Here is a 57671-nt window from a genome sequence, read left to right as displayed (position 1 = left end):
GAGCAACGCACGCGCGTACTCGGGCGTCTGCAACAGCCCATGGATGTTGTGGTTGCTGTACAGCAGCAGCTCGACCGCCCGTTCCTCCAGCATCTTCAGCTCGCGGACCTTCTTCGGGTACCGGGCCTTCTCCATGTCCTCCTTGAAGGCGCGGAGATGCCCGCCGGCGTCCAGGACGTCGTCCGCGCGGTCCAGGAAGTCCGCCCGGGGAATCCGCGCTCCGCGCTCCACCTTCCGGACCAGGTCCTCCCCGTAGCCGATCGCCCGCCCGAACTCGACCACCCGCATCCCGGCCGCCTCCCGCCAGAGCCTGACCTGGCGGCCGGTCGCCTCGACCACCGGGGCGATCTCGTCCTCGGGGCTCACGTCCCAGCCCGGCTCGTCCGCACTCTCGCTGCTCACACCCACCCACCTCCAACGCCCACCGTTCCCGTACGGCACCCGGGACAGCCGGGACAGATCGGGACAACGACCGGACAGTCCCTGTACGCACCGACGTCATCGCAGCTCACCGTAGGCGGAGTCGGACACGCTGAGTGACGTGAATCAGGAAACCGCCGGGCCCGAGGCCCAACGCGTCGAACCCGTCCGCAACTTCAGCGTGCTGCTGTCCCCCACGCCACGCGGTGCCCGCCTGGGGAGACTGCTCGCGACCGAACAACTCCGCTCCTGGGGGCTGCCGTTGAGTCCGGCCGACCAGATCGTCGCCGAACTCGCGACCAACGCGGCGACGCACGGACGCGTGCCGGGACGCGACTTCCGGCTCACGCTGTACGTCGTCGGCGACACCCTCCGCATCGAGGTGACGGACACCGTAGGTGACCGGCTTCCCCGACTCGGTGCGGCGGAGGCCGACATTGACTCGGGCCGCGGCCTACTCCTCGTGGACGCGTTCGCGGACCGCTGGGGCGTGACACCAGGCCCCTCCCCGCGCAAGACCGTCTGGGCCGAACTGTCGCTCGCGTCCGGGGGATCCGTCCCGGCACCCACCGGATCGCGGAATGTCACGCCCCGGTGAGCCGCGACGCGGCCGCGCGCGACATCAAAAGGCTCTTCAAAACCCGAGGTGAGAACCACCTACCAACCCACCAGCCTCCCCGAGGCCGGCTCATCACTCGCAAGGGTGACAATCGCCAACCGGGCTGGATTTAGGGGCTATTGCCGGGCATATGCTCGCGGCGGCAACACAACCGCAGACAGACAACGGCCCCCGGCCGGGACTGGCATCCCGATCGAGGGCCTCACCAACAAGGAAGAGCACCTTCCCGATGGGTACCCAGAACTTTAGCGCGCCCCCGTGCGCCCAGCCCCGGATTCCGCGGGGCGTCACCCACATCAACGTCCGCCACGCCACCCGCTACACGGTGGTCGGTAACCATCTCGCGCAGCACCGCGAGCTGTCCCTCACCGCGATCGGGCTCGCCGTCCACATCCAGTCGCTGCCCGAAGGGGCCCGCGTCGACATCAAGTCGCTCGCCACGCGCTTCCAGGAGGGCGAGACGCGCATCGCGGCGAGTCTGCGGGAGCTGGAGTCCCACGGCTACCTGTCCCGCAGGCGGGAACGACTGCCGAGCGGCCGGGTGGTCACGCACACGGTGTCGTACAACCAGCCGCAGGGGCTCGCCGCTCCCACCGCCCGGCCGACGGCACCCGAGCCGGGCCCGCCACCGGGAGCGCCCCGAAAACCCGAGCGTGAGCGCGCGGCCGTGCCACCGGCGGCAGGACTCCCTCCCGCACCGGCACCCCCGACCGCAGCAGCAGCAGCCGCACCAGCACCGGCACCGGCACCGGCACCCATGCCAAAACGCCCCCTCCCCACCCCCGGCACCCACGACCCGTACCGCCACCTCACGGCCACCGTGCTCCTCGCGAGCCTCCACCGGGAGGACCCGCGTCTCCTCCTCTCGGAGCGCGACGTGAACCGCCTCGCTCCGGCCGTCAGCGCCTGGCTGGAACGCGGTGTCGCGCCCGAGGCCGTGCGGGCCACGCTGACCTCGGGCCTGCCCCGGGAGCCGCTGCGCCATCCGGCGGGCGTCATGTCGCACCGGCTCACGGAGTCGCTGCCGCCCCGGACACCCACCGTCCCGGTGACAGCTCGCCCGCACCCGCTCCAGAACTGCGACGGCTGCGACCGCGCCTTCCGCGCACCCGAACCGGGCCGCTGCGCCCGCTGCCGACACCGATCCGATCTCCCGGAGGCCGCCTAGCATGAACGGGACGACGACAAGGGCTTGTGAGACCGCCGTGCCGGTTCGATGATCCTGTCCATGTACAGACGAAGACGCTTAGTAGGCACGTACCTCGGCACGGTCCTCGCCGTCGCCGCACTGCCCGGCATCTCTCTGATCGTCGAGGACCCGCCCTGGGAAGTGGTCCTGAGCGGTGTCGTCTTCCTCCTCGTGAACCAGCTCATCCACACCTACCCCAGCGCCGTCCGCACCGCTCCCCCGGGCGCGGTGCTCGCACTCGCCGCGATCGGGATCGTCCAGGACTCGCTGCTCTGGCTGCTCGTCTCCTGGATCGGCTCGCAGATGGACTACGGCGTCCATGTCGACGGCTTCCTCGCGGCGCTGGCCGGCGGCGCCGTCATGCGTCTGACGGTCCTCGCCGTCATGGCGATCGGCCCGCAGCCGGTTCCCGAGGCTGCCTGAGCCCGGACATGACGAAGGGCTCGTACAGCCGAGGCCGGTCGTACGAGCCCTTTCTCCGGGGTCCGGCCCGGTCAGATCAGACCCTGCTCCAGCATCGCGCCCGCGACCCGCTCGAAGCCCGCGATGTTCGCGCCGCTGACGTAGTCGCCCGGGACGCCGTAGCGCTCGGCGGTCTCGTGGCAGATGGCGTGGATGTTGTTCATGATCTGGGTCAGTTCGTCCTCGACCCGCTCCCGCGACCACGAGGTGCGGGCGTGGTTCTGGCTCATCTCCAGCGCGCTGACCGCGACACCGCCCGCGTTGGCCGCCTTGCCGGGGCCGAAGGCGACGCCCGCCTTCTGGAAGAGGTGGACCGCCTCGGGGGTGGTGGGCATGTTGGCGCCCTCGGAGACCGCCTTGACGCCGTTGCCGATCAGGGTGGCCGCCGCGGCCGCGTCCAGCTCGTTCTGGGTGGCCGAGGGCAGCGCGACATCGCCCGGTACGTCCCAGACGCTGCCGTTCGTGACGAACCGCGCCGACGCGCCGCGCCGTGCCGCGTAGTCGGAGACCCGGCCGCGCTCGACCTCCTTGACCTGCTTGAGCAGTTCTACGTCGATGCCCTTGTCGTCGACGACGTAGCCGGTCGAGTCGGAGCAGGTCACCGCGTTGGCACCGAGGGCGGCGAGCTTCTCGATGGTGTAGGTCGCGACATTGCCGGAACCGGAGACGACCACGGTCTGGCCCTCCAGGTCCTCGCCGCGCTCCCGGAGCATGGCGGCGGCGAACAGGACGTTCCCGTACCCGGTCGCCTCGGGCCGGATCAGCGAACCGCCCCAGTGCGTGCCCTTGCCGGTGAGGACGCCGGCCTCCCAGCGGTTGGTGATGCGCCGGTACTGGCCGAACAGGTAGCCGATCTCCCGGCCGCCCACGCCGATGTCGCCCGCCGGCACGTCCGTGTGCTCACCGATGTGCCGGTACAGCTCCGTCATGAACGACTGGCAGAACCGCATGACCTCGGCGTCCGACCTGCCGCGCGGGTCGAAGTCGCTGCCGCCCTTGCCGCCGCCGATGCCGAGACCGGTCAGCGCGTTCTTGAAGATCTGCTCGAAGCCGAGGAACTTCACGATGCCCAGGTTCACCGACGGGTGGAACCGCAGACCGCCCTTGTACGGGCCGAGCGCGCTGTTGAACTCCACGCGGTAGCCCCGGTTGACGTGGACCTTGCCGTGGTCGTCCTGCCACGGGACACGGAAGATGATCTGCCGCTCGGGCTCCACCAGCCGTTCGACGAGGGCCGCGTCCGCGAACTCCGGACGCTGCGAGAGGGCCGGAGCCAGGGTTTCGAGCACCTCGTTCGCGGCCTGGAGGAACTCGGGCTGCGCCGGATTGCGCCGCTCGATGTCGGCGAGCAAGGAGGCGATACGGCTCTTCGTGTCAGGGCGGGTCACTGGGGTCCCTTCAGACGGGGTTGCCGGAACGGCCGACCGGAGTCGGTTCGACCGGTCGGTTCCGGCGGCATCGGTGCGCAGACCAGTCGAGCCCCCGCCCGCAGGCAGGAGACCGTCCCTACAGTCTTCCTCCTAAATCACGGATGTGTTACGTGATTATGCCGACACGCGTCAGGAATCGTTTCACCTGCAGAAACCTCCTTTGCGTCGCAACTCTGTTCGCATTTCGTATACGAATTCGCATACGGATGCGACCGCTTCGTGAGGTGGACCGGACAGTTCGCGAGGTGGACGGACACGTATTGCCGGACACGGCGAAGGGGCCCGTACGACCGAAGTCGTACGGGCCCCTTCTGGAGCTCAGCTCAGGCTGTAGCTACCGAGTCAGGCTCAAGATCACTTGGTGATCTTGATGACCTGGCCGGCGCCCACGGTCCGGCCACCCTCACGGATGGCGAACTTCAGGCCCTCTTCCATGGCGACGGGCTGGATGAGCGAAACGGTCATCTCAGTGTTGTCGCCCGGCATGACCATCTCCGTGCCCTCGGGGAGGGTCACAACACCGGTCACGTCAGTCGTACGGAAGTAGAACTGCGGACGGTAGTTGTTGAAGAACGGCGTGTGGCGGCCACCCTCGTCCTTGGACAGGATGTAGGCCTGGGCCTCGAACTCGGTGTGCGGCGTGACCGAACCCGGCTTGATGATGACCTGGCCGCGCTCGACGTCCTCGCGCTTGATGCCACGGAGGAGCAGACCGACGTTCTCACCGGCCTGACCCTCGTCGAGCAGCTTGCGGAACATCTCGATGCCGGTGACCGTGGTCGTGGTCTTGTCCTGCTTGATGCCGATGATGTCAACGGTCTCGTTGACCTTCAGGACACCACGCTCGATACGGCCGGTGACGACCGTACCGCGACCGGTGATCGTGAAGACGTCCTCGACGGGCATGAGGAACGGCTTCTCGGTGTCACGCGGCGGGGTCGGGATGGCCTCGTCGACGGCGGCCATGAGGTCCAGAACGGTCTGGCCCCACTCCTTGTCGCCCTCGAGCGCCTTGAGCGCCGAGACCTTGACGACCGGAAGGTCGTCGCCCGGGAACTCGTACTCGGAGAGGAGCTCACGGACCTCGAGCTCGACGAGCTCCAGGATCTCCTCGTCGTCCACCATGTCGGCCTTGTTCAGGGCGACGACGATGTACGGAACGCCGACCTGGCGGGCCAGGAGCACGTGCTCCTTGGTCTGCGGCATCGGGCCGTCGGTCGCGGCGACGACGAGGATGGCGCCGTCCATCTGCGCCGCACCCGTGATCATGTTCTTGATGTAGTCCGCGTGACCGGGGCAGTCGACGTGGGCGTAGTGACGGCCCTCCGTCTGGTACTCGACGTGCGCGATCGAGATCGTGATACCGCGCTGGCGCTCCTCGGGAGCCTTGTCGATCTGGTCGAAGGCCGAGGCCTCGTTCAGGTCCGGGTACGCGTCGTGCAGCACCTTGGTAATGGCGGCCGTGAGGGTCGTCTTACCGTGGTCGATGTGACCGATGGTGCCGATGTTGACGTGCGGCTTAGTCCGCTCGAACTTTGCCTTCGCCACTGGGGTCCTCCTGCGGAGTGGTTCTGGTACGCCTTACTCATCGGCGCCAGGTGATCTTTGCTGGGATGCCGCCCGCCGGGGTTTTCCCTCCCGGGTCATCCCCGGCGGTCGGTGTCAAGCCTAAAGCGTGTAAACGGGGTGTGTTACTCGCCCTTGGCCTTCGCGATGATCTCCTCGGCGACGTTCCTGGGAACCTCGGCGTAGGAGTCGAACTGCATCGAGTAGCTTGCGCGACCCGACGTCTTGCTGCGGAGGTCTCCGACGTAGCCGAACATCTCCGAGAGGGGCACGAGGCCCTTCACGACGCGAGCGCCGCTGCGCTCCTCCATGGCCTGGATCTGGCCACGGCGGGAGTTGAGGTCGCCGATGACATCACCCATCGACTCCTCGGGCGTGGTGACCTCGACGGCCATCATCGGCTCGAGGAGCACGGGAGAAGCCTTGCGCGCGGCCTCCTTGAAGGCCTGCGAACCGGCGATCTTGAACGCGAGCTCGGAGGAGTCGACCTCGTGGTAGCCACCGTCGAGAAGAATGACGCGGACGCCCGTCATCTCGTAGCCGGCCAGGATGCCGAACTGCATGGCCTCCTGCGCACCCGCGTCCACCGACGGGATGTACTCCCGGGGGATACGGCCACCGGTGACCTTGTTCACGAACTCGTACGCCGGACCATCGGTCTCGGTGATGGGCTCGATCGCGATCTGCACCTTGGCGAACTGACCGGTACCACCGGTCTGCTTCTTGTGGGTGTAGTCGTGACGCTCGACGGTCTTGCGGATCGTCTCACGGTAGGCGACCTGCGGCTTACCGACGTTGGCTTCGACCCTGAACTCGCGCTTCATACGGTCGACCAGCACCTCGAGGTGCAGCTCGCCCATACCGCCGAGGATGGTCTGGCCCGTCTCCTCGTCCGAGTGAACGTGGAAGGAGGGGTCCTCCTCCGCGAGACGCTGGATGGCTACACCCAGCTTCTCCTGGTCACCCTTGGACTTGGGCTCGATGGCGACCTGGATGACGGGCGCCGGGAAGTCCATGGACTCCAGGATCACCGGGTTCTTGTCATCGCAGAGCGTCTCACCGGTCGTGGTCTGCTTCAGACCCATCACGGCGACGATGTCGCCGGCGCCCACCGCGTCGATCTCCTCACGCTTGTTCGCGTGCATGCGGTAGATCTTGCCGATGCGTTCCTTCTTGCCCTTGACGGAGTTCAGCACCGCAGTGCCGGTCTCCAGGCGGCCCGAGTACACCCGGACGAAGGTGAGCTTGCCCAGGTGCGGGTCGCTCATGATCTTGAACGCGAGGGCGGAGAGCGGCTCGTCCTCCGACGGCTTGCGCTTGACGACCAGCTCCGGGTCCTTCACGTCGTGGCCCTCGATGGCCTCGACGTCAAGCGGAGTCGGCAGGTAGCGCACGACCGCGTCGAGCAGGGGCTGAACGCCCTTGTTCTTGAACGCGGTACCGCAGAACACCGGGGTGACCGTGACATCGGTGGACTTGCCGGACGCGATGGTGACGCGACGGATCGCGGCGTACAGCTGCTCCTCGGTGGGCTCCTGGCCCTCCAGGAACAGCTCCATGATCTCGTCGTCGTGCTCCGCGACGGTCTCGACCAGCTGACCGCGGTACAGCTCAGCGGCCTCGACGTGCGTGGCCGGGATGTCGACGACGTCGTACATCTCGCCCTTGGCCGCCTCGGCGGACCACACGAGCGCCTTCATGCGGACCAGGTCCACAACGCCCTTGAAGTCCATCTCGGCACCGATCGGGAGCTGCATGATGATCGGGACAGCGCCGAGGCGGTCCTTGATCATGTCCACGCAGCGGTGGAACTCGGCGCCGGTACGGTCCAGCTTGTTCACGAAGCAGATGCGCGGCACGCCGTAACGGTCGGCCTGACGCCACACCGTCTCGGACTGCGGCTCGACACCGGCGACACCGTCGAACACCGTGACGGCACCGTCGAGGACGCGGAGCGAACGCTCCACCTCGACCGTGAAGTCGACGTGCCCCGGGGTGTCGATGATGTTGATCGTGTAGTCGTTGTCCTCAAGCGGCCAGTGACAGGTGGTGGCAGCAGAGGTGATCGTGATGCCACGCTCCTGCTCCTGCTCCATCCAGTCCATGGTGGCGGCGCCGTCGTGGACTTCACCGATCTTGTAGCTGACGCCGGTGTAGAAGAGGATCCGCTCAGTGGTGGTCGTCTTGCCCGCGTCGATGTGAGCCATGATCCCGATGTTGCGGACCCTGGCCAGGTCAAGTGAAGTGGTAGCCATAAGGCTTCAGTCTTCTCTCGGTCTCGATGTGGGTAACGACTACCAGCGGTAGTGCGCGAAGGCCTTGTTGGACTCGGCCATCTTGTGGGTGTCTTCGCGCTTCTTCACAGCGGCACCAAGGCCGTTGGAGGCGTCGAGAAGCTCGTTGAGCAGACGCTCGGTCATGGTCTTCTCGCGACGGGCGCGGGAGTAACCGACGAGCCAGCGCAGCGCGAGCGTGTTGGCGCGACCGGGCTTGACCTCGATCGGAACCTGGTACGTCGCACCACCGACACGGCGGGACTTGACCTCGAGGGTCGGCTTGATGTTCTCAAGCGCGCGCTTCAGCGTGATGATCGGGTCGTTGCCCGTCTTCTCACGCAGACCCTCCATGGCGCCGTAGACGATGCGCTCGGCGGTGGAGCGCTTGCCGTTCAGCAGCACCTTGTTGATGAGGGAGGTCACCAGAGGGGAACCGTAGACCGGGTCGATGATGACCGGGCGCTTCGGGGCGGGGCCCTTACGAGGCATTTCTACTTCTCCTTCTTGGCGCCGTAGCGGCTGCGGGCCTGCTTGCGGTTCTTGACACCCTGGGTGTCAAGCGAACCGCGGATGATCTTGTAACGAACACCGGGCAGGTCCTTCACACGGCCGCCACGCACGAGCACGATGGAGTGCTCCTGCAGGTTGTGTCCCTCACCCGGAATGTAAGCCGTGACCTCGATCCCGCTGGTCAGACGCACACGCGCGACCTTACGCAGGGCCGAGTTCGGCTTCTTCGGGGTGGTCGTGAACACACGCGTGCAGACGCCGCGACGCTGGGGCGAACCCTCGAGTGCGGGCGTCTTGTTCTTCTCGACCTTGTCCTGCCGGCCCTTCCGGACCAGCTGCTGGATCGTAGGCACTACTTCTCCGGTTTCTGTGTGCCGAATGGTGAAGCTAACCTGGAACGCCACCGACCCACGCGGTCGGGTGTGTCGAATACTGCGGACCCTTGCCGCAAGGCGAAAAGGGCGCAGATTGCGGTGGCCGCTTACGGCTCCCCTTGCGGTCTGAAGGCACGCACGAGAGCCAGGGCACACCCCAGGCACAAGGTAAGAGCGTACCTACCTCACGGACTTCGGTCAAAACAAATGCCGCGGTGCCCGACACGCCGGACTTCTCCCGATCCATTCTCGGGGGTCTTCACACTTGGCGCAGCTTGTCATCGGTTCCGCGATGAAAGTCCACGATTCGGTCCGCACCGCACACACTGGGTGAGTACGTTGACCCGTTGCCGCGCACCGGCCACTGTGCGTCGGCCACGGGGGCGGATCGGGGGACGGGGGATGGACTCATGGCGGCTGCACCCTTAGGCGCGCCCTCGGGCGGGGACGAGAGCCTGGACGACCGGGTGCCTTTCCTGGCACGCCTGGAGAGCGAGGACCGCTCCGCGCTGCTGTCCCTGGGCCACGAGCTGTCCTACGCGCCCCGGACGGTGCTCCTGCACCAGAGCGAGCCCTCCTCGCACGTACTGATCGTGACGCACGGCTGGACGAAGGTGACGGCGGCCGCCGCCAACGGCTACGAGGCGCTGCTCGCGCTGCGCGGCCCCGGCGACATCGTCGGGGAGTCCGCCGCGCTCACCGGCCGGCCGCGCTCCGCGACGGTGACGGCCCTGGAGCCGGTCCGCACGGTCGCACTCGTACGGGAACACTTCCGGGACTTCCTCGCCCGCTCCCCCGCGGTCTCCTTCGCCCTGCTCGGCCTCACCTCGGACCGCACCCGCGCCGCCGACCGGCGCCGCCTGGAGTTCGCCTCCATGAGCGTCCGCGAGCGCTTCGCGGCGCTCCTGCTCGACCTGGCCCGCACGAACGGCCACCGCACGGAGGAGGGCATCGAGCTCTCCGTCCCGCTGAGCAAGCAGGAGCTGGCGGGCTCGGTGGGGGCGTCCCGGGAGATGGTCCAGCGCCTGCTGAAGGAACTCCGGGAACGGGAAGCGGTGCTGACGGGCCGCCGGACGATGGTGATCCTGCGCATGGACGTCCTGCGCCGGATCGCCCGGCGATGAACCGTCAGCCCCCCGCACCGGGACGCGCCGACCGCCCGGAGGTGACTCCCCTGACGGCCGGGACTCCCGTGACTGCGGACGACTTCTGTGCACACGGTCACACTTCGAGTGGGACATCCGCCCTCACACCCGGCCCACCGGTGACGCCACCCTGCTTGCCAGGCGAGGCCCCCACCGAAAGGCGACCATGACCGACCCCGTGAGCCGGACGATCCTTCTGCTGGACATCGAGAGGTACAGCGACCGGGACGACGTGGAGCAGGCCTACTTGCGCCGGATGCTGTACGACATCACGGACCGCACGCTGGAGAGCGCCGGCATCGACGAACGGCTGCGCCTGCGGGCGGACCGCGGCGACTCGGTGATGGAGCTGATCGACGCCAACGCCTCGGTCACCGCGCTGCTGCGCGCCCTGCTCACCGAGGTGCCCGACCAGCTCCGCGCGGTCAACCGGATGGCGTCCAGCTCCGCCCAGATCCGGCTGCGTGGTGTCGTCGCCACCGGGTACATCGCCGTGGACGAGCACGACGGCTGGGTCGGCTCCGACCTCAACCACGCCTGCCGGCTCCTCGACGCCGGGCTGCTGCGCGCCGCCCTGCGGGAGCGGCCGGACGACTTCGCCCTGTGTGTCTCCGAGAGCGTGCACGCCGGGATCGTGCGGCACGACCACCCGGGCATCCCGGCACAGGGCTTCCACGCGGTGACGGTGGACAGCAAGAACGGACCCCTGCGGGCCTGGCTGCACGGCCCGGTTCCGCACGGGACTCATGGCCCCGGTGAAAGCGGGGGAGCCCCGGCGCCGGACTGCTCGGGGGAGAGCCCGGCGCCGGGGGCGGACACCTCCACACCCCGGACGGAGCGGACGGCGGCGACGGATCCGACGACGACCGCCGCTTCCGGTGCGGCGGCGACCGCGGCGGCGATCCCCGATCCGCACGAGCCCTCCCGGACCGAACAGCCCGGGGAGCCCAGGGAGCCCGGACCGTCCGCGCAGCCCGCGCAGCAGCCCGCCCAGCCCGCCGCGCCGCCCGCGAACGTCGTCTTCACCTTCGGCGGCGGCTCCCCCAGCTTCGGCGGAAGCCTCGTCGCGGGGGACCAGCACGGGGTGTCCGGCGGGCAGGTCACCGGGGACGTCCACCTGGGCAGGAGCGGGGGTGAGCCCGCGTGACGGCCCCCGCGCCCCCGACGCCGGGCGGCCCCGACGACGCACCACCGCCGGACGCGCCATGGACCCCTGGGCCGCACCCGGACTCCGAGGCGGGCGGCGACGCGGGCGAGCCCGAGGAGGAGACCCAGGAGGCCAGGGCCGCACAGCGCGAACTGGTCGCGCACACCCCGGGATTCATCTTCGACGAGGCCGCGTCCTTCGGCGGCAGCCTGGTCGCCGGGGCCCAGCACGGGGTGTCGGCCGGCGGCTCGGCCCGTGACGTGTTCATGGGCGGCAAGACGGAGATCCACCACCACGGGACGGCCTCCGCGTCGACGGCCTACCTCTCCGGCGAGATCCCCCGGCAGCGGCTGGACGCGCTCGCCTCGGTCTTCGCCGAGGGCCCCTCCTTCGCCGCCGCCCTGGCCCGGCTGCGCGACGAGCGCGTCCTGGTCCTCTCCGGCGCCCACTCCACCGGCCGCCACGCCGCGGCGCTCATGCTCCTGCACCACCTGGGCGTGCCCGCCGTCCACGCGCTGTCCGCCGAGACCGGCCCGGCGAACCTGGGCACCCAGCTCACCGCGCCCGGCGGCCATGTCCTGCGCGATCTGCCGCTGAGCCGCAACCGCCCGCTGCGCGACACCCACCTGTACGCGGCCCGCGACCGGCTCGCGAAGACCGGCGGGTATCTGGTCGTGACCCTGGAGAACTCACCGTTCCTGCTGGGGGTCACCCCGTCGCCCTGGGAACCCCCACAGGCGACCGCGGTGCTGCGCGCCCACCTGGCCGAGCTGCGGAAAGAGCCCGGAGACCTCGCCGGTCTGCTCGCCCTCGGCCCCGTCCGCGACTTCCTCGCGCGCGGCGCCCACCGGCCCGCCGAGGTGGCCCGGTTCGCCGTCGAGGTCGCCCGCTACGACGGCGGCGAACAGGCGGCGGCCCGCCTCGCCGACTTCGGGCACACGGCCGTCGAGCAGCAGTGCCGGGAGTGGCTCGGCGACCCCGAGGCCACCCTGCGCGACAAGGCGTTCCTCATCTCGCTCGCCGTCTTCGACCAGGCGCCGTACGTGCTCGCCGCCGAAAGCGCCGACACGCTGTACGTGCACTTCCAGCGGCTCCAGCATCCCGAGCAGCCGCCGGAGATCCCGGTGTTCGGGCTCCCCGCCGAAACCCGGCTGGAGCGGGCGTGGGCCGAGGGCGAGGTACGGGTCGAGACCACGAAATGGGGCTCGGTGCCCCAGTTCACGGCCCGCTTCAAGAAGGAGAACACCCCCCGGGTACTGCTCGGCGAGGTCTGGACGGGCCATCCGTCGGCGCGGCCCGCGCTGGTCTCCTGGCTGAAGGAGCTGGCCCGCGACAGACGTCCGGTCGTCCGGACCCGGGCCGCCGCTGCCGCCGCGCTGCTGGCCCGCGCCGACCTGCCCTCGGCGATGGAGCTGCTGATCGACGGCTGGGCGGTGTCCAAGGCCTTCGGTCCCCGGCTCACCGCCGCGAACACCCTCACGCTCGCCCAGTTCCTCGACACGCCCGTCGTCCTGAGCCTGCTCACCCAGTGGTGCACGGACACCCACTGGGCCCGCCGCTGGACCGCGATCCGCGCCTTCGGCCTGCTCACCCCGCTGCGCCCCGACCTCGCGGGCCCGGCACTGAGCGCGCTCGCCGCCCGCGCCCGTGCCGGGGGCGGCAGCAGGACCGAGTCGAACAACCTGGTCGACTCGACGGCCCTGCTGCTCTCGGTGGGCGCACGGCGCGGCGAGATGCTCTCCGAGCTGGTGCGCCTGCTCCACCACGACACGGCCTCGGTCCGCGCGCTCGCGCTGGGGGCCTTCGTGCGCGCCTGCGACAACGCCGAGGAGGGCGCGCTCGTCGAGTGGTACGCCGACACCGGCATGTACGAGACGGACTCGGCCCGCGACCTGGCCACCCTCTGGCGTACCGCGCTCGGCGACCCCGGGCAGACCCGTGGCGCCCTGGCCGCCCTGCACACCTGGGTCGTGCTGGCCGAGAGCCGGGCGGACGTCGCGCAGGCCCTGGAGCTGCTGCTGCCCTCGCTCGTCGTCACGGCGAACGACCACAGGCGCCTGAGCCACCATCTGGTCAATCTGCGCGCCCCGGACGGCGGCACGCGGCCGGCGGTGGCCGACCGTCTGCTCCGCCTTCTGACCCCCTCCACCCCAGATCCATCGAGGAGTTGAACCATGGCGGAGTTCCGCCGTCAGCCGGAGTGGCAGCAGGACGCCAACCGGCACACCACGCTCATCGACCCGGTGCTCACGGTGCGGCCCATCGCCCGCTTCGACTACACCGTCCGCCGCGCGGTCACCGCGATCGACCACGCGCTGGTCTTCGTCACCGCGAAGGGCTCGTACGACGTCTACATGCCGCCGCACCGGCCGAGCCGCCCGGACGCGGCCACCCGCCGCTACACCTCCGTCTACGAGGTGGACATGGGCAGCCATCCCGTGCAGCTCGCGCTGGAGATGCCGAGCGACGACGACGCGTTCGCCTTCGGCGCCACGGCCGATCTGACCTGGCGGGTCGCGGACCCGATCGCGTACGTGGCGAGCGGCGAGCGTGACGTGCCGACGCGGCTCACCCGTGAACTGCACCACCTCGCGCGGCCGGTGAGCCGCGCCTTCTCCATCGAGGACAGCCCGGCCGCCGAACGCGCGGTCCAGCGGGCCGTGGAGGAGGGCGGTTTCGCCGCAGGCATCGGACTCGCCGTGACCTGTGTCGTACGGCTGCGGCTGGACGACGAGGCCATCGCGCACCGGCGACGGCAGCGGAGCCTGCGCTACGAGTCGGACATGCTCGACCCCGAGCACGAGTTCCGGCTCCGGCTGGCCCATCAGCAGCACGAACTGGAGATGCTGCGCCAGCGGCAGGACCACCATCTGATCGCCGAGAAGATCAACTTCTACCAGTACCACCTCCAGCACGGAGGCGTCGGCGCCTGGGCCCTGCACCTTTCCCAGCACCCCGAGGACACCAAGATGGTCATCGGGTCCATCCAGAAGGACCAGCTGTCCATCATCCGTGGCCAGCTGCAGGTCCTCGCCGGGGACACCCTGGAGGACTTCCAGAAGGCGGAGTCGGCCCGCTCGACCCTGCGGGCCGTCGACGAGCTGATCCAGCAGCAGACGCCTCCGGCGCCGCTGGACGGTCAGGGGGCGCTGCCCCCCGGGGCGACGCCCGGACAGCCGCAGACGCCGCCCCAGCCGCCCTACGCGGGCCAGTCTCCGTACCCGGGCCCGTCGCCCCGGCCGCCGTACACGGAACCGACCCCCTACGGCGGCCGGCCCCCGTACGACGGGCAGCCCCAGACCCCGTACACGGGCGGACAGCAGCCCTACGCGGGACAGCCCTCGTACACGGGCGACACGGGCGGGCAGCCCTCGTACGCCGGGCAGCCCCCCGTCGCGGGCGATCGGCCCCCGTACGCCGGGCAAGCCCCGTACACGGGCGGTCCGGGCGCCGGGTCCCCCGTGGCGCCGGGGCAGCCCGACAGCCCGGCGACCCCGTACGGACCGCCCGCCACGACGCCCTACCCCACCGCGGGACCGGCTCCGGCCGTACCTCCGGTGCCCGGCCGCCCCGGCGACCCGCGAGCCGCCGTACCGCCGGACCCCACCCCGGAGGACGGGCCGGCCTGACCGCGCCCGCCGAGGCGCCGTCGGCCGCCGCCCACCGGCTGACGTCCCCGCACAGCCACCAGCCACACCGAAGGAGCCGTCATGTCCCAGCCTCCAGGCCCGGCCCACGAACCGGCATACCCGGGGACCCCGTATCCGGGGCCCCCGTACCCAGGAGCCGCGACCCCGCCCCCGGAGTACCCGGTGGCCTCCGCTCCCCCGCCGCAGTACCCCGGCGGACCGGCACCCCAGTACCCGGGTACGGGTACGGCGGGTACGACGGCAGGGCACCCCCCGCAGTACCCGGGAGCGGCGGCACCACCCCCGTACCCCGGCGGCGAAGGCCCCGCGCCCCAGTACCCCGGCAGTACCTACCCGGGAGCCCCCGGCCCCGGCGGACCGGGAGCGCAGTACCCGGGAACGCAGTACCCGGGAACGGCGGCCGGAAGCCCGGCACCGCCCCAGTACCCGGGGGCCCCGGGGGCCGACCCGCGGTTCGGGGGGCAGCCGCAGCCGGCGCCGGCGCCGTTCGTCCCGCGGCCCGCCGTCGCGCCCGACGACCTCCACTACCGTCACCAGGGCTCACGCGTCCACGTGGCCGGCCATCAGCGGGGCGCGGACGCCACCGCCATCGGACAGCTCGCCACGCAGATCCCGGGGGCCCTGGTGAGCCTCGCCGTGGTGTCGGCCCTCGCTCTGGGGCTGTTCGGCACCGTCGTGGGCTGGCTGGTCGTCGTGGCCTGGGTGGCCTCGGGAGCACTCGTCTTCCACCGGCCCACCGAACTCCGCTTCGCCCGGCACGCGCTCAGGCTGCGGACACCGCTGGCCGAGGAACGCGCCCGGCTGGAGCCGATCTGGCGCGAGGTCACCGCCCGGGCCGGCATCGAGGCGAACACCTACGAGCTGATGGTGGAGAACAGCGACGACCTGAACGCGGTCGCCGTCGCCGGCCATGTCGTCGGCGTCACCACCTACTCCCTCAACCGGATTCCCAGCAGCAACCTCGCCGCCGTACTCGCCCATGAACTCGGCCACCACACCGGCGGCCACGCCTGGGCCGGGCTCCTCGGCTACTGGTACTCGCTGCCCGGCCGGCTCGCCTGGGCCTTCACCCGCGGGATGGCCAGAATCGCGCTCGCCGTCGCCGGGGTCTTCTCCGCGGCCGCGACGGGGCTGCTGATCCTCTTCATGGGGATGTTCGTGATCGCCGGGTTCCTCGTCGCCTGGTACATCACCATCCCCCTCGTCGTCGCGCCCTACCTCCTCGCCTGGGCGGGCCGTCTCGGCGAACTGCGTGCCGACCAGCAGGCCGCGGCCCTCGGGTTCGCGCCCGAGATGGCCGAGGTCCTGCACCACTTCCAGGCAGAGGAGGACGCCGCCAAGGCGGCCGCCGCCGGCCAGGGCAAGAAGCTCCAGGAGCCCACCGGTCTTGCCAGGCTGCTGTCCACCCACCCCGACAACTACACCCGGCTGCGCGCCCTGGAGCCGTATCTCCAGCTCCCGCGCTAGGCCCGGGTCCCGAAGCTCACCGGAAGCGCACCAGAAGCTCGGACCGGGAACGCCGAAGGGCGGTCACCCCCACCGGGGATGACCGCCCTTCGTACTACTGCCTACTGCCTACTGCCTACTGGCAGCCGGCTCACTGGTTGTACGGACCGTAGTCGTAGTCCTCCAGCGGGACGGCCTGGCCGGAGCCCGTGCCGAACGGCGAGTAGTCGATGTCGTCGTAGCCGACGGCCGAGTACATCGCGGCCTTGGCCTCCTCGGTCGGCTCGACCCGGATGTTGCGGTAGCGGGACAGACCCGTACCGGCCGGGATGAGCTTACCGATGATGACGTTCTCCTTGAGGCCGATGAGGCTGTCGGACTTGGCGTTGATCGCCGCGTCCGTCAGAACTCGGGTCGTCTCCTGGAAGGAGGCGGCCGACAGCCAGGATTCCGTCGCCAGCGAGGCCTTGGTGATACCCATCAGCTGCGGACGGCCGGAGGCCGGGTGGCCGCCTTCCTGGACCACACGACGGTTCTCGGTCTCGAACTTCGAACGCTCGACCAGCTCGCCGGGCAGCAGCTCCGCGTCGCCCGACTCGATGATCGTCACACGGCGCAGCATCTGCCGGATGATGATCTCGATGTGCTTGTCGTGGATCGACACACCCTGCGAGTTGTAGACCTTCTGGACCTCGCCGACCAGGTGGACCTGGACGGCACGCTGACCCAGGATGCGCAGCACGTCGTGCGGGTTGGTGGCACCCACGGTGAGCTTCTGGCCCACCTCGACGTGCTCGCCCTCGGACACCAGGAGACGGGCACGCTTCGAGATCGGGAACGCCGTCTCTTCGCTGCCGTCGTCCGGGGTGACGACGAGCTTCTTGGTCTTCTCGGTCTCCTCGATCCGCACGCGGCCGGAGGCCTCGGAGATCGGGGCGACACCCTTCGGCGTACGAGCCTCGAAGAGCTCGACGACACGGGGCAGACCCTGGGTGATGTCGTCACCGGCCACACCACCGGTGTGGAAGGTACGCATCGTCAGCTGGGTACCGGGCTCACCGATGGACTGGGCGGCGATGATGCCGACCGCCTCACCGATGTCGACCAGCTTGCCGGTGGCCAGCGAGCGGCCGTAGCACATGGCGCAGGTGCCGACGGCGGACTCACAGGTCAGGACCGAACGGGTCTTGACCTCCTCGATGCCGTGCTTGACGAGCTCGTCGATGAGGACGTCGCCGAGGTCGGTGTTGGCCGGGGCCAGCACCTTGCCGTCGACGGTGATGTCCTCGGCCAGCGCACGTGCGTACACGCTGGTCTCGACGTTCTCCGTCTTGCGCAGCACGCCGTCCTCGCCGCGCTCGGCGATGGCCAGACGCAGACCGCGGTCGGTGCCGCAGTCCTCCTCGCGGATGATGACGTCCTGCGAGACGTCGACCAGACGACGGGTGAGGTAACCCGAGTCGGCGGTACGCAGAGCGGTGTCGGCCAGACCCTTACGGGCACCGTGGGTGGAGATGAAGTACTCCAGCACGGACAGACCTTCACGGAAGGACGCCTTGATGGGACGCGGGATCGTCTCGTTCTTGGCGTTCGACACCAGACCACGCATACCGGCGATCTGACGCATCTGCATCATGTTGCCTCGGGCGCCCGAGTTCACCATCATCGAGACCGGGTTGGTCTTCGGGAAGTTCGCGTTCATCGCCTCGGCGACCTCGTTGGTCGCCTTGGTCCAGATCGCGATGAGCTCCTGCGTGCGCTCTTCCTTGGTGATCAGACCACGCTCGTACTGCTTCTGGACCTTCTCGTCCAGGTCCTCGTAGCCCTTGACGATCGCGCGCTTCGCATCCGGAACGACGATGTCGGAGATGGCCACGGTGACGCCGGAACGGGTCGCCCAGAAGAAGCCCGACGCCTTCAGGTTGTCGAGCGTCGCCGCCACGATGACCTTGGGGTAGCGCTCGGCGAGGTCGTTGACGATCTCGGAGAGCTGCTTCTTGCCGACCTCGTAGTCGACGAACGGGTAGTCCTCGGGCAGCAGCTCGTTGAAGAGCGCGCGGCCCAGGGTCGTCCGCAGGCGGAAGGTGTCACCCTGCTGCCACTCGGGCTCGCCCTCCTCCTGCGCCGGCGGGGTCCAGCCGCGCGGCGGGATGGTGCCCACCGGGAAGCGGATGTCCACCTGCGACTGGAGCGAGAGCTCGCCGGCGTCGAACGCCATGATCGCCTCGGCCACGGACGCGAAGGAGCGGTCCTCGCCCTTCACGTTCCGCAGGTCGCCGTCGGTGGTCAGGAAGAACAGACCGAGGACCATGTCCTGGGTCGGCATCGTGACCGGGCGGCCGTCGGCCGGCTTGAGGATGTTGTTCGAGGACAGCATCAGGATGCGGGCCTCGGCCTGCGCCTCCGCGGAGAGCGGCAGGTGCACGGCCATCTGGTCACCGTCGAAGTCCGCGTTGAACGCGGTGCAGACGAGCGGGTGGATCTGGATGGCCTTGCCCTCGACGAGCTGCGGCTCGAAGGCCTGGATGCCGAGGCGGTGCAGCGTGGGCGCACGGTTCAGCAGAACCGGGTGCTCGGCGATGACCTCTTCGAGGACGTCGTACACGACCGTGCGGCCGCGCTCGACCATCCGCTTGGCGCTCTTGATGTTCTGCGCGTGGTTCAGGTCGACCAGGCGCTTCATCACGAACGGCTTGAAGAGCTCCAGCGCCATGGCCTTGGGCAGACCACACTGGTGCAGCTTCAGCTGCGGACCGACGACGATCACGGAACGCGCGGAGTAGTCCACACGCTTGCCGAGCAGGTTCTGACGGAATCGACCCTGCTTGCCCTTGAGCATGTCGGACAGCGACTTCAGCGGACGGTTGCCGGGGCCCGTGACCGGGCGACCACGACGGCCGTTGTCGAAGAGCGCGTCGACGGCCTCCTGGAGCATGCGCTTCTCGTTGTTCACGATGATCTCGGGGGCACCGAGGTCGAGAAGGCGCTTCAGGCGGTTGTTGCGGTTGATCACACGGCGGTACAGGTCGTTCAGGTCGGAGGTCGCGAAGCGGCCACCGTCCAGCTGCACCATCGGGCGAAGGTCCGGCGGGATGACCGGGACGCAGTCGAGCACCATGCCCTTGGGGCTGTTGCTGGTCTGCAGGAACGCGGAGACGACCTTGAGGCGCTTGAGCGCGCGGGTCTTCTTCTGGCCCTTGCCGGTGCGGATGATCTCGCGGAGGCGCTCGGCCTCCTCGTCCAGGTCGAAGGACTCCAGGCGCTTCTGCAGCGCCGCGGCACCCATCGAACCGTCGAAGTACGTGCCGAAGCGGTCACGCAGCTCGCGGTAGAGGAGCTCGTCGCCCTCCAGGTCCTGGACCTTGAGGTTCTTGAAGCGGGTCCACACCTCGTCGAGACGGTCGATCTCGCGCTGCGCACGGTCGCGCAGCTGCTTCATCTCACGCTCGGCACCCTCGCGCACCTTGCGGCGCACGTCGGCCTTGGCACCCTCGGCCTCGAGCTCGGCCAGGTCGGTCTCGAGCTTCTTGGCGCGGGCTTCCAGGTCGGCGTCGCGGCGGTTCTCGACCTGCTGGCGCTCGACGGAGACGTGGGCCTCCAGCGAGGGCAGGTCGCGGGTGCGGCGCTCCTCGTCCACGAACGTGATCATGTACGCGGCGAAGTAGATGACCTTCTCGAGGTCCTTCGGGGCGAGGTCGAGCAGGTAGCCCAGCCGCGACGGAACGCCCTTGAAGTACCAGATGTGGGTGACGGGAGCGGCGAGCTCGATGTGGCCCATCCGCTCACGGCGCACCTTGGCGCGAGTGACCTCGACGCCACAGCGCTCACAGATGATGCCCTTGAAGCGGACACGCTTGTACTTGCCGCAGTAGCACTCCCAGTCCCGGGTCGGACCGAAGATCTTCTCGCAGAAGAGTCCGTCCTTCTCGGGCTTGAGGGTGCGGTAGTTGATGGTCTCGGGCTTCTTGACCTCGCCGTGGCTCCACTGACGGATGTCGTCAGCGGTGGCCAGACCGATCCGGAGCTCATCGAAGAAGTTGACGTCGAGCACTATGCGTCAATCCCTCTCAGGGTTGTAAGTCTTAGGGGTCTGATACGGGGGTCCTGGGGCCGGCGGGCCTTGATCACCTTTTCCACAGGTGGCCAAGGCCCGGCCGGACTCCCGTCAGACCTCTTCGACGCTGCTCGGCTCGCGCCGGGACAGGTCGATGCCGAGCTCCTCCGCCGCGCGGAAGACGTCCTCGTCGGTGTCACGCATTTCGATGGACATACCGTCGCTGGACAGCACCTCCACGTTGAGGCAGAGAGACTGCATCTCCTTGATGAGCACCTTGAAGGACTCGGGGATGCCGGGCTCGGGGATGTTCTCGCCCTTGACGATGGCCTCGTAGACCTTCACGCGGCCGGTCACGTCGTCGGACTTGATCGTCAGCAGCTCCTGGAGGGCGTAAGCGGCGCCGTACGCCTCCAGCGCCCACACCTCCATCTCACCGAAGCGCTGGCCACCGAACTGAGCCTTACCACCCAGCGGCTGCTGGGTGATCATCGAGTACGGACCGGTCGAGCGGGCGTGCAGCTTGTCGTCGACCAGGTGGTGCAGCTTGAGGATGTACATGTACCCGATCGAGATCGGGTCCGGGAACGGCTCACCGGAGCGGCCGTCGAACAGCCTCGCCTTGCCGGACGGGAGGACCAGACGGTCACCGTCGCGGTTGGGCAGGGTGTGCTCGAACAGACCCGCGAGCTCGTCCTCACGCGCACCGTCGAACACCGGGGTGGCGACGTTCGTACGCGGCGCGACCTTGTCGGCGCCGATGGCCTGCAGGCGCTGCGCCCAGTCGTCGGCGAGACCGGAGACGTCCCAGCCGCGGCTGGCGAGCCAGCCGAGGTGGATCTCCAGCACCTGTCCCGGGTTCATTCGGGACGGCACACCGAGCGGGTTGAGGATGATGTCGACCGGGGTGCCGTCCTCCAGGAACGGCATGTCCTCGATCGGCAGGATCTTCGAGATGACACCCTTGTTGCCGTGGCGGCCTGCGAGCTTGTCGCCGTCCGTGATCTTGCGCTTCTGCGCCACGTAGACACGAACCAGTTGGTTCACGCCCGGCGGCAGCTCGTCGCCCTCTTCACGGTCGAAGACGCGGACGCCGATGACCTTGCCGATCTCGCCGTGCGGGACCTTCAGCGAGGTGTCACGGACCTCACGGGCCTTCTCACCGAAGATCGCGCGCAGCAGGCGCTCCTCCGGCGTCAGCTCGGTCTCACCCTTGGGCGTGACCTTGCCGACGAGGATGTCGCCGGCGACGACCTCGGCACCGATACGGATGATGCCGCGCTCGTCGAGGTCGGCGAGGACCTCCTCGGAGACGTTCGGGATGTCCCGGGTGATCTCCTCCGGCCCGAGCTTGGTGTCACGGGCGTCGACCTCGTGCTCCTCGATGTGGATCGAGGAGAGGACGTCGTCCTGCACGAGGCGCTGCGACAGGATGATCGCGTCCTCGTAGTTGTGACCCTCCCACGGCATGAACGCCACGAGCAGGTTCTTGCCGAGGGCCATCTCGCCGTCCTCGGTCGCGGGACCGTCGGCCAGGACCTGGCCCTCGATCACGCGGGCGCCCTCGTCCACGACAACCTTCTGGTTGACGGAGGTGCCCTGGTTCGACCGGGAGAACTTGTGCAGGCGGTACGTGGTGTACGTGCCGTCGTCGTTGGCGGTGGTGATGTAGTCCGCGGAGACCTCCTGGACCACACCGTCCTTCTCCGACTTCAGGACGTCACCGGCGTCGACCGCGCAGCGGTACTCCATGCCGGTGCCGACCAGCGGCGCCTCGGACTTGATGAGCGGAACGGCCTGGCGCATCATGTTCGCGCCCATGAGGGCACGGTTGGCGTCGTCGTGCTCCAGGAACGGGATCATCGCGGTCGCGACCGACACCATCTGGCGCGGGGAGACGTCCATGTAGTCGACGTCGTCACCGGGGACGTAGTCGACCTCTCCGCCACGACGGCGGACCAGGACGCGGGACTCCTCGAAGCGGAACTCGTCCGTCAGCGGCGCGTTGGCCTGCGCGATGACGAACCGGTCCTCCTCGTCGGCCGTCAGGTAGTCGACCTCGTCGGTGACGAAGCCGCCCGTGACCCTGCGGTACGGCGTCTCGACGAAACCGAACGCGTTCACGCGGCCGTAGGAGGCGAGCGAGCCGATCAGGCCGATGTTCGGGCCTTCAGGGGTCTCGATCGGGCACATGCGGCCGTAGTGCGACGGGTGCACGTCACGGACCTCGAAGCCGGCCCGCTCACGGGAGAGACCACCCGGGCCAAGAGCCGACAGACGGCGCTTGTGGGTGAGACCCGACAGCGGGTTGTTCTGGTCCATGAACTGCGACAGCTGGCTGGTGCCGAAGAACTCCTTGATGGAGGCGACGACCGGCCGGATGTTGATCAGGGTCTGCGGCGTGATCGCTTCGACGTCCTGAGTCGTCATGCGCTCGCGGACGACGCGCTCCATACGAGCCAGACCCGTGCGGACCTGGTTCTGGATGAGCTCGCCGACGTTACGCAGACGACGGTTGCCGAAGTGGTCGATGTCGTCGGTCTCGACGACGATCGAGGTACCGCTGTTGCCAACGGTCTCGGTCTCACCGGCGTGCAGCTTCACCAGGTACTTGATCGACGAGAGGATGTCCTCGACGGTCAGGACCCCGGCGTCCAGCGGCGCTTCGCCGCCCAGCTTCTTGTTCACCTTGTAGCGGCCGACCTTCGCGAGGTCGTACCGCTTCGAGTTGAAGTAGAGGTTCTCAAGAAGCGTCTGCGCGGCCTCACGGGTCGGCGGTTCGCCCGGACGCAGCTTGCGGTAGATGTCCAGCAGCGCGTCGTCCTGGCCCTGGGTGTGGTCCTTCTCCAGGGTGGCGCGCATGGACTCGTACTCGCCGAACTCCTCGAGGATCTGCTCGGTGGTCCAGCCGAGAGCCTTCAGGAGAACGGTGACGGACTGCTTGCGCTTGCGGTCGATGCGGACACCGACCATGTCGCGCTTGTCGATCTCCATCTCCAGCCAGGCACCCCGGGAGGGGATGACCTTGGCCGAGAAGATGTCCTTGTCGGACGTCTTGTCGATGGAGGAGTCGAAGTAGACACCCGGCGAGCGGACCAGCTGCGACACGACGACACGCTCGGTGCCGTTGATGACGAAGGTGCCCTTGTTGGTCATGAGCGGGAAGTCGCCCATGAAGACCGTCTGGGACTTGATCTCGCCGGTCTCGTTGTTGGTGAACTCGGCGGTGACGAAGAGCGGGGCCGCGTACGTGAAGTCGCGGTCCTTGCACTCGTCGATGGAGTTCTTCGGGGGCTCGAAGCGGTGGTCCCGGAACGTCAGGGACATCGACCCACTGAAGTCCTCGATCGGGGAGATCTCCTCGAAGATCTCCTCCAGACCGGACTTGGTGGGGACGTCCTGTCCGCTGTCCAGAGCCGCCTCGACACGAGCCTTCCACGCGTCGTTGCCGAGCAGCCAGTCGAAGCTCTCGGTTTGCAGCGCAAGAAGGTTCGGAACCTCGAGGGGCTCCTTGATCTTTGCAAAGGAGATGCGCAGCGGGGCGGTGCTGGCGCCGTTGTTCGTATTCGCGGTCGAGGCAGTGCGCGAGGCGGCCAAGAGGGGGTCCTTCCGAGGGCTCGGACTCACTACGCGCGTACCGGTCCCATGTCGGACATAGCGTCGGGCCGTTCCCGATCCGGCCGGATAAAGGCCAGGTCAGGGATAGTCCAACCGTCGATGCTCAAACACGGGTATGCCCCTGGTGACGGGCAGGAGGCAGCTAACAGGCAGCGCAAAGGGTCAGTGTAGCCACTAGGCCCACTGATGTCCAGTCCCGGTTTCTTGAGACTCTCACTGTTCTCAACACCTGCGGCAAGCCACGCCCTCAATGCACATCGATACTGCCCTCTTCGTCAGCGATCCATGCCTCGGATACGGATCGTTGTGACGACGCGTCCTGAGAATTGCGCGCTGCGTGCGGTTCGTCAAGGCCCCCCATGCCCAAAGCAAGTGCCGCGATCGTCACGTGCGGCCCGTCTTGCAACCCGTCCCTCTGCCTGTCACAGGGCGGCCGGAGGCACAACGAAGATCACCATACTCGTCGCGGCCTGCAGCGCAAGGCTGCCGCTTCAGGGACCCCCTGGAACGCCGAAGAGCGACCACCCAGTTGGGTGATCGCTCTTCAGTGCGTCAGCGTTACAGCGCTACTCGAGCGGCTGTGACAGCTTCACAGGAGTCCTCTGAGGACTCGTCGAGTTACTTGACCTCGACGGAGGCGCCGGCGCCCTTGAGGGACTCGGCAGCCTTCTCGGCGGCCTCCTTGGCGACCTTCTCGAGGACGGGCTTCGGAGCGCCGTCGACGAGGTCCTTGGCCTCCTTCAGGCCCAGCGAGGTGAGCTCACGCACGACCTTGATGACCTGGATCTTCTTCTCGCCGGCACCCGTGAGGATGACGTCGAACTCGTCCTGCTCCTCGACGGCCTCGACGGCGGCGGGGCCGACCGGACCGGCAACGGCGACCGCGGCGGCGGCGGTGACGTCGAACTTCTCCTCGAAGGCCTTCACGAACTCGGAGAGCTCGATGAGGGTGAGGTTCTCGAACTGCGCGAGCAGCTCTTCCTGGGACAGCTTCGCCATGATGGCGTCCTTCCACTAATTCGGCAGGTGCCGGTATGTACTGGTGAGGCGGGCGTACGTTCGGCCCGCTACGACCGTCGCCTCAGGCGGCGGTCAACGCGCGAGCCGAATTACTCGGCACCGCCCTGCTCGGCCTGCTTGACACGAAGCGCCTCCGCGGTGCGGACGAACTTCGAGGGCAGGGCCTGGAAGAGGCGAGCAGTCTGGGTCTGCTTGCCCTTGAAGGCACCCGCCAGCTTGGCGAGCAGAACCTCGCGGGACTCGAGGTCCGCAAGCTTCTTGATCTCGTCGGCGGACAGCGCCTTGCCGTCAAGGACACCGCCCTTGATGACGAGGTTCGGGTTGTCCTTGGCGAAGTCACGAAGACCCTTCGCCGACGTCACCGGGTCACCGGTGATGAAGGCGACCGCCGTCGGACCGTTGAACAGGTCGTCGAGCGTAGAGATCCCGGCCTCGTTGGCCGCAATCTTGGTCAGCGTGTTCTTCACCACGGCGTACTGGGCGTCTTCACCGAGCGAACGGCGCAGCGTCTTGAGCTGCGCCACGGTGAGACCCCGGTACTCGGTCAGCACGGCGGCGTTCGAGCTGCGGAACTGGTCCGCGAGCTCGGCTACCGCGGCAGCCTTGTCGGGCCTTGCCATAGAGCGTCGGCCTCCTTCCGGGTGATGAGGACCGCTCAGAAGGGACTGACAAAACAAAACGCCCCGGCGCAGGCGCACGGGGCGTAGCTCTACCGGATTCCTCCACACGCTGGGCGTGCGGACTCCGGGAACACATCCACGGTCACCTACGCGGGTCGTCCGCAGTTTCAGCGGATCCTTCGGTCACCACACCCTCTTGCGAGCGCGAGGCAACGACCAGCGGTCTTTGGCTTCTCGAGGAGAGTACGTGAACTGGACTCCGTCAAGCAAATCCGGCCGAACGGCCCGGCCGTCGGACGTGCTGGCGCGTCCGACGGCGCGGATCAGCCCTGCTGGGCGTCCTTCATCATCTCGGCGAGGTCGACGGTGTCCTTGGCCGGCGGAGCGGTCACGGTCACGGGCTTGTTGTAGTCCAGGAAGGTGATGGTCATGTCGAGCGGACCCTTGTCGGCGGTCCCGCGCATACGGAACCGCTTGGTGCGGTCGTCACCGTCGATCCACATGTCCATCGTGATCTCGTCGACGCCCATCCTCGCGTACTGGTTGAGGGCTTTCTCCCGCTTCTCTCGGGTGGCCTTGTCCTGGCTCTTGAGCGACTTGCGATACGCGTCGAAGGGGACCGTCCCCTTGTAGTGGGTGGTCCTCACGCCGTCGACGGTCTGGTTCCCGACCTTCTCCAGGTCTTTCGAGCCGATGAGGAAGGCGGACTCGGTCGCCGGGTTCTTGTCCGCCTGCCAGTCGCCGGTCCGGCCCGTGTTCAGCCGCCCGTCCGCACCCTGCACGGACATGTCGAACTTCATCCAATGCTTGCCGTCCATACCCTTGGCGACCTGGGCACCACCGTCGGCGTACATCTCCTTGCCCACCAGCCGGATCTCGAACGGGCCGCTGAATGCCTGCTTCCCGGCCGTCATCTTCATGCTCATGACCAGCGGCTTCACCCTCATCACCGCCTCGGCGCCGATCCGGCCCTCGAACGGGACCTCGCCGGTCATCCGGTAGCGGAAGGAGGTGATGCCCTCGGTCTTCTTCGCCGCCTTCGCCACGGCCGCGGCGGGCGTGAGCGCGGGCGACTCCTCCCCGGCACCCTTCGTGCAGCCCACCGCACCCCCGCCGAGGACCAGGGCCGCAAGGGCCGCCCCGGTCGCCCGATGCCGTGCCAGGGTGCTCGCAGAAAGCTTCAAGGTTTCCCCAAGGAACGGATGAGCGATTCACAGATTCGGCGCGAGCGTAGCCCAGGAGAGCTGGATGATCACCTGGGTTTTCGCCCAACTCCGCTGTGTGGGAGGGACTTTGGAGAGGTTCGGCGAGATCCGGGGAGAGTGCGGCACGGGACTCAGGAGGAAGAGCTGCCGGAGCCGGTGGACGTGTCGCCGCTGCCCGGCGTCATGCCCTGCTTCGCCAGGATGTCCCTGAAGTCCTCGGTGTCACCGGCCGGGGGTGCGACGGCGGAGACCTTCACTCCGTAGTCGCTGTAGTACGCCGTGGAGGACATCGTGCCGCTCGCCGTCGCGGCCTTGGTGACGGCCTTGACGAGCAGGTCCTCGGTGTCGACCCAGATGTCGACGTCCTCGGTCGTGATGCCGGCCTGGGTGAACTTCTTCTTCAGGTCGGAGAGCTGGCCGGTGGTGAGGTGCGACCTCCGGGCCACGAGGTCGCTCACGTTCACCGTGCCCGCGTAGTGCGTGGCCCTCTTGCCGCGGACCGTCTCCTCGCCGACCTTGTCGACGTCGCCGGACGCCAGCAGGAGCTTCACCGACTGGTTCGGCGAACTGTTCTGCATCTGGTCCTTCAGGAGCGCGCCGGAGCTGCCGCCGAACTTCGCCAGGTCGTCGTACCCGTACCTGATCCAGTGCTTGCCGCCCGCCTGCGCGGCGAAGGCGTCGCCCATGTTCGCGTAGTAGGCGTCGGACAGATAGCGGGCCTCCATGGAGTCGCTGCCGATCCGGCGCATCGTCTCGGCCATCGTGCCGCCGGTGTACGTGATCGTCAGGTCACCGGTGATGCCGTCGCTCCAGGCCATGACGCCGCCCGACTTCATGGACATCAGCGTGCCCATGGTCGTCGTGGACTCGACCCTCGCGGAGTCGGCGCCGTCGGTGGACTTCTCCGCCGAGCGCAAGGCCGCGATGGGGCTGACGCGCGTGACGCTCTCGTGGCCGGCCTTGTCGCCGTTGCCCGAACTCCCTGAGGAATCCGACGAGTTGCAGGCCGTCACCCCCGCCAGCGCGGTCGTCAGCGCGATCGAGACAGTCACACGACGCACCATGGTGCTCTTCATTCGTCCCACCCCTATGCGAACTCTGTGAACCGCACGCTAGCGCGGCCCACTGACAGTCGTGTCCGGAATTCCGCCCGGGGCCTTCGCCCCGCGGCAGCCGGAAAGACCTCCGCACATGAGGACGGGCCCCGCACCTCGAAAGGTTGCGGGGCCCGCTCAGATACGCGTGCGCGACGCGGTCACCGGGGTGAGCGAAGGGCTCAGACGGCGGCCGGGTCCTCCTCGACGAGGAGGTTGCGGGTGCGGTTGGGGTCGATCGGAACGCCGGGGCCGATCGTGGAGCTGATCGCGGCCTTCTTGATGTAGCGACCCTTGGCGGCCGACGGCTTCAGACGAAGGATCTCGTCGAGCGCAGCGCCGTAGTTCTCCACCAGCTTGGTGTCGTCGAAGGACACCTTGCCGATGATGAAGTGCAGGTTCGAGTGCTTGTCGACGCGGAACTCGATCTTGCCACCCTTGATCTCGGTGACAGCCTTGGCGACGTCGGGGGTCACGGTGCCGGTCTTGGGGTTCGGCATGAGACCACGGGGACCGAGCACGCGGCCGAGGCGGCCGACCTTGCCCATGAGGTCCGGGGTGGCGACGACGGCGTCGAAGTCCAGACGGCCCTTCGCGACCTCGTCGATCAGTTCGTCGGAGCCGACGATGTCGGCGCCCGCGGCCTCCGCGGCCGCAGCACGGTCACCGGTCGCGAAGACCAGGACCCGGGCGGTCTTGCCGGTGCCGTGCGGCAGGTTCACGGTGCCACGGACCATCTGGTCGGCCTTGCGAGGGTCGACACCCAGGCGGAAGGCGACCTCGACGGTGCCGTCGAACTTGCTCGTGGAGGTCTCCTTGGCGAGACGGACGGCCTCGAGCGGGGCGTAGAGCTTGTCCCGGTCGACCTTGGCGTCCGCAGCGCGGAGAGACTTGCTGCGCTTGCTCACTACTGCTCCTGTTGTGTTCTGAGGAGTCGTGGTGCGGGCCGAGCAGGCCCTGCCACGTGCGGCCGCGGCCGCATGGTTCCTACGAAGGTGGGTGTCAGCCCTCGACCGTGATGCCCATGGAACGGGCGGTGCCGGCGATGATCTTCGCAGCGGCGTCCAGGTCGTTGGCGTTGAGGTCGGGCATCTTGGTCGTGGCGATCTCGCGGACCTGCGCCTGGGTGATCTTGGCGACCTTGGTCTTGTGCGGCTCGCCGGAGCCCTTCTCGACACCCGCGGCCTTGAGGATCATCTTGGCGGCCGGCGGAGTCTTGGTCACGAAGGTGAAGGAGCGGTCTTCGTAGACCGTGATCTCCACCGGGATGACCCAGCCACGCTGCGACTCGGTCGCGGCGTTGTAGGCCTTGCAGAACTCCATGATGTTGACGCCGTGCTGACCGAGCGCGGGGCCGACCGGCGGGGCCGGGTTCGCCGCACCGGCGTTGATCTGGAGCTTGATAAGCCCCGTGACCTTCTTCTTCTTGGGAGGCATTCCGGGTCCTCTTTCGTTTTCGCCTTCCTACGTCCGAGTCGCCCCGGACGGCTGCCTTCAACCGAGTGATGATCCGGATGCAGGCATACCGCACAACGATAACGGGTATCTGTGCGCGGCTAAAAACCGAGCAGGTCAGACCGGCTACGAGAGCCCGTCTGACCTGATCGGAAGACGTACGTCCAGAAGGTGCTAGTTCTTCTGGATCTGGTCGAAGGAGAGCTCGACCGGGGTCTCGCGGCCGAAGATCTCGACGAGGCCCTTGACCTTCTTCGAGTCGGCGTTGATCTCGTTGATCGTGGCCTGCAGCGTGGCGAACGGGCCGTCGGTGACGGTGACCGAGTCGCCGACCTCGAAGTCCAGCACCTGGACCTCGACCTTGCGCTGCGGAGCGGGCTTGCCCTCGGCCTCCGCGGCCTCGCGGGCGGCCTTCTCCTCGGCCTCCGGGGCGAGCATCTTGACGATCTCGTCCAGGGTCAGCGGGTACGGGTCGTAGGCGTTGCCCACGAAGCCGGTGACGCCGGGAGTGTTGCGGACGACGCCCCAGGACTCGTTCGTCAGGTCCATACGGACCAGGACGTAGCCCGGGAGCTTGTTCTGCTTGATCGTCTTGCGCTCGCCGTTCTTGATCTGCGCGACCTCTTCCTGCGGCACCTCGGCCTGGAAGATGAAGTCCTCGACGTTCAGCGAAACGGCACGCTGTTCGAGGTTGGTCTTCACGCGGTTCTCGTAACCGGCGTAGGTGTGGATGACGTACCACTCGCCGGGGAGCAGACGCAGTTCCTCGCGCAGGGCGGTCACGGGATCGACGGGCTCGGCCTCGACTTCAGGCTCGGCCTCGACTTCGGGCTCGGCCTCGTCGGGCGTGTCCTCGTCCTCGACGTCCGCACCGGACTCGTCCTCGACGTGCAGGGCCGCGTCCTCGGCGTTCTCGCCGGCGGCGGCATCGGCAGCCTCGAACTCGTCCACGACGTCCGCTCCCTCGACGATCTCGAGCTCGTCGTCAACGGACTCGACCGACTCGGAGGAATCGTTCAGGTTCGGGTCAGACACGGTGGCTGCTTCTTCCTGGTTACATGGGGGTGGAACGCGCGAAAGGGGCGCCGGTGACGGCGCCCTTCGCTCTCGGCTCAGCCGAAGACGTACTTGGCGGCGTGGTTGAGCCCATAGTCAATCACGGTCACCAGGCCGATCATGATGACGACGAACACAATCACCACTGTGGTGTAAGTCGTCAGCTGATTGCGAGTCGGCCAGACAACCTTACGGAGTTCCGCGATGATCTGGCGGTAGAAGGTGGCAAGGCGCTTCAGCGGGCCCTTCTTGGCACGCTTACCGCCCTTGCGGGCCTTCTTTTTGGACTCCGGCGCCTCGGCATCAGGCATGTCGATGGAGCCCACGGCGTCCGTCACTCGTCCTCACCTGATTCCCGGGTCGTGACCGTGCCGCGCCCGGTTGAGCCGCACGGCGGTGCAATGCAGTACGTACATGCGCACACATCCTGGCGAAAGGAGTGTGTAGCAGGGCCGGAGGGACTTGAACCCCCAACCGCTGGTTTTGGAGACCAGTGCTCTACCAATTGAGCTACGACCCTTTGATTTCCCCCAACGTACCGCATCCGACCGGGTGCTCGGTGTGCACCGGTAGAGCGCGGCCGGTGAAGGCCAACGAGGTGAGAGTGTACGTGGTCCGAAGCCGGGCGTCGAACAGAAAGTGTCCGCTCGGGTCGGCTCCGCTGAAGATCCACTGGTGAGGTGCGCGGATCCGGACGGATGTTCTGCCGTTGTTCAGTCCGTGAAACCCGTGTGCCGGGGACATTTCCAGTCTGAAACGATGGGTCCCATGAGCCCTGCAACCCCTCCCACCGAGCGCCGGGTCTCCGCCCGAGTCGGCGCGATCTCCGAGTCCGCCACCCTCGCCGTGGACGCCAAGGCCAAGGCACTCAAGGCCGCCGGACGCCCGGTGATCGGCTTCGGCGCCGGTGAGCCCGACTTCCCGACCCCGGACTACATCGTCCAGGCCGCCATCGAGGCCTGCTCGAACCCCAAGTACCACCGCTACACGCCGGCCGGCGGGCTGCCCGAGCTGAAGGCCGCTATCGCCGCGAAGACGCTGCGCGACTCCGGCTACGAGGTGGAGGCCGCCCAGGTCCTGGTCACCAACGGTGGCAAGCAGGCCATCTACGAGGCCTTCGCCGCGATCCTCGACCCGGGTGACGAGGTCATCGTCCCGGCGCCGTACTGGACGACCTACCCGGAGTCCATCCGTCTCGCCGGCGGTGTCCCCGTGGACGTCGTCGCCGACGAGACCACCGGCTACCGCGTCTCGGTCGAGCAGCTCGAGGCCGCCCGCACCGAGAACACCAAGGTGCTGCTCTTCGTCTCCCCGTCCAACCCGACGGGCGCGGTCTACACCCGCGAGCAGATCGAGGAGATCGGCCGCTGGGCCGCCGAGAAGGGCCTGTGGGTCCTGACCGACGAGATCTACGAGCACCTGGTCTACGGCGACGCCGAGTTCCACTCGCTGCCCGTGGTGGTACCCGAGCTGCGCGACAAGTGCATCGTCGTCAACGGCGTCGCCAAGACGTACGCGATGACCGGCTGGCGCGTGGGCTGGGTCATCGGCCCGAAGGACGTCGTCAAGGCCGCGACCAACCTCCAGTCCCACGCCACCTCGAACGTCTCGAACGTGGCCCAGGTCGCCGCGCTCGCCGCCGTCTCGGGCGACCTCACGGCCGTCGCGAAGATGCGCGAGGCCTTCGACCGCCGCCGCAAGACCATCGTGCGCATGCTGAACGAGATCGACGGCGTGCTGTGCCCCGAGCCCGAGGGCGCCTTCTACGCGTACCCCTCGGTGAAGGGACTCCTCGGCAAGGAGATCCGCGGCAAGCGCCCCGCGGACACCGTCGAGCTGGCCGCGCTCATCCTGGAGGAGGCCGAGGTCGCGGTCGTCCCGGGCGAGGCCTTCGGCACGCCGGGCTACCTGCGCCTGTCGTACGCGCTCGGTGACGAGGACCTCGTCGAGGGCGTCAGCCGGATCCAGAAGCTGCTGGCCGAGGCGACGGACTGACCTCCGGCGTCCTCCCGCGCCCCACGGGGCGCCGGTGACGTCGTCGCGCTCCACGCGCGCGTGCGGGGGCCTGCCACTCTCAGGAGCGGCCGGCCCCCGTTCGTCCGTTCGAGCGAGCCTCCGATCAGCGAAAGCGCTACCGGCACGACACACGCGTACGGCAGGATCTTGGGATGGAGCGCGTACGTGATGTAACTGAACTGCCGAAGGCCCATCTGCACCTGCACTTCACCGGTTCGATGCGGCACACCACCCTGCTGGAACTGGCCGACAAGTACGGCGTACGGCTGCCGGACGCGCTGACCAGCGGGGAACCGCCGAAACTGCGGGCGACCGACGAACGCGGCTGGTTCCGCTTCCAGCGCCTGTACGACGCCGCGCGGTCCTGCCTGAGAGAGCCCGAGGACATCCAGCGCCTGGTGCGCGAGGCCGCCGAGGAGGACCTGAAGGACGGCTCGGGCTGGCTGGAGATCCAGGTCGACCCGACGTCGTACGCACCCCGCCTGGGCGGCCTGATCCCGGCCCTGGAGGTCATCCTCGACGCGGTCGACTCGGCCGTGCGGGAGACCGGGCTCGGGATGCGCGTCCTGGTGGCCGCCAACCGCATGAAACACCCCCTGGACGCCCGCACACTGGCCCGGCTCGCCGTGCGGTACGCGGACCGGGGGATCGTCGGTTTCGGCCTCTCCAACGACGAGCGACGGGGCATGGCGCGGGACTTCGACCGGGCCTTCGCCATCGCCCGCGAGGGCGGACTGCTGTCCGCGCCGCACGGCGGCGAGCTGACGGGGCCCGCCTCGGTCCGCGACTGCCTGGACGACCTGCACGCCTCCCGGATCGGCCACGGGGTGCGGGCCGCCGAGGACCCGCGGCTGCTGAAGCGCCTCGCGGACCGCGGGGTGACCTGTGAGGTCTGCCCCGCCTCGAACGTCGCCCTGGGCGTCTACGAGAAGCACGCCGATGTCCCCCTGCGCACTTTGTTCGAAGCCGGTGTCCCGATGGCCCTCGGCGCCGACGATCCCCTGCTCTTCGGATCCCGTCTCGCCGCCCAGTACGAGATCGCCCGCCGCCACCACTCCTTCACGGACCAGGAACTGGCCGAGCTGGCCCGTCAGTCCATCCGCGCCTCGGCCGCGCCCGAGGACGTCCGGGCGAAGCTGCTGGCCGGCGTCGACGGCTGGCTGACCGCCTAGCCCGCTAGAGCTTGTCCGAGGCGCCCGCGGCCCCCGTCCTGTCCCCGGGTGCGATCCCGGCGAGCAGGGTGCGGACCAGCGCCGGGGCGAAGGTGTCCAGGGGCGGCGCGCCCTCCTCGGTGGCGTCGTAGGCGAACGCCCGCTGCGCGCAGGCCCCGAGGAGGAGGGACGCGGCCGCGTAGGTGTCGGTGTCCGGCTGGACACGCCCGGCCCGCTGTTCCGCCAGCAGATAGGCGGCGACGCCCCGGATGGGCATGTGCGGGCCCGCGCCCATGGCCCGCATGGCCTCGTCGTGACGGCGCTTGAGCTGAGTCTCCGCGTACAAGGAGGCGGCTATCGGGAAACTCTGCTCGTAGAAGAGGGCCGCCTGACGGGCGATCTCCGTGAGGTTCTCCTCCAGGGAGTGCTCCCGCGGCTCGGCCGTCAGCCGCTCCAGGAGGGGGCCGAGCTGGGGCAGCCGCTCGTGGAGGACCCGGATGAAGAGCTCTTCCTTGCTCGCGAAGTACTTGTAGAGCGCCGCCTCGGAGCAGCCGGCCGCCCTGGCGATCTCCTTGGTGGTGGCACGGGAGAGACCGAGCGTGAGCATGAGCTCGTGCGCCGCGTCGAGGATGCGGATCCTGGCCGGCTTCGACGGCGTGGTCTCCGTGGCGGATTTCTGCTGCATGGGGCCCAAGGATTCCATGACCCGCCCTTACGGGGTTGACGGGTGGGTGAGTACTTACTCACTCTAGAGGAAGCGGGGTGAGTGAACACTCACCCACCTCATTCCCTCTGATGCGGGAGCAGGTCATGGAACTCACCGTTTTCGGTGCCACCGGAGGCATCGGCCAGGAGATCGTCCGCCAGGCCCTGGGCGCGGGCCACCGGGTCACGGCGGTCGTACGGGATCCCGCGCGGCTCACCGTCACGGGCGCGAATCTGGAGGTCTTCCGCGCGGACCTCACCGACCCGGAGTCGCTACGCCCGGCCGTCGTGGGCCGGCACGCCGTCCTGTCCGGTCTCGGCGCGCGCAGCCGCAAGGACGCCGGGGTCGCGGCCCGGCTCACCCGTACGGTGCTGGGCGCCATGGAGGCGGAGCAGGTGCGCCGGCTGCTGGTGGTCAGCGCGAGTCCGGTCGGACCGGGCGCCGAGAACGACACAGCACTCGACCGCGCGATGAGGAGCCTGATCTCCAGCCTCCTGAAGGACGTCTACGCCGACCTGCGGGAGATGGAGGGCGAACTGGCGGCCAGTTCCACGGACTGGACCGCCGTCCGTCCGCCCCGGCTCCAGAACAAGCCGCTGACCGGCTCGTACCGCACGGTCGTCGGAGGCTTCCCGCCCAAGGGCCGCTTCATCGCGCGCGCCGACGTGGCCAACGCGATGCTGGCGATGATCGACGACCCGGGGACCGTGAAGCAGGGAGTGGGCGTCGCCTACTGATGGCCTACTAGTGGCCCACTGGTGGCCTACCGGTCGCCGTTCGCGCCGGCGATCGCCTTCAGAGGCTCGCGTTCACCGTCACCGGCTCGTTGACGAGCGTGATCCCGAAGGCCTCGTGGACCCCGGCGACGACCTCCCGGGCCAGCGCGAGGAGGTCCTCGGTGGTAGCCCCGCCGCGGTTGGTCAGGGCGAGGGTGTGCTTGGTGGAGATACGGGCGGGCCCGGTTCCGTAGCCCTTGGTGAAGCCCGACTTGTCGATCAGCCAGGCCGCGGAGGTCTTGGTGTGACCCTCGCCGGCCGCGTACGCAGGCGGTACGACATCGGCGCCGAGCCGTTCCTCCACGCGCGCGTGGAACGCGGCGAACGCCTCGTGGGTGAGGATCGGGTTGGTGAAGAACGATCCGGCGGACCAGGTGTCGTGGTCCTCGGGGTCGAGCACCATGCCTTTCCCGGCACGCAGCTTCAGAACGGTCTCGCGGGCGGCGTCGAGGGGCACACGGTCGCCGGGCTCCACACCGAGCGCACGGGCCGTCTCGGCGTACTTGACCGGCGCCGACAGCCCCTGCGCGTCCTCCAGCCCGAAGCGCACCCGCAGCACGACATGGCGCTCGGGGTCCGCCTTGAAGCGGCTGTGGCGGTACGAGAACTCGCACTCGGCGTTGGTCAGCGTGACCGTCTCGCGCGTCTTCCTGTCGTAGGCGATCACTTCGGTGATCGTCGACGACACTTCCTGGCCGTACGCGCCCACGTTCTGGATCGGTGTCGCACCGGCCGACCCGGGGATGCCCGCGAGGCATTCGATCCCGGCCAGCCCAACCTCGACGGAGCGTGCGACCGCGTCGGTCCACACCTCGCCCGCGGCCAGCTCCAGCCTCGTACCGTCGAGGGAGAAGCCCTTCGTGGCGATGCGCAGGGCGGTCCCGGCGAAGCCCTTGTCGCCGATGACCAGGTTCGATCCACCGCCGATGACCAGCAGTGGCGTACCGGCGTCGTCGGCCTCGCGCACGGCGGCGACGACCTCGTCGTCGGTCGTGGCGGTGATCAGCCGGGCGGCCGGACCGCCGAGCCGGAAGGTGGTCAGCGGGGCGAGCGGGGCATCGTGGAGTTCCTGCACGGGCTCAAGACTACGAGAAGGGCCGGGGACGCCCGGCCACCGGTGTGCCCCGGCCATGCGAGAGGCCCCGCCCGGGGGGCGGGGCCTCTCGCGCCTGACCGCTCGGCCGAGGCGGCTCTCCTGAGGGTTCGACCGGACAGCCGGGTACTCGTGGCGGCCGGGCCGGAGCGCCGGGATCTCGGTTCCGCGCGTCAGCGGGAGGCGGTTTCGAGAGGGGGCGTTTCCGTAGAGACCGATTCCGTAGAAGCCGATTCCGGAGAGGCCGGTTCCGAAGAGGTGGTCTCCGGAGAGGTGGTCTCCGGAGAGGTGGTCTCCGGATGGGCCGTTTCGAGAGTTGCGGTCTTCAGAGAGGCGATTCCAGGAGAAGCGGTCTCCCGGTCCAGGGCGTGCGCCGGAGCCGCCGCTGCTGCCGTCTCGGTGCGTGCCGTGCGCCGCGCGGCCGGGATGAGCAGGGCGGCGATCCCCGCGAGGGCCACCACCGAGGCGCCGACCACGAGCGCGGGCCGCAGCCCGTCGATGAAGGTCCCGGCGGTCGCGTAGCCGCCCTGCGCCGAGAAGATCGAGGACATCACTGCGATGCCGAGCGCCCCGCCCACCTCGCGCAGCGCGTTGTTGGCGCCGGAGGCGATGCCCTGCTCCTCCGGCCGCACGCTGGACATGACCAGGTTGGAGGCCGGCGCGAAGTAGAGCGACATCCCGACGCCGCTGATGATGAGCGCGGGCAGCTGGGAGGCGTACGAGGCGTCGGCGGCGACCACGGCGGCGTAGTACGCGAGCCCGGCGGCCTGGAGGAAGAGCCCGGTGGCGACGACGGGACGCCCGCCGATCCGGTCGGACAGGTAGCCGGCGATGGGCGCGACCAGCATCGGCATACCGGTCCAGGGGAGCATGCGCAGCCCCGCCTCGGTCGGCGAGTAGCCGAGCACACCCTGCATGTACTGGCTGAGCAGGAAGATCGAGCCGAACATCCCGAGGAACATCAGCAGACTGGCCGCGTTGATCCCGGCGAAGGCGCGGGAGCGGAAGAGCCGCATCGGGAGCATCGGGTTCTTGGCCCGGGTGCCGTGGACGACGAAACCGGCGAGCAGAGCGGCGCCCGCGATCAGACCGGTCAGGACGAACGCGCTGGTCCAGCCGTCGGCGGGCCCGCGGACCAGGCCGTAGACGATCCCGAAGAGGCCACCGCTGGCGAGCAGGGTGCCGGGGAAGTCGAGCCGGGCGCCGGCGCCGAACGACTCGGACAGCCGAAGCCGGGCGAGCGGGAGCACCGCGAGACCCAGCGGAACGTTCAGCCAGAAGATCCAGTGCCAGGAGATGTGTTCGGTGAGGCTGCCGCCGATGAGGGGCCCGGAGGCGACCGCGAGTCCGTTGACGGCGCCCCAGATCCCGTACGCCATCCCGCGCTTGGCGGCGGGGACCGCGGCCGTCAGCAGGGTCAGGGTCAGCGGCATCATGATCGCCGCGCCGACGCCCTGGACCGCGCGGGCGGCGATCAGCGAGTCGATGCCGGGGGCCATGGCCGCGGCGGCCGAAGCACCGGTGAAGACGCTCAGGCCGACCAGGAAGAGCCTGCGGCGGCCGAACCGGTCACCGAGCGCGGCACCGAACATCAGCAGGACGGCGAAGGTGAGCGTGTAGGCGCTCACGGTCCATTCCAGGTCGCCCAGCGCACCCCCGAGATCCTTGCGGATGGAGGGCAGGGCGGTGGTGACGACGAGATTGTCGAGGGCCGCCATGAATCCGGCGACGCTCGTGATGAGAAGGGCCCACCCGGCCCCACCGCGCCGCCCGGTCGGTGGCGCGGCCGGTGCCACGGCCGACCTCTCGGGCGATCCTGCGGCCCCTGTCGGGGCCGGTGCCGCCGATCCGTTCTTCGCTGTCCGTGCCGTCCGCTGAGACATCGCTCCCCCAGAAGGTGATGTGATCACTGTCGATGGTTAGTTATTGATGACTAACTTTTGAGGTCATGAAGACGCGCCTAACACCGCCTTCGCCGTCGCGCTACTTCTCCAGCCGGCCCGTGACGCGTGCCGACGGGTAGAGCCCTTCCCAGACCCGGTGCTCGGGCGGGAACCCCATCGACACCAGGCAGTTGACGAGCATTCCGTACGCCATGAAGGTCGTGGTCCCGTCCGCGTCGGCTCCGAGCGGCACGTGAACCGTGTCCCAGAGCCGCATCCAGCCGGCCCTGACCGCCTCACCGAGCTCGTGATCGCCGGCCTCCTCGGCCGCCCCCACCGCGACGTACGTCTGCATCTGCATCAGCAGCCGCTCAGGATGCTCCGCGATCACCTTCACGTAGGACGTCGCCATGGCGTGCAGGGCCTCTTCACCCTCCAGCCCCTCGGCGGCCTCCTCGAAGCTGCGCCGGGCGAGCTCCATGCAGTGCTCGGCGGCCGCCAGGAAGATCGCCCGCTTGCCCGGGAAGAGCCGGAAGAGATACGGCTGCGAGACACCCACGCGCTTGGCGATCGCCTCGGTGGACGTGCCGTGGTAGCCGCCGTGGGCGAACTCGATCATCGCCGCGCGAATGACGCTCTCGCGCCTCTCCTCTGCGCTCATCCTGACCATGCAGCTAAGTTAGTACTCAATCACTAACTAAGTCAAGGGGTCCTAGGTGTGGGCACGGGCGCGGGCGCGGGACGCTCGGGAGCCCGGCCCTCAGGCCCTTGGCCCTTGGCCCTTGGCCCTTGGCCCTTGACTCTCGGCTATCGGCTATCGGCTATCGGACGCGGAGCTCCTGAAGCGAGGCCCTTGGGTCGCCGCGGCGGGCACGCGTAAGGGGCGCCCGCAATGGCGGGCGCCCCTTACGCGATCCGGCGCGTCAGGCGAGTCGTACGACCGCTCGCGACATGCCCAGCACCTTCTGTCCGCCGCTGGTCGCCGTGAGGTCGACGCGGACGGTGTTGTCGTCGAGCTTGGCCGCGACCTTGCCGCTGACCTCGATCGTGGCGCCCTTCTCGTCGTTCGGGACGACGACGGGCTTGGTGAAGCGAACGCCGTACTCGAGGACCGAGCCCGGGTCGCCGACCCAGTCGGTGACCACGCGGATCGCCTCGGCCATGGTGAACATGCCATGCGCGATGACGTCGGGAAGGCCCACCTCGACCGCGAACTTCTCGTTCCAGTGGATCGGGTTGAAGTCCCCGGATGCCCCCGCGTACTGCACGAGCGTGGCACGCGTCACAGAGAACGTCTGGGCCGGCAGCTCGGTGCCGACCTCGACGTCCGCGTAAGAGATCTTCGCCGTCATGTCAGCCCACCTCCGCCGCACGGGACACGAGCTTCGTGACGGCCGTCACGACGTGCTCGCCCGTCTCGTCGTGGACCTCGCCACGGATGTCCAGGATGTCGTTGCCCGCGAGGGACTTGATCGACTCGATGGTCGAGGTCACCGTGAGCCGGTCACCCGCTCGCACCGGGCGGGTGTACGCGAACTTCTGGTCGCCGTGCACCACCCGGCTGTAGTCGAGACCCAGTTGCGGGTCCTGGATGACCTGGCCCGCGGCCTTGAACGTGATGGCGAACACAAAAGTCGGCGGGGCGATCACATCGGGGTGCCCGAGCGCGCGTGCGGCCTCGGGGTCCGTGTACGCAGGGTTACTGTCCCCCACGGCCTCCGCGAACTCGCGGATCTTCTCCCGACCGACCTCATAGGGATCGGTGGGCGGGTAGGACCGCCCTACGAAGGACTGGTCGAGCGCCATGGGCTCGGCACCTCCTGGTTGTCGTCGCCGCACTGGTTGTCACAGTTGGAGCGACCGTCTTAGCCGGACGGCCTATCTTCGCTCTTCATCACGGGGTCCACGCATGACGCCTGGCCCGCGCCGGACATCGGTTCCACAACGACGCGAGGCCGCCCCCCGAAGGGGACGGCCTCGTGTACGAGCCTGAAATTATCGCGTTTCGCGGTGCGCGGTGTGCGCGTTGCAACGCGGGCAGTGCTTCTTCATCTCCAGTCGGTCCGGGTTGTTACGCCGGTTCTTCTTGGTGATGTAGTTCCGCTCCTTGCACTCCACGCAGGCCAGCGTGATCTTCGGGCGGACGTCGGTGGCAGCCACAGGAGTGCTCCTTGACGAACGGATGGGACATTAACGCATAGAAGAGTAGCCGATCGAAGGACCGACCCCACAATCGGCTACTGTCAGTAGCGGTGACCGGACTTGAACCGGTGACACAGCGATTATGAGCCGCTTGCTCTACCGACTGAGCTACACCGCTGAGATGCGATCGGATCCCGCCTTGCGACGGGAACCTTTCGCACCAGAGCCCCAATACGGAATCGAACCGTAGACCTTCTCCTTACCATGGAGACGCTCTACCGACTGAGCTATTGGGGCGAGCGATGAAGACATTACACGGTCCTCCGCCGATCGCCCAAATCCGTTTCGCGGCACCCTCCCGGGCCTGATCACAGGCGTTCCCCCAGGCGTTCCCGGAAGCGCTCACGCGCCCCTCGGGACTCGTGGATCACAGGGGGTGACGGCTCTCCGGCCGTCGGACGGTGGGGACCTGCGCGTGTCCCGTGGGGGCGTGTGCCGGGTCCGGTGAGGACGTACACCGGGTCCGGTGAGGGCCTGCGCCGGACCCGGTGGTGGCCGGCGTTGGAGTGGCCGACGTGGGTGTGGGGGTGGCCGGGGCAGTCGTGGCCCGCTCGGGGTCACTGCGCGCGCGGGGGCGGCCGGTTCCGGACCGGTCCCGAAGGGGGCAGGTCCGGACCGGTCGACGGGCCACGCCGGTACGACTATTGCGCTCCTCCCCGACGTTGACGGGTCACCGCCCTAGGCTCGACCCACGCTGCGTGATCTTGTGTCCCCACGCTCCGCAGTCGTCCCTCCCGCAGCCGCCCCCGAGCCACAGGAGCGCGATGCCCGACAGTCAGCAGCAGCCGCCCCGCTCCCCCTCGGGACAGACCGACACGGCCGCTCTCCTGCTGTGCGGGGCGCGGCTCACCGACGGCCGGACCGTGGACGTACGGCTGGGCGGCGGTCGTATCGAGGCGGTCGGCACCGCGGGAAGCCTCGCGGCGAGTGCCTCGGGGGCTCTCGCCGCGAGGGTGGACCTCGACGGCTACCTCCTCCTGCCGGCCCCCGCCGAGCCTCACGCGCACAGCGACACGGCCCTGACGGCCGACGGCCACGGACCTCTCGCGTACGACGAGCGGGCGATCCAGCGCCGGGCGACCGAGGCGGCCCTGCTGCAACTCGGGCACGGCGCCACGGCTTTGCGGTCCCATGTGCGCGTCGGTGACGTGCAGGGGCTGGACGCGCTGGCGGCGGTGCTCGAGGTACGGCGGTCGTTGCGGGGGCTCGCCGAACTGGCGACGGTCGCGATGCCGCGCGTACTGACCGGGGCGGCCGGTGCCGACGGGCTCGCGATGATGCGGGACGCCCTGAAGATGGGCGCTTCCGTGGTGGGCGGCTGTCCGGACGCCGACCCCGATCCGACGGGGTACGTCGAGGCCGTCCTGGAACTCGCCTCCGAGCACGGCTGTCCGGTCGATCTGCACACGGACGCCGCCGATCCCGCCCGGCTCGCCCGGCTCGCCGCGATGGCGGGCGGCCTGCGGCCCGGGGTGACCCTAGGCCCGTGCGGCGGGCTCGGCCGGCTGCCCTCCGAGGTAGCCTCCCGCGCCGCGGACCAACTCGCCGCGGCCGGAGTGACGGTGGTGTGTCTGCCGCAGGGCGGCTGCGGCTCCACGGACCGGCGCGGCACGGCTCCCGTACGGCTGCTGCGGGCGGCCGGCGTACGGATCGCGGCGGGCAGTGGCGCCCTGCGCGACGTGTCCAACCCGGTGGGACGCGGGGACCCGCTGGAAGCCGCGTACTTGCTGGCCTCCCGGTACGGGCTGCGCCCCGAGGAGGCGTACGGCACGGTGAGTTGTGCCGCCAGAGCCGCGCTCGGGCTGCCCGAGGTGCGCGTGGAGGCGGGGTTCCCGGCCGAGTTGCTCGCCGTACGCGGGGACCGCCTGGCGGGCGTGCTGTCCCTCGCGTACAGCCGGATCGTGATCCACCGTGGGCGCGTGGTGGCGCGGACCAGCGCGGTGCGGGAGTACTGCGACTCGACGGCCGCCTCCGGGCTGGAACTGCCCCGGCAGGGACGGGAAGAGCCGTCCTAGCCGGGGCTCCGAGGCTTCTGGTGCTGCCTGGCCTCATGGGCGCCAGGCTTCATGGGCCTGCCTGGGCGGCTTCCTAGGCCTCAGAGGGCCGACCGGGTCCGACCCCGGGCAGACGCCCCGACCGGGGCCGCCCGGGGCCCACTGGGGCCGGCGCACTGGAACCACCCTTGGAACCCCCGCGCCCGCCCCCTCCAGGCCCGCTCCTGGAACCGCTCCTAGAACCCGCCGCCCATGAAGGCGCCGCCCAGCGGGCTGCCCTCGGAAATCTTGTCCACAGGGATCTCGGTGGCTCCGGCCGGCGCGCTGACGTCACCCGCTTCGGAGAACTTCAGGACGAGGGGCAGCTTGGCCTTCGTCGGGCTGTCGGCGAGGACGGCCAGGTCGACCTTGATCTGCCGGAGGTCGCCGTTCTTCAGGGTGAAGTCGACGGATGCCTTCTTGTTCGGCGCGTCCTTGAGGTCCTTGGCGGAGGGCAGTTCCGCACCCGCCGGAAGCTCGCCCTGGAGCGGGCGGAGCTTGTCGAAGACACCGGTGAGCAGGTCACGGACGTTGCCCGAGGCGACGACGTGCTCGACACCGTCGGCGCCGCCCTTGGTCCGGAAGGTGACCTTGTGGCCGATGACACCGCGTACGGCGTCGAGGACCTTCTTCTGGGTCTTCGCGTCGATGTCCCCTTCACCGGCGGCCCCCTTCGAGTCACCCCCGGCGGCCTTCCCCGCCCGCTCCAGCTCCTTGGTGTCGACCTTCACCCAGTCGCCTTCGAGGACCTTCTTCAACTCCTTCTGGCTCGGCGGCAGATCGTCGGCGGACGGCATGGGAACGCCCATCGCCTCACCGACGGCCTTCATGTTGCTGCGGTAGTACATGAAGTCGCCGATGATCCGGATCTCGACCAGGACGCCGCCGGTCCCCGTGATCTTCACGCTCGTCCCGATGAGGTCCTTCTGGCCCGAATCCGCCAGGGTCTTCCTGGACTTGACGGAGACGTCGACGCGGAGCTCGCTGACGAATTTCGCGAACGTCGGGGGAAGGGATTCGTCGGAACCGTCCTCGCCCGCAAGGGCGTTGATCGCGTCCGCGTCGGCGTCCAGGTCCAACTGGAAGGCGATCGACTTCTGTTCGCCGAGACGGGAGGCGGCGTGGTCCACCTTCTGCCCGGCCGTGAGGTTCTCGACCGTGCCACAGGCGGCCGCCGCGGTGAGAAGGACAGCGGTGCAGCCGACCGCGGTGACGGTCTTGCGTATGACGGTGATGATGGTCTCCTCTTGCAACGCCCCACGGGCCCGCACGGCGTTGTTTCGTTCGCGTGTTCACTCGTTCTGACGCGCTCTCGCGGCGATCACCCACGCGTTCACAGTGATCACCCATGTGACTCGTGAGTTGCCCACAGGGTTGTGCGGCGAACGCGGTCTTCCGGGCGTACGGTCGGAAACATGCGCATTGTCATCGCTGGTGGTCATGGTCAGATCGCGCTGCGGCTGGAGCGGCTGCTCTCCGCGCGCGGGGACGAGGTCGCGGGAATCATCCGCCGTGCCGAGCAAGGGGACGATCTGCGGGCGGCCGGCGCCGAGCCCGTCCTGTGCGATCTGGAGTCGGCATCCGTGGAAGAGGTCGCCGCGCATCTGCAGGGCGCCGACGCGGCCGTCTTCGCGGCGGGCGCGGGGCCGGGCAGCGGCGCGGACCGCAAGCAGACGGTGGACAAGGGCGCCGCGATCCTGTTCGCGGACGCCGCCGGGCGCGCGGGCGTACGCCGGCACGTGGTCGTCTCCTCGATGGGCGCGGACCCGGCCCATCCGGGTGACGACATCTTCGACGCCTACCTGCGCGCCAAGGGCGAGGCCGACGAGTACGTACGCGGCCGTACGGGTCTGGACTGGACGATCCTGCGCCCCGGCGGCCTGATCGACGACGCCGGCACCGGGCTCGTACGCCTGGAGGCCTCGACCGGCCGCGGCATGATCCCCCGCGACGACGTCGCCGCGGTCCTCGCCGAACTGGTCGACACTCCGGCCACCGCCGGTCTGACCCTGGAAGCCGTCAGCGGTTCGACACCGATCTCGGTCGCGGTGAAGTCGGTGGCGGGCAACTAGGACCCGTCCGGTCGGCGCACCGGCCCGCGCTCGGCCTTGGCCGCGCCCGCCCAAGGGCGGCCCGTTCCGTTCAGAACAGCGAGAGCTGGCCGGGGAAATCGGGGACGGTGTACCCGTCCAGCGTGGGCTGCGCCGCCCCGATGAACGCTTCCCGGCGCGAACCGGGACACGAGACCAGCTCCCCGGTCCCCCGCGCGCCGGGCGGATCATGCCGAGCGAACCGCCCCGCGACGACGGCGATCTCCCGACGGCACTCCGGGCAGCTCCTACGACGCGATGACATGGGATCAGTGTGCCCCGCCGCCCGCGACTGCCGTCACCCCACGCGTCCCGTAACCGGCCACCCTGTCGATGAACTGCACTCGACGGCATTCGATGAGGGTTTCCACCTGAAATACAATTCAGGAGGGATTTTCAAATACGTCCTCCACACCCCAAGAATTGCGATGAACGAAAACAGGCCGCAGCCGGCCAGCCGCGTCCTGCGGGATCAAGACGTCAAGCCGCGCCGAACGGCCCACCCACCGGACCGGCACCGCACCGGTCGCCGCACGATCCCCGAGGCCACGACCGACGCCGACGCCAGCCCGCCCGCCCGCCCGTCCGGAACCAACTACCCTTGCCCAGCAAGGCAGTTCACCCACGCAGCACTTCGCCATCACGAGCGATACGTGGGGGTGGCCCCCACGGGCCGCCCCTTGACGGCGGCGACGTCACCACTGGCCCTCCGGACCCCTGGATGCGTTCCGCGTCGACCTGGTCGCGGAACTGGTCGCGGAACCCTTCAAAGGATCCGTACGCGCCCAGAAGGCCTTCTTACGCTTCTTCGCGGCCAGGTCGCCGGCAATACAGACCGCAATCGCGATATCGACCGCGGCAACAATTTCCACCCGCCATTTTCGACCGCCACCCATACGGTTCGGCCCGGCCGAAGGCATGGGTGGCCACGCGGTTTGGCGGGGTCATCCGCGTCATGCCGGCCAAGGCCGGGGGCGGCGAGATCCCGCCCCCGCATCGAGGGAGTCAGCGCACGTCGACACAGTCAGCCGCGCCGGCGGCGACGCCGGTCGTCGAGTCGCCGTAGTACACCCAGCGGTAGTAGCCGTCGGCCGAGGCGGTGACGGTGACCTTCAAGCCCCCGGTGCTGCTGGTGGTGGCCTTCTTGACCGTCCGGAAGTCTCGGCACCCTTGGCGCGGAACTGGAGGCTGACCGTACGGTCGCTGTAAGCGTCGCACTTCTTCGTGCTCCAGTTCGCCCGGGTCACCTTGCCCGTGACGGTGATCGACTTGCCCTTGGTGACCGGCTCCGGCGAGGCGTTGGTGGCTGCCTGGCCGCGCGCTTGAGCTGAGCGGCCGTAGACCGCGTCTCCCGTTCCCCGGCACCCCGCCCGGTATCCGGATGACCAACGCCCAAGGCGCCGTCGCCGATTCGGTCGGCACCCGTGCGTGGGGCATACGTGTCGCCGCCGGCGACACCACCCCGGCAGGGACGTACGAGCCGGAGTGATCATGCTCTCCCGCGGGGGACACCTGGGAGACACACACTGATCAGAGGCGGGATTCAGGCGGTACGAGGAGAGACACGTCCACTTCCCGTCCACGCCGAATCGAGCGGGAGCGGGAACGAAGAAACCCCCTCCGACCTGCGGTCAGCAGGTCGGAGGGGGTTTACCTTCATGTGGCGGCGCCAGGGTTCGAACCTGGGTAGGCTAAGCCGGCAGATTTACAGTCTGCTCCCTTTGGCCACTCGGGCACACCGCCGGGGTTGCTGCCCTGAGCCTCGCCTTCGCGGTGCTCCCTGGCAACGACGTAAACGATACCTGATGCTCGGGGATGCTTCGCCACCCAATTGATCGACGCTTGGGGGGAGGGGGGTGGCTAGGCTTATGCGGATGCGGCCGGAGCCTACGCCGGGCTCGACGGCCGCCCCTACGCACCCCGATACAAGGAGCCACAGGACATGGCCGACTCCAGTTTCGACATCGTCTCGAAGGTCGAGCGGCAGGAGGTCGACAACGCCCTCAACCAGACCGCCAAGGAGATCTCGCAGCGCTACGACTTCAAGAACGTCGGCGCCTCCATCTCCTGGTCCGGCGAGAAGATCCTCATGGAGGCGAACGCCGAGGAGCGGGTGAAGGCCATCCTCGATGTGTTCGAGACCAAGCTGATCAAGCGAGGCATCTCGCTGAAGTCGCTGGACGCCGGTGAGCCCCAGCTCTCCGGCAAGGAGTACAAGATCTTCGCGACGATCGAGGAGGGCATCTCCCAGGAGAACGCCAAGAAGGTTGCGAAGATCATCCGCGACGAGGGCCCCAAGGGCGTGAAGGCCCAGGTGCAGGGTGACGAGCTGCGGGTCAGCTCGAAGAGCCGCGACGACCTGCAGGCCGTTCAGGCCCTCCTCAAGGGCAAGGACTTCGACTTCGCCCTGCAGTACGTGAACTACCGGTAGAACGACCTGCGGGACGCCTGCCGACACCCCGCGCGATGGCGTGCCGACGGTACGAGGAGAGGAAGGGTGGACACCCCCGGTGTCCACCCTTCCTCGTACCCGCGGCCGCGATCCCGGCGCCGCCGGGTCAGCGGCGCGAGTCGCCGAACAGGACGCGGTACAGGATCAGCAGTACGAGCGAGCCGCCGATGGCGGCGGCCCAAGTGGCACCGTCGTAGAAGTGTTTGCTGATGGGGTGGTCCAGCCAGCGGGCCGATATCCAGCCGCCGACGAACGCGCCCACGACACCGATGACGGTCGTTCCGACGAAGCCTCCCGGATCGCGCCCCGGGAGCAGGAACTTGGCGATGGCGCCGGCCAGCAGCCCCAGAATGATCCAGCTGATGATGCCCATGTTCTGAGCCTGCCCTTCCGTCTTGTACTCACGCTGTCCCGGCCCTGTGACTTCGGTCCGGGCCGGCCGTGTCCGCGCTGTCTGTGCTGTCCGCGCTGTCCGTATGCGGTACGGGGCGCGGGTGCCGATGTCGTGTCGACGCCGTGCTGATGAACAGGACGTCGGTGTGGCTCCCGCCGGTTGCGGCGATCAGTAGGGTGCGGCGCATGACACCGTCCAGTCCCGAGTTGCGCCGCACGCTGGGAGTCGGCGACGCCGTGGTCATCGGGCTCGGCTCGATGATCGGTGCGGGGATCTTCGCCGCGCTCGGTCCCGCCGCACGGGCGGCCGGATCCGGGCTCCTGCTCGGGCTCGCGGTCGCCGCCGTCGTCGCCTACTGCAACGCGATGTCCTCGGCCCGGCTGGCCGCCCTGTACCCCGCTTCCGGCGGCACGTACGTCTACGGGCGCGAGCGTCTGGGGGCCTTCTGGGGATATCTGGCGGGCTGGTCGTTCATCGTCGGCAAGACGGCCTCCTGTGCGGCGATGGCACTCACCGTGGGCGCGTACGTCTGGCCCGCGCACGCGCACGCGGTGGCGGTCGCCGCGGTGGTCACGCTGACCGCCGTGAACTACGGCGGCATGCAGAAGTCGGCCTGGCTGACGCGGGTGATCGTGGCGGTGGTCCTGGGGGTCCTCGCTTCCGTGGTGGTGGGGTGTCTCGGGTCCGACGTCTCCGATGCCGGGCGGCTGGGCATCGGACTGTCGTCCGGCGCGGGCGGGGTGCTTCAGGCGGCCGGGCTGCTCTTCTTCGCGTTCGCCGGGTACGCGCGGATCGCCACCCTCGGCGAGGAGGTACGCGATCCGGCGCGCACCATTCCGCGCGCGATCCCCTTGGCTCTGGGCATCGCGCTGGCGGTGTACGCGGCGGTCGCTGTCGCTGTCCTTTCGGTGCTCGGAACGGACGGCCTGGGGCTTGCCCCGGCGCCGCTGGCGGACGCTGTACGAGTTGCCGGACTGCCGGGACTCGTGCCGGTCGTGCGGGCGGGCGCCGCCGTGGCCGCGCTCGGCTCGCTTCTCGCCCTGATCCTGGGTGTCTCACGGACCACGCTGGCCATGGCCCGCGACCGTCGTCTGCCGGGCGCCCTGGCCGCCGTGCATCCGCGCTTCCAGGTCCCGCACCGGGCGGAACTGGCCGTGGGCACGGTGGTCGCCGTGCTGGCCGCGACCGTGGACGTGCGCGGCGCGATCGGCTTCTCCTCCTTCGGTGTGCTGGCGTACTACGCGATCGCCAACGCCTCCGCGTGGACGCTGAGTCCGGCCCCGGCGTCGCGGGTCGTGCCGGTGCTGGGCCTCCTCGGCTGCGTGACGCTGGCCTGCGCGCTGCCGGGGGTTTCGGTGGTAGTCGGCGCGGCCGTGCTTGCGGTGGGGGCGGCCGCGTACGGCGTAGGACTGTGGGCGGCTTCGCGCTGAGCGCTGTCCCGTGGTCCCCCGTGGATCAGCGCGCGGCGTGAACTGTCGTGCATCGCCGGGCGGACAGTGGCCGCCCCGCTCGGCACGTTCGGGCGGGCAGGAGTCAGGAAGCCCGGGTCGCCGTCGTGCGTATGGGGAAGTCGGACCAGAGGGGGAGGTCCCCGTCGTCGTTGGACTCCTCGTACCAGCCCGTTCCCTCCAGCCACGCGAGCAGCCAGGTCGCGAGGTCGGGTGCGTCCACGTACCAGGCGTGGTCGGCCCGGTCGGCGTTCGGCTCGAAGAGCAGGACCGTGCCGTCGGGGCTCTGACAGTCCACGCACGCGTACATTCCGCAGCCCCAGTGGGATATGGGCAGGACGCCCTCGGGCCAGGGCCAGTCGGGGTCCTTGCGGCCGCTCTCGCGGCTGGCCAGGTACTGCGGAACAGCCGCCGGTTCACCCGACGGCTGGCCGTCGAGCAGGGGCAACAGGCCGTATTCCGGACCGAATCCGCCGTCCCCTATCCGAAGGTAGAGCGAGGCGAGCAGTGCGGGCAGGGGAAAGCCGAGGACGGCCTCGGCGCGGGCGACCTCTGCCGGGCCCACGGGCGCCGGGAGCGAAGGCCAGCCCCACGGACGGGTGTTGCGGGCCTCCGTAGCGACCCGTGCCAGCAACTGCTCGATTTCGGTCATGGCTTCATGATGCAGCGCGCCACTGACAATCGGGCAGCCTGTGGAAAACCCTCACGCGAGACGGACGTCGGCCCCGTTTCCGGCGAGGAGTACGGCGTGTGGTCCCGTACGGCTAACGCCCCGCGAACGGCTCGTCCGTGCGTACGATCTCGCGTCCCAGCGGGAACAGCGAGATCGGGATGAGCTTGAAGTTGGCGATGCCGAACGGAATGCCGATGATCGTCAGGCACATGGCGATGCCCGTGACGATGTGGGCCAGGGCCAGCCACCAGCCCGCGAGGACGAGCCACAGGACGTTGCCGATGCAGGACGGAGCGCCGGCGTCGTGGCGCTCCACCGTCGTATAGCCGAACGGCCACAGCGCGTAGATGCCGATACGGAACGCGGCAATACCGAACGGGATTCCGATAATCGTGATGCACAGGATGATGCCTGCGGCGAGGTACCCGAGAAACAGCCAGAAGCCGCTCAGGATGAGCCAAATGACGTTCAGAATTGTCTTCACTGCTGACGACCTGCCATCTGCTCGAGCCGGGCGATGCGTTCCGCCATCGGCGGATGCGTAGAGAACATCTTTGACATTCCCTGTCCCGGGCGGAAGGGGTTCGCGATCATCATGTGGCTCGCCGTCTCGATGCGCGGCTCGGGAGGCAACGGAAGCTGCTTCGTGCCCGCGTCGAGCTTGCGCAGCGCGCTCGCGAGGGCGAGGGGGTCGCCGGTGAGCTGGGAACCGGACGCGTCCGCCTCGTACTCCCTGGAGCGGCTGATGGCGAGCTGGATGAGGGAAGCGGCGATCGGGCCCAGGATCATGACCAGGAGCAGCCCGAGGATGCCGGGCCCGTCGTCGTCGTCGGACCGGCCGACGGGGATCAGCCAGGCGAAATTGACCAGGAACATGATCACGGAAGCGAGGGCGCCGGCCACGGAGGAGATCAGGATGTCGCGGTTGTAGACGTGACTGAGCTCGTGACCGATGACGCCGCGCAGCTCGCGCTCGTCCAGGATGCGCAGGATCCCCTCGGTGCAGCACACGGCGGCGTTGCGCGGGTTGCGGCCCGTCGCGAAGGCGTTCGGAGCCTCCGTCGGCGAGATGTACAGGCGCGGCATGGGCTGGCGGGCCTGCGTCGAGAGATCGCGGACCATGCGGTACAGGGCCGGGGCCTCGAACTCGCTCACCGGGCGGGCGCGCATCGCGCGTAGAGCCAGCTTGTCGCTGTTCCAGTACGCGTACGCGTTCGTCCCGATCGCGATGAACAGCGCGACGATCAGGCCTGTGCGTCCGAAGAAGCTGCCGATGACGATGATGAGTGCGGACAGTCCCCCGAGGAGTACGGCTGTCCTGAGCCCATTGTGCCGGCGGTGCACGGTAGCCCTCCAAGTCGTGCGGCGGGGGAACCCTTTGCTTGCTGATGCTCTGCTTCCACTCTTCAGTGGACCCTCCCGTACTGGTCAACGCCAGACGGGAAGCACTAGTTCCCTTGTGCGCACTGCCCGGCGCGTGGGCCGTCCGGGTGATTCGGACGGCGGTCCACGCGCGCGCGTTCCGCTTTGAAGAGCCGCTCCAGGGATGGCGCTTCAGGGATGGCTCTTCAGAAGAGAACGGTCTCCGAGAAGCGGAGGATCAGCTGGGGCGCCCCGGACAGGACGACGCCCAGGACGGCCGTCAGGGCGATGGCCGCGGTGAGCGGAACCGGTGCGCGGTGCGTGCCCGGTTCACCTTCGGGAGCGCGGAAGAGCAGAGCCGTCCACTGGAGGTAGTAGAAGAGCGCGATGACCACGTTGACGGCCATGACGACGGCCAGCCAGCCGAGCCCCGCGTCGACGGCCGCCGAGAAGACGGTCACCTTGGCGAAGAGGCCGATGATGCCCGGCGGCAGACCCGCGAGGCAGAGCAGGAAGAAGCCGAGGACCAGCGCGGACAGGGGGCTCTGGGCGTACAGGCCGCGGTAGTCGCTGATGCGGTTCAGGGGGCTTCGGCGGGCCACCAGAGCGGCCACGGCGAAGGCGCCGAGGTTCACGGCGGCGTACATGAGGGCGTACGCGACCGTGGAACCGATGGCCTGCTGGGCGTCCTTGGAGTAGGCGGCGGCCGCGATCGGGACCAGGAGGTAGCCGGCCTGGCCGACGGAGGACCAGGCGAGCAGCCGCACCGCGCTGTACGCGCGCGTGGCCTGCTGCCGCAGGGCGCCGACGTTCCCGACTGTCATGGTGAGGGCCGCCAGCGCCGCCAGCGCCGGGCCCCAGACGTCCGCGTACGAGGGGAAGGCGACGACGGTGACGAGGATGATCCCGGAGAAGCCGACGGCCTTGCCGACGACCGACAGGTAGGCGGCGATCGGCAGGGGTGCCCCTACGTAGGTGTCGGGCACCCAGAAGTGGAAGGGCACGGCGGCCGTCTTGAAGGCGAAGCCGACGAGGGTGAGGACGACGCCTGTCTGGGCCAGGGTGTGGAACTGTCCGTCCACGTGCTGGATCCGGTCCGCGATCCGGGTGAGATAGAGGGTGCCGGTCGTCGCGTAGACGAAGCTGACACCCATCAGGCTGACCGCGGTCGCGGTGACGGAGGACAGGAAGAACTTCAGGGCCGCTTCCGAGGACTTCTTGTCGCCGCGTCTGATGCCGACGAGCGCGAAGGCGGGCAGCGAGGCGACTTCCAGGGCGACGATGAGGGTCGCGAGGTCGCGCGAGGCGGGCAGGAGAGCGGCGCCGGCGGCCGAGGAGAGAAGCAGGAACCAGTACTCCCCCTCGGGGAGTTCCCTGTCGGCGTCCTTCAGGGCGGTGACCGACAGCAGGGCGACGAGGAGCGCGCCGCCGAGAACCAGGAGCTGGATGACCAGGGTGAAGCGGTCCGCCACGTAGCTGCAGGTGTCGGTGGCGCCCGTCAGGCAGAACGTGGCCCGGTCGCCGTCCCGGAGGGGCAGCAGCAACAGCGCGGACGCGGCGAGGCCCGCGACGGACATCCAGCCGAGTACGGCCTTCCGCGCGTCCCCGATGAACAGATCGGTGACGAGCACGACGAGTCCGACGACCGCCGCGAGAGTGGGCGGCGCGATGGCGAGCCAGTCGACGGACTGGACCAGGGAACTCATCGGTTGCCTCCTGCGAGGAGCTGCTGTACGGCCGGGTCGGTCAGGCCGAGCAGGGCCCGGGGCCACAGACCGGCGGCGACGGTGAGGGCGACGAGCGGCGTCCAGGCGGCGAACTCGTAGGTCTGGACGTCGAGGAGTTTCGGCGTCTCCCGAGGTGTCGCGCCCATGCAGACACGGCGTACGACGACGAGCATGTACGCGGCGGTGAGCAGCGTGCCGAACGCGGCGATCGTCATGAACGTCAGATAGGCGGGACGGCTGAGGCCGGCGGCGGGCTCGAACGCGCCGAACATGGCCAGCATCTCGCCCCAGAACCCGGCGAGGCCCGGCAGCCCGAGCGAGGCGACGGCGGCGAAGGCCAGCAGGCCGCCGAGGCGCGGTGCCTTGCCGTACAACGCGGCGCCGGACCCCTCGGCGAGGGTGTCGAGGTCGGTGGTGCCCGTGCGGTCCTTCAGCGCTCCGACGAGGAAGAAGAGGAGGCCGGTGATGAGGCCGTGGGCGATGTTGGCGAACAGCGCGCCGTTCACGCCGGTCGGGGTCATCGTCGAGATGCCGAGCAGGACGAAGCCCATGTGCCCGACGGAGGAGTAGGCGATGAGCCGTTTGAGGTCGCCCTTCGCGCCCTGTTTGGCGAGGGCCAGACAGGCCAGGGAACCGTAGATGATCCCGACCACGGCGAAGGCCGCGAGGTAGGGGGCGAAGGTCCGGAATCCGTCCGGGGTGATGGGCAGCAGGATCCGGACGAACCCGTACGTGCCCATCTTCAGCATGACGCCGGCCAGCAGGACCGAGCCGACGGTCGGGGCGGCGGTGTGGGCGTCGGGCAGCCAGCTGTGCAGCGGCCACATCGGCGTCTTGACCGCGAGTCCGATCCCGATCGCCAGAACGGCGGTGACCTGCACGGATGTGCTCAGCGACCGGCCGTTGTCAGTGGCGAGTGCCACCATGTCGAATGTGCCCGCCTTGATTCCGATCAGGAGCAGGCCCAGCAGCATGACGACCGAACCGAGCAGGGTGAAGAGGATGAACTTCCAGGCCGCGGCCTGGCGCTGGGCGCCTCCCCACCGTGCGATGAGGAAGTACATCGGGATGAGCACGGTCTCGAACGCGAGGAAGAACAGCAGCAGATCGAGGACGGCGAAGGTCGCGAGTGTGCCGGACTCGAGGACGAGCAGCAGTGCGACGAACGCCTTCGGGGTCGGGCCCGCGGGCATCTTGAAGTAGGAGTACAGCGCGCAGAGGAAGGTCAGCAGCGCGGCCAGGACCAGAAGGGGGAGGGAAATGCCGTCGACGCCGAGGTGGATCCGCACGTCGAGTGCGGGGATCCAGCTGATGTCCGTCGTTGCCTGCATCTTCGACGGGTGGTCGTGGTCGAAGCCGAGCGCGAGGACGATCGCGGCGATGAGGACCACGCCCGTGACCGTCACGCCGTGCCGCAGCGCCGCCTGTTCGGGCGACTTCCCCTTCAGTCCCGGCGGGGCCGGAAGAAGGGCGGCGGCGGCCCCGATGAGCGGGCCGACGACGATCAACGCGAGAAGAATCTGCATCACGGATTCACTGATATCGATCACGCCTGCTCACGCTCCCGTGGCGACGAGGAGGGCGGCGACCACCAGGACGACGGTGCCGGCGAGCAGCGCGCTCACATAGGTCTGCACGTTGCCGGTCTGCGCACGCCTTACGGCGGTGCCGAGCCAGCGGGGTAGGGCGCCCGCGCCGCGTACGTAGGTGTCGACGACCTCTCGGTCGAGGAACCGGACGAGCGAGGCTCCGGCCTGGACCGGGCGGACGAACAGCACGGAGTACACGGTGTCGAGGTGGAAGCCTACGGCCGCGTGGCGGTGCAGCGGGCCGAGCAGCAGCCGGCCCGGGTCCGCCGGGTCGGGGGCGTGGGCGACGTCACCGAAGACGGGTTCGTGGGCGGCGATGGCCTCGGCCTCGACGTGTCCGGCGTCGGCGTCCGGGTGGGCCGCGACCGCGCCCAGGGGGACGCGGGCCGCCAGCGCCGTGGTGTGCCGCCAGGCTCCGTAGGTGACGATCCCGCCGACCAGGGCGAGTCCCGTGCCGAGTACGGAGGTGGTGAGGACCGGCGTCAGGTCGCGGCCGTCGAACCAGTCGGGCAGCGGGCCGATCGCCAGGCCGAACGCGAGCGAGGGGAGGGCGAGCACCCACAGCACGGCCGTCATGGTGACCGGCTGCCTGCCGTGGTCGGGGGCCTCGGCTCCGTGGCCGCGGAAGGCCAGCAGCCACAGCCTGGTCGCGTACGCGGCGGTGAGGACGGCGGTGACCAGCCCGGTGACCAGGACGATCCAGCCCGCGGCACCGGGGGCCTGCTCGGTGTGACCGGTGGCGACGTGCTCGGCGGCGCCGAGGACGGCCTCCTTGGAGAAGAAGCCGCTGAAGGGAGGGATCGCGGCGAGTGCGAGCAGCGCCACGGTCATCGTCCAGAAGGCGTCGGGGACTCGGATGCGCAGGTCCTTCATCCGGGACATGGCGGCCAGCGAGTTGGTGCCGGAGGCGTGGATGATCACGCCGGCGGCGAGGAACAGCAGCGCCTTGAAGGCGCCGTGAGCGAGGAGGTGGAAGACGGCGGCACCGCGGTCGCCGACGGCGAGGGCACCGGCCATGTAGCCGAGCTGACCGATCGTCGAGTAGGCCAGGACCCGCTTGATGTCGTCCTGGGCGAGTGCCGCGAGTCCCGAACCGACCATCGTGACACCGGCCATGACGGCGAGGACGACCATCGCGGCCGTGGATGCCTGGAAGACGGGGAGGAGCCGGGCGACGAAGTAGATACCGGCGGCGACCATCGTCGCGGCGTGGATCAGCGCGGAGACGGGTGTGGGGCCCGCCATCGCGTCGGGCAGCCAGGTGTGCAGCGGGAACAGTGCCGACTTGCCCGCCACGCCCGCGAGGAGCAGGAGGGCGACGAGGGTCGGGTGGTGCAGTCCGCCGCTCGCCACGGTGCCGAGGACCGTGGTGATCCGGAAGGAGCCCGCGTCGGTGGCCAGCGCGAACAGACCGATGAGGAAGGGGACGTCGCCGAGCTTGGTGACCAGGAAGGCCTTCAGCGAGGCGGCGCGGGCTTCCGGGGTCTCCCAGTAGTGGCCGACCAGGAAGTACGAGCAGATGCCCATGATCTCCCAGCCGACCAGGAGCACCATCAGGTCGGCGGAGTAGACGACGAGCAGCATCGCGGAGGTGAACAGGGAGACGAGAGCGGCGTACGAGGGGTAGCGCGAGTCGTCGCGCAGATAGCCCGTCGAGTAGATCTGCACACAGGTGGCGACGACGCCGACGAGTACGGCGACGAGGGCGGCGAAGCCGTCGATGTGCAGGCCCAGTTCGATGGGGACCGAGCCGGTCGGGGTGAGTTCGGTGTGCGAGTCGATGGCCTGGCCGCCGCCCTGGTCGACCGCGACCGTCACGGCGAGGACGAGCGAGGCGAGGACGGGCAGGACGGCGAGCGGGCGGACGAAGCCCGGTGCCGTCCGGCCGAGGAGGAGCCCGGCGGCCGCGCCGAGGAAGGGAAGGAGGGGGACGAGGACGGCGAGGGTGGTCGTGGTCACGCGGTGGCCTCAGCCTTCTCGGCCGCGGGGGCATCGCTGTCGGGGTCGTCGGGGCCGTGGCCCTCGGCGGTGTCGCGGAGCTTGTCGATGTCCGAGGTGCCGCGGTTGCGGTACACGGCGAGGACGATCGCCAGGCCGATGCCGATCTCGGCGGCGGCGATGGCGATGGTGAACAGGGTCAGGGCCTGGCCGGAGTGCAGCGTGTCGCGGGCGGCCCTGGAGAGCCAGACGTCGAAGGCGACGAGGTTCAGGTTGACGGCGTTGAGCATCAGCTCGACGGACATCAGGACCAGGATCGCGTTGCGGCGCGCCAGGACTCCGTACAGGCCCGTGCAGAACAGGAGGGCGGCGAGCACGGCGGGATAGGCGAGGTGCATCAGCGGACACCTTCCTTGTCCTGCTCGCCGTCGCGGCTTCCGGGGACACGCGGGGTGGTGGCGGTCTTGGTCACCGCGGCGGTGTCCGCCTTCGCCTTGCGGGAGAGGACGATCGCGCCGACCAGAGCGGCGAGGAGGAGAACGGAGAGCGCTTCGAAGGGAAGGACCCAGCTCTGGAAGAGGCTGGCTCCGGTCACCTCGGTGGAACCGGCGGCGGCACCGTTCAGATCGACCCAGGTCGTACGGAACGCGTCGACGACGACCCAGACCAGGGTGCCGGCCGAGGCGAGTGCCACGGTCAGGGCTGCCCAGCGGTTGCCGGAGTCGGCGTCCGGGGAGCGGCCGATCGGGGCCCTGGTGAGCATCAGACCGAACAGAAGGAGGACGACGACGGAACCGACGTAGATGAGGACCTGCACCCAGGCGATGAACTCGGCTGTCAGCAGGAGGTATTCGACGGCGAGGCCGCCGAGGGCGACCACCAGCCACAGAGCGGCGTGCACCAGTTGCTTGGTGGTGACGGTGACGACCGCGGCGCCGAAGGTGAGCAGGCCGACGAGGAGGAAGGCGATCTCGACCCCGGTGGGAGAGAGGAAGCCGTGGTGCTCGGCGGCGACGGCGGTGGCCGCGTGGGCCGCCGCGGCCGTGGCTGCTGCGAAGGTCACGACTGTCCCTCCTGCGGTCCGGAGGAGGGTGTGACCGGAGGCTCCGGCCGCCCGGCGTCTTCGGCCTGCGCCGCCTCGGTCGCCTCGGCCGCTCGCTCGGCCTCGGCCGCCTGTTCGGCCGCGAGTTTGTCGGCGGTCTTGCGGGCGGCCGCGATCTCCTTGGGCTCCTCGGCGCCGGGGTCGAGGGCGGGCGGGGCCGGGACGGTCCACATCCATTCGCGGAGCTTGTCGCGTTCGTGGGTGAGTTCGTGGATGTCGGTCTCCGCGTACTCGAACTCCGGGGTCCAGAACAGCGCGTCGAAAGGACAGACCTCGATGCAGATACCGCAGTACATGCACAGGGAGAAGTCGATGGCGAAGCGGTCGAGGACGTTGCGACTGCGCTCGCGGCCGCCCGGAACGGCGGCCGGGACCGTCTCCTTGTGGGAGTCGATGTAGATGCACCAGTCCGGGCACTCGCGGGCGCACAGCATGCAGACCGTGCAGTTCTCCTCGAAGAGGGCGATGACTCCACGGGTGCGGGGCGGGAGTTCGGGCTGGACGTCCGGGTACTGCGCGGTGACGGTCTTCTTCGTCATCGTGCGGAGGGTGACGGCCAGGCCCTTGGCGAGGCCGGAGCCAGGAATGGGGGCCATGGTTACGCGATCACCACCTTGACGATGCCGGTGAGGGCGATCTGGGCGAGGGACAGAGGGACGAGGAGGGTCCAGGAGAGCTTC

The 57671-nt window shown here is 69.1% G+C and carries 51 protein-coding genes, 4 tRNA genes and 1 pseudogene (2 of these 56 running past the window's edge); 15 read left to right on the top strand and 41 right to left on the bottom strand.

What is annotated here, in order from left to right:
• Nucleotides 1–402, bottom strand: partial view of a helix-turn-helix domain-containing protein gene (locus tag OG485_RS25730; RefSeq protein ID WP_443048759.1) — the 5' portion only. 447 nt of this gene lie to the left of the window's left edge; 402 of the gene's 849 nt are visible here — the first part of the coding sequence; it begins with the start codon at nucleotides 400–402; the stop codon falls past the left edge of the window.
• A gap of 139 nt (nucleotides 403–541) precedes the next feature.
• On the opposite strand from OG485_RS25730, the gene OG485_RS25725 reads away from it, so the two are divergent.
• From OG485_RS25725 to OG485_RS25715, 3 genes are all read left to right on the top strand, one after another.
• Entirely contained in the window at nucleotides 542–1018 is a 477-nt protein-coding gene (locus OG485_RS25725) for an ATP-binding protein (protein WP_328670896.1), read from the top strand.
• A gap of 250 nt (nucleotides 1019–1268) precedes the next feature.
• Nucleotides 1269–2207: a helix-turn-helix domain-containing protein gene (locus OG485_RS25720; protein WP_328670895.1), complete on the top strand. Its 939-nt coding sequence runs from the start codon at nucleotides 1269–1271 to the stop codon at nucleotides 2205–2207.
• Between the two features lie 60 nt (nucleotides 2208–2267).
• Nucleotides 2268–2651, top strand: a complete 384-nt coding sequence (locus OG485_RS25715) for a hypothetical protein (RefSeq protein WP_328670894.1) — start codon at nucleotides 2268–2270, stop codon at nucleotides 2649–2651.
• A 71-nt stretch (nucleotides 2652–2722) separates the two neighbouring features.
• Here OG485_RS25715 and gdhA read toward each other — a convergent pair whose 3' ends face one another.
• The 5 genes from gdhA to rpsL form a co-directional block, all read right to left on the bottom strand.
• Nucleotides 2723–4078 carry an NADP-specific glutamate dehydrogenase gene (gene gdhA / locus OG485_RS25710; RefSeq protein ID WP_328670893.1) on the bottom strand — a complete coding sequence of 452 codons (1356 nt, stop codon included), beginning with the start codon at nucleotides 4076–4078 and terminating at the stop codon, nucleotides 2723–2725.
• 396 nt (nucleotides 4079–4474) lie between these two features.
• Nucleotides 4475–5668 carry an elongation factor Tu gene (gene tuf, locus OG485_RS25705; protein WP_328670892.1) on the bottom strand — a complete coding sequence of 398 codons (1194 nt, stop codon included), beginning with the start codon at nucleotides 5666–5668 and terminating at the stop codon, nucleotides 4475–4477.
• 143 nt (nucleotides 5669–5811) lie between these two features.
• Complete coding sequence (gene fusA, locus OG485_RS25700; RefSeq protein WP_328670891.1) at nucleotides 5812–7941, bottom strand: elongation factor G; 2130 nt, start codon at nucleotides 7939–7941, stop codon at nucleotides 5812–5814.
• A 39-nt stretch (nucleotides 7942–7980) separates the two neighbouring features.
• The gene (gene rpsG, locus OG485_RS25695) at nucleotides 7981–8451 is read right to left on the bottom strand and encodes a 30S ribosomal protein S7 (RefSeq protein WP_003992340.1); all 471 of its coding nucleotides are present in this window, start codon (nucleotides 8449–8451) and stop codon (nucleotides 7981–7983) included.
• Nucleotides 8452–8453: 2 nt separating this feature from the next.
• Nucleotides 8454–8825 carry a 30S ribosomal protein S12 gene (rpsL, locus tag OG485_RS25690; protein ID WP_003948652.1) on the bottom strand — a complete coding sequence of 124 codons (372 nt, stop codon included), beginning with the start codon at nucleotides 8823–8825 and terminating at the stop codon, nucleotides 8454–8456.
• Between the two features lie 431 nt (nucleotides 8826–9256).
• Here rpsL and OG485_RS25685 point away from each other — a divergent pair, with 431 nt between their 5' ends.
• The 5 genes from OG485_RS25685 (at nucleotide 9257) to OG485_RS25665 (ending at nucleotide 16255) form a co-directional block, all read left to right on the top strand.
• Nucleotides 9257–9970: a Crp/Fnr family transcriptional regulator gene (locus OG485_RS25685; protein ID WP_328449271.1), complete on the top strand. Its 714-nt coding sequence runs from the start codon at nucleotides 9257–9259 to the stop codon at nucleotides 9968–9970.
• Nucleotides 9971–10157: 187 nt separating this feature from the next.
• On the top strand, nucleotides 10158–11138 hold the full coding sequence (locus tag OG485_RS25680) for a hypothetical protein (RefSeq protein WP_328670890.1): 981 nt from the start codon (nucleotides 10158–10160) through the stop codon (nucleotides 11136–11138).
• Nucleotides 11135–13309, top strand: a complete 2175-nt coding sequence (locus OG485_RS25675; protein ID WP_328670889.1) for a hypothetical protein — start codon at nucleotides 11135–11137, stop codon at nucleotides 13307–13309. The genes OG485_RS25680 and OG485_RS25675 overlap by 4 nt, the downstream gene beginning before the upstream one ends.
• A 3-nt stretch (nucleotides 13310–13312) precedes the next feature.
• Nucleotides 13313–14767 carry a PE-PGRS family protein gene (locus OG485_RS25670; RefSeq protein ID WP_328670888.1) on the top strand — a complete coding sequence of 485 codons (1455 nt, stop codon included), beginning with the start codon at nucleotides 13313–13315 and terminating at the stop codon, nucleotides 14765–14767.
• Nucleotides 14768–14848: 81 nt separating this feature from the next.
• Entirely contained in the window at nucleotides 14849–16255 is a 1407-nt protein-coding gene (locus OG485_RS25665; RefSeq protein ID WP_328670887.1) for a M48 family metalloprotease, read from the top strand.
• 130 nt (nucleotides 16256–16385) lie between these two features.
• Here the strand turns inward: OG485_RS25665 and OG485_RS25660 are convergent, their stop codons facing one another.
• The 11 genes from OG485_RS25660 to OG485_RS25610 all read right to left on the bottom strand — a co-directional run bounded on the left by OG485_RS25660 (nucleotide 16386) and on the right by OG485_RS25610 (nucleotide 30876).
• Complete coding sequence (locus tag OG485_RS25660; RefSeq protein WP_328670886.1) at nucleotides 16386–20285, bottom strand: DNA-directed RNA polymerase subunit beta'; 3900 nt, start codon at nucleotides 20283–20285, stop codon at nucleotides 16386–16388.
• A gap of 114 nt (nucleotides 20286–20399) precedes the next feature.
• Entirely contained in the window at nucleotides 20400–23885 is a 3486-nt protein-coding gene (gene rpoB / locus OG485_RS25655) for a DNA-directed RNA polymerase subunit beta (RefSeq protein WP_326786079.1), read from the bottom strand.
• 639 nt (nucleotides 23886–24524) lie between these two features.
• Nucleotides 24525–24905 (bottom strand): 50S ribosomal protein L7/L12, encoded by a 381-nt coding sequence (rplL, locus tag OG485_RS25650; protein ID WP_328670885.1) that lies wholly within the window; start codon nucleotides 24903–24905, stop codon nucleotides 24525–24527.
• 110 nt (nucleotides 24906–25015) lie between these two features.
• Nucleotides 25016–25546 (bottom strand): 50S ribosomal protein L10, encoded by a 531-nt coding sequence (gene rplJ / locus OG485_RS25645; protein ID WP_326786081.1) that lies wholly within the window; start codon nucleotides 25544–25546, stop codon nucleotides 25016–25018.
• A gap of 323 nt (nucleotides 25547–25869) precedes the next feature.
• Entirely contained in the window at nucleotides 25870–26730 is an 861-nt protein-coding gene (locus OG485_RS25640) for a DUF1396 domain-containing protein (RefSeq protein ID WP_328670884.1), read from the bottom strand.
• 152 nt (nucleotides 26731–26882) lie between these two features.
• Nucleotides 26883–27827, bottom strand: coding sequence for a hypothetical protein (locus OG485_RS25635; RefSeq protein WP_328670883.1), 945 nt, complete (start codon nucleotides 27825–27827; stop codon nucleotides 26883–26885).
• Nucleotides 27828–28027: 200 nt separating this feature from the next.
• The gene (gene rplA / locus OG485_RS25630; protein ID WP_326786084.1) at nucleotides 28028–28753 is read right to left on the bottom strand and encodes a 50S ribosomal protein L1; all 726 of its coding nucleotides are present in this window, start codon (nucleotides 28751–28753) and stop codon (nucleotides 28028–28030) included.
• Nucleotides 28754–28847: 94 nt separating this feature from the next.
• On the bottom strand, nucleotides 28848–29282 hold the full coding sequence (gene rplK, locus OG485_RS25625; RefSeq protein WP_261705301.1) for a 50S ribosomal protein L11: 435 nt from the start codon (nucleotides 29280–29282) through the stop codon (nucleotides 28848–28850).
• Between the two features lie 192 nt (nucleotides 29283–29474).
• Nucleotides 29475–30335, bottom strand: coding sequence for a transcription termination/antitermination protein NusG (gene nusG, locus OG485_RS25620; protein WP_328670882.1), 861 nt, complete (start codon nucleotides 30333–30335; stop codon nucleotides 29475–29477).
• A 77-nt stretch (nucleotides 30336–30412) separates the two neighbouring features.
• Nucleotides 30413–30694: a preprotein translocase subunit SecE gene (gene secE / locus OG485_RS25615; protein WP_103549158.1), complete on the bottom strand. Its 282-nt coding sequence runs from the start codon at nucleotides 30692–30694 to the stop codon at nucleotides 30413–30415.
• Between the two features lie 109 nt (nucleotides 30695–30803).
• A tRNA-Trp gene (locus OG485_RS25610) sits at nucleotides 30804–30876 on the bottom strand.
• A 248-nt stretch (nucleotides 30877–31124) separates the two neighbouring features.
• On the opposite strand from OG485_RS25610, the gene OG485_RS25605 reads away from it, so the two are divergent.
• Both OG485_RS25605 and OG485_RS25600 read left to right on the top strand, forming a co-directional pair.
• A complete protein-coding gene (locus OG485_RS25605; RefSeq protein WP_266761701.1) occupies nucleotides 31125–32351 on the top strand; it encodes a pyridoxal phosphate-dependent aminotransferase in 1227 nt (408 codons plus the stop codon).
• Between the two features lie 173 nt (nucleotides 32352–32524).
• A complete protein-coding gene (locus tag OG485_RS25600; protein ID WP_328670881.1) occupies nucleotides 32525–33544 on the top strand; it encodes an adenosine deaminase in 1020 nt (339 codons plus the stop codon).
• Nucleotides 33545–33548: 4 nt separating this feature from the next.
• On the opposite strand, the gene OG485_RS25595 is transcribed toward OG485_RS25600, so the two are convergent.
• A complete protein-coding gene (locus tag OG485_RS25595; RefSeq protein ID WP_328670880.1) occupies nucleotides 33549–34208 on the bottom strand; it encodes a TetR/AcrR family transcriptional regulator in 660 nt (219 codons plus the stop codon).
• Between the two features lie 125 nt (nucleotides 34209–34333).
• Here OG485_RS25595 and OG485_RS25590 point away from each other — a divergent pair, with 125 nt between their 5' ends.
• Nucleotides 34334–34966: an NAD(P)-dependent oxidoreductase gene (locus OG485_RS25590; RefSeq protein ID WP_328670879.1), complete on the top strand. Its 633-nt coding sequence runs from the start codon at nucleotides 34334–34336 to the stop codon at nucleotides 34964–34966.
• Nucleotides 34967–35024: 58 nt separating this feature from the next.
• Here the strand turns inward: OG485_RS25590 and OG485_RS25585 are convergent, their stop codons facing one another.
• The 8 genes from OG485_RS25585 to OG485_RS25550 form a co-directional block, all read right to left on the bottom strand.
• On the bottom strand, nucleotides 35025–36080 hold the full coding sequence (locus tag OG485_RS25585) for a UDP-N-acetylmuramate dehydrogenase (protein ID WP_328670878.1): 1056 nt from the start codon (nucleotides 36078–36080) through the stop codon (nucleotides 35025–35027).
• Nucleotides 36081–36271: 191 nt separating this feature from the next.
• A complete protein-coding gene (locus OG485_RS25580; protein WP_443048757.1) occupies nucleotides 36272–37816 on the bottom strand; it encodes a DHA2 family efflux MFS transporter permease subunit in 1545 nt (514 codons plus the stop codon).
• Nucleotides 37817–38081: 265 nt separating this feature from the next.
• Complete coding sequence (locus OG485_RS25575; RefSeq protein WP_328670876.1) at nucleotides 38082–38651, bottom strand: TetR/AcrR family transcriptional regulator; 570 nt, start codon at nucleotides 38649–38651, stop codon at nucleotides 38082–38084.
• 253 nt (nucleotides 38652–38904) lie between these two features.
• Nucleotides 38905–39333, bottom strand: coding sequence for a MaoC family dehydratase (locus OG485_RS25570; RefSeq protein WP_328449309.1), 429 nt, complete (start codon nucleotides 39331–39333; stop codon nucleotides 38905–38907).
• A 1-nt stretch (nucleotide 39334) separates the two neighbouring features.
• On the bottom strand, nucleotides 39335–39787 hold the full coding sequence (locus tag OG485_RS25565; RefSeq protein WP_328670875.1) for a MaoC family dehydratase N-terminal domain-containing protein: 453 nt from the start codon (nucleotides 39785–39787) through the stop codon (nucleotides 39335–39337).
• Nucleotides 39788–39976: 189 nt separating this feature from the next.
• Nucleotides 39977–40141 carry a 50S ribosomal protein L33 gene (rpmG, locus tag OG485_RS25560; protein WP_003948671.1) on the bottom strand — a complete coding sequence of 55 codons (165 nt, stop codon included), beginning with the start codon at nucleotides 40139–40141 and terminating at the stop codon, nucleotides 39977–39979.
• An 87-nt stretch (nucleotides 40142–40228) separates the two neighbouring features.
• Nucleotides 40229–40301: transfer RNA gene (locus tag OG485_RS25555), tRNA-Met, on the bottom strand.
• A 46-nt stretch (nucleotides 40302–40347) separates the two neighbouring features.
• A tRNA-Thr gene (locus OG485_RS25550) sits at nucleotides 40348–40420 on the bottom strand.
• A gap of 527 nt (nucleotides 40421–40947) precedes the next feature.
• On the opposite strand from OG485_RS25550, the gene OG485_RS25545 reads away from it, so the two are divergent.
• A complete protein-coding gene (locus OG485_RS25545; protein ID WP_328670874.1) occupies nucleotides 40948–42198 on the top strand; it encodes an amidohydrolase family protein in 1251 nt (416 codons plus the stop codon).
• 215 nt (nucleotides 42199–42413) lie between these two features.
• Here the strand turns inward: OG485_RS25545 and OG485_RS25540 are convergent, their stop codons facing one another.
• Nucleotides 42414–43469 (bottom strand): hypothetical protein, encoded by a 1056-nt coding sequence (locus OG485_RS25540; RefSeq protein ID WP_328670873.1) that lies wholly within the window; start codon nucleotides 43467–43469, stop codon nucleotides 42414–42416.
• A gap of 162 nt (nucleotides 43470–43631) precedes the next feature.
• On the opposite strand from OG485_RS25540, the gene OG485_RS25535 reads away from it, so the two are divergent.
• Nucleotides 43632–44288 carry an SDR family oxidoreductase gene (locus tag OG485_RS25535; RefSeq protein ID WP_328670872.1) on the top strand — a complete coding sequence of 219 codons (657 nt, stop codon included), beginning with the start codon at nucleotides 43632–43634 and terminating at the stop codon, nucleotides 44286–44288.
• 70 nt (nucleotides 44289–44358) lie between these two features.
• Here OG485_RS25535 and OG485_RS25530 read toward each other — a convergent pair whose 3' ends face one another.
• The 3 genes and pseudogenes from OG485_RS25530 to OG485_RS25520 form a co-directional block, all read right to left on the bottom strand.
• Entirely contained in the window at nucleotides 44359–44571 is a 213-nt protein-coding gene (locus OG485_RS25530; RefSeq protein WP_328670871.1) for a hypothetical protein, read from the bottom strand.
• Between the two features lie 740 nt (nucleotides 44572–45311).
• A pseudogene (locus tag OG485_RS25525) lies at nucleotides 45312–45669 on the bottom strand (hypothetical protein); the annotation flags it as partial.
• A gap of 298 nt (nucleotides 45670–45967) precedes the next feature.
• Nucleotides 45968–46049: transfer RNA gene (locus tag OG485_RS25520), tRNA-Tyr, on the bottom strand.
• Nucleotides 46050–46248: 199 nt separating this feature from the next.
• Between OG485_RS25520 and OG485_RS25515 the strand changes: the two genes are divergently transcribed.
• On the top strand, nucleotides 46249–46737 hold the full coding sequence (locus OG485_RS25515) for a YajQ family cyclic di-GMP-binding protein (protein WP_326786101.1): 489 nt from the start codon (nucleotides 46249–46251) through the stop codon (nucleotides 46735–46737).
• A 127-nt stretch (nucleotides 46738–46864) separates the two neighbouring features.
• Here OG485_RS25515 and OG485_RS25510 read toward each other — a convergent pair whose 3' ends face one another.
• Nucleotides 46865–47131: a GlsB/YeaQ/YmgE family stress response membrane protein gene (locus OG485_RS25510; RefSeq protein ID WP_326786102.1), complete on the bottom strand. Its 267-nt coding sequence runs from the start codon at nucleotides 47129–47131 to the stop codon at nucleotides 46865–46867.
• 206 nt (nucleotides 47132–47337) lie between these two features.
• Between OG485_RS25510 and OG485_RS25505 the strand changes: the two genes are divergently transcribed.
• Complete coding sequence (locus tag OG485_RS25505) at nucleotides 47338–48582, top strand: APC family permease (RefSeq protein WP_328670870.1); 1245 nt, start codon at nucleotides 47338–47340, stop codon at nucleotides 48580–48582.
• 103 nt (nucleotides 48583–48685) lie between these two features.
• Here the strand turns inward: OG485_RS25505 and OG485_RS25500 are convergent, their stop codons facing one another.
• From OG485_RS25500 to OG485_RS25455, 10 genes are all read right to left on the bottom strand, one after another.
• Nucleotides 48686–49252, bottom strand: a complete 567-nt coding sequence (locus OG485_RS25500; protein ID WP_328670869.1) for an SMI1/KNR4 family protein — start codon at nucleotides 49250–49252, stop codon at nucleotides 48686–48688.
• A gap of 112 nt (nucleotides 49253–49364) precedes the next feature.
• On the bottom strand, nucleotides 49365–49757 hold the full coding sequence (locus tag OG485_RS25495; protein ID WP_328670868.1) for a YccF domain-containing protein: 393 nt from the start codon (nucleotides 49755–49757) through the stop codon (nucleotides 49365–49367).
• A complete protein-coding gene (gene htpX, locus OG485_RS25490) occupies nucleotides 49754–50617 on the bottom strand; it encodes a zinc metalloprotease HtpX (RefSeq protein ID WP_328670867.1) in 864 nt (287 codons plus the stop codon). Before htpX ends, OG485_RS25495 begins: the two co-directional genes overlap by 4 nt.
• 224 nt (nucleotides 50618–50841) lie before the next feature.
• The gene (locus OG485_RS25485; RefSeq protein WP_328670866.1) at nucleotides 50842–52341 is read right to left on the bottom strand and encodes an NADH-quinone oxidoreductase subunit N; all 1500 of its coding nucleotides are present in this window, start codon (nucleotides 52339–52341) and stop codon (nucleotides 50842–50844) included.
• The gene (locus OG485_RS25480) at nucleotides 52338–53912 is read right to left on the bottom strand and encodes a complex I subunit 4 family protein (RefSeq protein WP_328670865.1); all 1575 of its coding nucleotides are present in this window, start codon (nucleotides 53910–53912) and stop codon (nucleotides 52338–52340) included. The genes OG485_RS25485 and OG485_RS25480 overlap by 4 nt, the downstream gene beginning before the upstream one ends.
• Nucleotides 53913–53918: 6 nt before the next feature.
• On the bottom strand, nucleotides 53919–55910 hold the full coding sequence (locus OG485_RS25475) for an NADH-quinone oxidoreductase subunit 5 family protein (protein WP_328670864.1): 1992 nt from the start codon (nucleotides 55908–55910) through the stop codon (nucleotides 53919–53921).
• Complete coding sequence (gene nuoK, locus OG485_RS25470) at nucleotides 55907–56287, bottom strand: NADH-quinone oxidoreductase subunit NuoK (protein WP_328449337.1); 381 nt, start codon at nucleotides 56285–56287, stop codon at nucleotides 55907–55909. Before nuoK ends, OG485_RS25475 begins: the two co-directional genes overlap by 4 nt.
• Nucleotides 56287–56952, bottom strand: coding sequence for an NADH-quinone oxidoreductase subunit J family protein (locus OG485_RS25465; RefSeq protein ID WP_328670863.1), 666 nt, complete (start codon nucleotides 56950–56952; stop codon nucleotides 56287–56289). The genes nuoK and OG485_RS25465 overlap by 1 nt, the downstream gene beginning before the upstream one ends.
• Entirely contained in the window at nucleotides 56949–57587 is a 639-nt protein-coding gene (locus OG485_RS25460; protein WP_328670862.1) for a NuoI/complex I 23 kDa subunit family protein, read from the bottom strand. The genes OG485_RS25465 and OG485_RS25460 overlap by 4 nt, the downstream gene beginning before the upstream one ends.
• Nucleotides 57588–57589: 2 nt before the next feature.
• A protein-coding gene (locus OG485_RS25455; protein ID WP_328670861.1) for a complex I subunit 1/NuoH family protein crosses the window boundary here: on the bottom strand, nucleotides 57590–57671 show its 3' end. It continues 887 nt past the right edge of the window; 82 of the gene's 969 nt are visible here — the last part of the coding sequence; the start codon falls outside the window, past its right edge — the gene reads right to left on this strand; the stop codon is at nucleotides 57590–57592.

The organism is Streptomyces sp. NBC_00328, from assembly GCF_036139655.1.
In the GTDB taxonomy this organism is placed as follows: Bacteria; Actinomycetota; Actinomycetes; order Streptomycetales; family Streptomycetaceae; genus Streptomyces.
The sequence above is the reverse complement of the archived record's forward strand: the minus strand, read 5'-3'. Positions and strand labels throughout refer to the sequence as shown.

Coding starts and splice junctions, on each gene's coding strand:
- OG485_RS25535 (WP_328670872.1), top strand. CDS start 43,632: ATGCGCATTGTCATCGCTGGTGGTCATGGTCAGATCGCGCTGCGGCTG.
- OG485_RS25565 (WP_328670875.1), bottom strand. CDS start 39,787: ATGGCGCTCGACCAGTCCTTCGTAGGGCGGTCCTACCCGCCCACCGAT.
- OG485_RS25685 (WP_328449271.1), top strand. CDS start 9,257: ATGGCGGCTGCACCCTTAGGCGCGCCCTCGGGCGGGGACGAGAGCCTG.
- OG485_RS25590 (WP_328670879.1), top strand. CDS start 34,334: ATGGAACTCACCGTTTTCGGTGCCACCGGAGGCATCGGCCAGGAGATC.
- fusA (WP_328670891.1), bottom strand. CDS start 7,941: ATGGCTACCACTTCACTTGACCTGGCCAGGGTCCGCAACATCGGGATC.
- OG485_RS25545 (WP_328670874.1), top strand. CDS start 40,948: ATGCCCGACAGTCAGCAGCAGCCGCCCCGCTCCCCCTCGGGACAGACC.
- OG485_RS25515 (WP_326786101.1), top strand. CDS start 46,249: ATGGCCGACTCCAGTTTCGACATCGTCTCGAAGGTCGAGCGGCAGGAG.
- OG485_RS25510 (WP_326786102.1), bottom strand. CDS start 47,131: ATGGGCATCATCAGCTGGATCATTCTGGGGCTGCTGGCCGGCGCCATC.
- rplK (WP_261705301.1), bottom strand. CDS start 29,282: ATGCCTCCCAAGAAGAAGAAGGTCACGGGGCTTATCAAGCTCCAGATC.
- OG485_RS25595 (WP_328670880.1), bottom strand. CDS start 34,208: ATGCAGCAGAAATCCGCCACGGAGACCACGCCGTCGAAGCCGGCCAGG.
- OG485_RS25580 (WP_443048757.1), bottom strand. CDS start 37,816: ATGGCGGCCCTCGACAATCTCGTCGTCACCACCGCCCTGCCCTCCATC.
- rplJ (WP_326786081.1), bottom strand. CDS start 25,546: ATGGCAAGGCCCGACAAGGCTGCCGCGGTAGCCGAGCTCGCGGACCAG.
- OG485_RS25500 (WP_328670869.1), bottom strand. CDS start 49,252: ATGACCGAAATCGAGCAGTTGCTGGCACGGGTCGCTACGGAGGCCCGC.
- OG485_RS25715 (WP_328670894.1), top strand. CDS start 2,268: ATGTACAGACGAAGACGCTTAGTAGGCACGTACCTCGGCACGGTCCTC.
- OG485_RS25485 (WP_328670866.1), bottom strand. CDS start 52,341: ATGAGTTCCCTGGTCCAGTCCGTCGACTGGCTCGCCATCGCGCCGCCC.
- OG485_RS25600 (WP_328670881.1), top strand. CDS start 32,525: ATGGAGCGCGTACGTGATGTAACTGAACTGCCGAAGGCCCATCTGCAC.
- OG485_RS25605 (WP_266761701.1), top strand. CDS start 31,125: ATGAGCCCTGCAACCCCTCCCACCGAGCGCCGGGTCTCCGCCCGAGTC.
- OG485_RS25575 (WP_328670876.1), bottom strand. CDS start 38,651: ATGGTCAGGATGAGCGCAGAGGAGAGGCGCGAGAGCGTCATTCGCGCG.
- rpsG (WP_003992340.1), bottom strand. CDS start 8,451: ATGCCTCGTAAGGGCCCCGCCCCGAAGCGCCCGGTCATCATCGACCCG.
- OG485_RS25680 (WP_328670890.1), top strand. CDS start 10,158: ATGACCGACCCCGTGAGCCGGACGATCCTTCTGCTGGACATCGAGAGG.
- rplL (WP_328670885.1), bottom strand. CDS start 24,905: ATGGCGAAGCTGTCCCAGGAAGAGCTGCTCGCGCAGTTCGAGAACCTC.
- OG485_RS25505 (WP_328670870.1), top strand. CDS start 47,338: ATGACACCGTCCAGTCCCGAGTTGCGCCGCACGCTGGGAGTCGGCGAC.
- OG485_RS25635 (WP_328670883.1), bottom strand. CDS start 27,827: ATGAAGAGCACCATGGTGCGTCGTGTGACTGTCTCGATCGCGCTGACG.
- nuoK (WP_328449337.1), bottom strand. CDS start 56,287: ATGCACCTCGCCTATCCCGCCGTGCTCGCCGCCCTCCTGTTCTGCACG.
- OG485_RS25670 (WP_328670888.1), top strand. CDS start 13,313: ATGGCGGAGTTCCGCCGTCAGCCGGAGTGGCAGCAGGACGCCAACCGG.
- OG485_RS25720 (WP_328670895.1), top strand. CDS start 1,269: ATGGGTACCCAGAACTTTAGCGCGCCCCCGTGCGCCCAGCCCCGGATT.
- OG485_RS25665 (WP_328670887.1), top strand. CDS start 14,849: ATGTCCCAGCCTCCAGGCCCGGCCCACGAACCGGCATACCCGGGGACC.
- OG485_RS25570 (WP_328449309.1), bottom strand. CDS start 39,333: ATGACGGCGAAGATCTCTTACGCGGACGTCGAGGTCGGCACCGAGCTG.
- OG485_RS25460 (WP_328670862.1), bottom strand. CDS start 57,587: ATGGCCCCCATTCCTGGCTCCGGCCTCGCCAAGGGCCTGGCCGTCACC.
- OG485_RS25530 (WP_328670871.1), bottom strand. CDS start 44,571: ATGTCATCGCGTCGTAGGAGCTGCCCGGAGTGCCGTCGGGAGATCGCC.